Annotated in this window: 68 protein-coding genes, 1 tRNA gene, 2 riboswitches and 1 other annotated feature (2 of these 72 running past the window's edge); of the genes, 57 read left to right on the top strand and 12 right to left on the bottom strand. The window is 34.5% G+C overall.

Features of this window, described 5'->3' with window-relative positions; all coding sequences use genetic code 11:
- Positions 1–118: the start of a sodium:solute symporter family protein gene (locus ACSVC9_RS10900; protein ID WP_446897517.1), read on the bottom strand. 1,271 nt of this gene lie to the left of the window's left edge; only the first 118 of its 1,389 coding nucleotides appear in the window; its start codon is at positions 116–118; the stop codon falls past the left edge of the window.
- Positions 119–259: 141 nt separating this feature from the next.
- Positions 260–475, bottom strand: a binding site (T-box leader).
- A gap of 262 nt (positions 476–737) precedes the next feature.
- On the opposite strand from ACSVC9_RS10900, the gene ACSVC9_RS10895 reads away from it, so the two are divergent.
- The 3 genes from ACSVC9_RS10895 to ACSVC9_RS10885 all read left to right on the top strand — a co-directional run bounded on the left by ACSVC9_RS10895 (position 738) and on the right by ACSVC9_RS10885 (position 6,705).
- On the top strand, positions 738–3,230 hold the full coding sequence (locus tag ACSVC9_RS10895; RefSeq protein WP_446897516.1) for an MBL fold metallo-hydrolase: 2,493 nt from the start codon (positions 738–740) through the stop codon (positions 3,228–3,230).
- 180 nt (positions 3,231–3,410) lie between these two features.
- The gene (tkt, locus tag ACSVC9_RS10890) at positions 3,411–5,396 is read left to right on the top strand and encodes a transketolase (protein ID WP_446897515.1); all 1,986 of its coding nucleotides are present in this window, start codon (positions 3,411–3,413) and stop codon (positions 5,394–5,396) included.
- Between the two features lie 145 nt (positions 5,397–5,541).
- Positions 5,542–6,705 (top strand): iron-containing alcohol dehydrogenase, encoded by a 1,164-nt coding sequence (locus tag ACSVC9_RS10885; protein WP_446897514.1) that lies wholly within the window; start codon positions 5,542–5,544, stop codon positions 6,703–6,705.
- Positions 6,706–6,962: 257 nt separating this feature from the next.
- Here the strand turns inward: ACSVC9_RS10885 and ACSVC9_RS10880 are convergent, their stop codons facing one another.
- Entirely contained in the window at positions 6,963–8,270 is a 1,308-nt protein-coding gene (locus ACSVC9_RS10880; RefSeq protein WP_446897050.1) for a transposase, read from the bottom strand.
- Between the two features lie 181 nt (positions 8,271–8,451).
- Here ACSVC9_RS10880 and ACSVC9_RS10875 point away from each other — a divergent pair, with 181 nt between their 5' ends.
- The 32 genes from ACSVC9_RS10875 (at position 8,452) to ACSVC9_RS10720 (ending at position 38,431) form a co-directional block, all read left to right on the top strand.
- The gene (locus ACSVC9_RS10875) at positions 8,452–9,402 is read left to right on the top strand and encodes a DUF1861 family protein (RefSeq protein ID WP_446897513.1); all 951 of its coding nucleotides are present in this window, start codon (positions 8,452–8,454) and stop codon (positions 9,400–9,402) included.
- A gap of 13 nt (positions 9,403–9,415) precedes the next feature.
- Positions 9,416–10,492, top strand: coding sequence for a glycoside hydrolase family 130 protein (locus tag ACSVC9_RS10870; protein WP_446897512.1), 1,077 nt, complete (start codon positions 9,416–9,418; stop codon positions 10,490–10,492).
- Positions 10,493–10,585: 93 nt separating this feature from the next.
- A complete protein-coding gene (locus ACSVC9_RS10865) occupies positions 10,586–11,518 on the top strand; it encodes a D-alanine--D-alanine ligase (RefSeq protein WP_446897511.1) in 933 nt (310 codons plus the stop codon).
- A 152-nt stretch (positions 11,519–11,670) separates the two neighbouring features.
- Positions 11,671–11,770, top strand: a riboswitch (SAM riboswitch).
- 73 nt (positions 11,771–11,843) lie between these two features.
- Positions 11,844–12,680: a MetQ/NlpA family ABC transporter substrate-binding protein gene (locus tag ACSVC9_RS10860; RefSeq protein WP_446897510.1), complete on the top strand. Its 837-nt coding sequence runs from the start codon at positions 11,844–11,846 to the stop codon at positions 12,678–12,680.
- 116 nt (positions 12,681–12,796) lie between these two features.
- A complete protein-coding gene (gene pdxR, locus ACSVC9_RS10855; RefSeq protein ID WP_446897509.1) occupies positions 12,797–14,242 on the top strand; it encodes a MocR-like pyridoxine biosynthesis transcription factor PdxR in 1,446 nt (481 codons plus the stop codon).
- 11 nt (positions 14,243–14,253) lie between these two features.
- Positions 14,254–14,808 carry an NUDIX domain-containing protein gene (locus tag ACSVC9_RS10850; protein WP_446897508.1) on the top strand — a complete coding sequence of 185 codons (555 nt, stop codon included), beginning with the start codon at positions 14,254–14,256 and terminating at the stop codon, positions 14,806–14,808.
- Between the two features lie 136 nt (positions 14,809–14,944).
- Positions 14,945–15,745 (top strand): energy-coupling factor transporter transmembrane component T family protein, encoded by an 801-nt coding sequence (locus tag ACSVC9_RS10845; protein ID WP_446897507.1) that lies wholly within the window; start codon positions 14,945–14,947, stop codon positions 15,743–15,745.
- A 13-nt stretch (positions 15,746–15,758) separates the two neighbouring features.
- Entirely contained in the window at positions 15,759–16,484 is a 726-nt protein-coding gene (locus tag ACSVC9_RS10840) for an energy-coupling factor ABC transporter ATP-binding protein (protein ID WP_446897506.1), read from the top strand.
- A gap of 56 nt (positions 16,485–16,540) precedes the next feature.
- A riboswitch (cobalamin riboswitch) is annotated at positions 16,541–16,718 on the top strand.
- A 116-nt stretch (positions 16,719–16,834) separates the two neighbouring features.
- The gene (locus ACSVC9_RS10835; protein ID WP_446897505.1) at positions 16,835–18,280 is read left to right on the top strand and encodes a cobyric acid synthase; all 1,446 of its coding nucleotides are present in this window, start codon (positions 16,835–16,837) and stop codon (positions 18,278–18,280) included.
- Between the two features lie 18 nt (positions 18,281–18,298).
- Positions 18,299–19,279, top strand: a complete 981-nt coding sequence (gene cbiB / locus ACSVC9_RS10830) for an adenosylcobinamide-phosphate synthase CbiB (protein ID WP_446897504.1) — start codon at positions 18,299–18,301, stop codon at positions 19,277–19,279.
- Positions 19,280–19,284: 5 nt separating this feature from the next.
- On the top strand, positions 19,285–20,385 hold the full coding sequence (locus ACSVC9_RS10825; protein WP_446899844.1) for a pyridoxal phosphate-dependent aminotransferase: 1,101 nt from the start codon (positions 19,285–19,287) through the stop codon (positions 20,383–20,385).
- A gap of 19 nt (positions 20,386–20,404) precedes the next feature.
- Positions 20,405–21,013 carry an NAD(P)-dependent oxidoreductase gene (locus tag ACSVC9_RS10820; RefSeq protein WP_446897503.1) on the top strand — a complete coding sequence of 203 codons (609 nt, stop codon included), beginning with the start codon at positions 20,405–20,407 and terminating at the stop codon, positions 21,011–21,013.
- Between the two features lie 15 nt (positions 21,014–21,028).
- Entirely contained in the window at positions 21,029–21,901 is an 873-nt protein-coding gene (gene hemC, locus ACSVC9_RS10815) for a hydroxymethylbilane synthase (RefSeq protein ID WP_446897502.1), read from the top strand.
- A 5-nt stretch (positions 21,902–21,906) separates the two neighbouring features.
- Positions 21,907–23,379 (top strand): uroporphyrinogen-III C-methyltransferase, encoded by a 1,473-nt coding sequence (gene cobA / locus ACSVC9_RS10810; RefSeq protein WP_446897501.1) that lies wholly within the window; start codon positions 21,907–21,909, stop codon positions 23,377–23,379.
- Between the two features lies 1 nt (position 23,380).
- Positions 23,381–24,352 (top strand): porphobilinogen synthase, encoded by a 972-nt coding sequence (hemB, locus tag ACSVC9_RS10805; protein ID WP_291717741.1) that lies wholly within the window; start codon positions 23,381–23,383, stop codon positions 24,350–24,352.
- A 10-nt stretch (positions 24,353–24,362) separates the two neighbouring features.
- Positions 24,363–25,703 carry a cobyrinate a,c-diamide synthase gene (locus tag ACSVC9_RS10800; RefSeq protein ID WP_446897500.1) on the top strand — a complete coding sequence of 447 codons (1,341 nt, stop codon included), beginning with the start codon at positions 24,363–24,365 and terminating at the stop codon, positions 25,701–25,703.
- A 1-nt stretch (position 25,704) separates the two neighbouring features.
- On the top strand, positions 25,705–26,796 hold the full coding sequence (cobT, locus tag ACSVC9_RS10795; RefSeq protein ID WP_446897499.1) for a nicotinate-nucleotide--dimethylbenzimidazole phosphoribosyltransferase: 1,092 nt from the start codon (positions 25,705–25,707) through the stop codon (positions 26,794–26,796).
- Complete coding sequence (locus tag ACSVC9_RS10790) at positions 26,793–27,419, top strand: precorrin-8X methylmutase (protein WP_291717748.1); 627 nt, start codon at positions 26,793–26,795, stop codon at positions 27,417–27,419. The genes cobT and ACSVC9_RS10790 overlap by 4 nt, the downstream gene beginning before the upstream one ends.
- Before the next feature lie 9 nt (positions 27,420–27,428).
- The gene (cbiD, locus tag ACSVC9_RS10785; protein WP_446897498.1) at positions 27,429–28,532 is read left to right on the top strand and encodes a cobalt-precorrin-5B (C(1))-methyltransferase CbiD; all 1,104 of its coding nucleotides are present in this window, start codon (positions 27,429–27,431) and stop codon (positions 28,530–28,532) included.
- Positions 28,529–29,167: a precorrin-6y C5,15-methyltransferase (decarboxylating) subunit CbiE gene (cbiE, locus tag ACSVC9_RS10780; protein WP_291717752.1), complete on the top strand. Its 639-nt coding sequence runs from the start codon at positions 28,529–28,531 to the stop codon at positions 29,165–29,167. Before cbiD ends, cbiE begins: the two co-directional genes overlap by 4 nt.
- Entirely contained in the window at positions 29,158–29,730 is a 573-nt protein-coding gene (gene cbiT / locus ACSVC9_RS10775; RefSeq protein ID WP_446897497.1) for a precorrin-6Y C5,15-methyltransferase (decarboxylating) subunit CbiT, read from the top strand. Before cbiE ends, cbiT begins: the two co-directional genes overlap by 10 nt.
- 6 nt (positions 29,731–29,736) lie before the next feature.
- A complete protein-coding gene (locus ACSVC9_RS10770; protein WP_446897496.1) occupies positions 29,737–30,423 on the top strand; it encodes a cobalt-factor II C(20)-methyltransferase in 687 nt (228 codons plus the stop codon).
- 24 nt (positions 30,424–30,447) lie between these two features.
- On the top strand, positions 30,448–31,224 hold the full coding sequence (gene cobM, locus ACSVC9_RS10765) for a precorrin-4 C(11)-methyltransferase (protein WP_446897495.1): 777 nt from the start codon (positions 30,448–30,450) through the stop codon (positions 31,222–31,224).
- Positions 31,205–32,197 carry a cobalt-precorrin 5A hydrolase gene (gene cbiG, locus ACSVC9_RS10760; protein WP_446899843.1) on the top strand — a complete coding sequence of 331 codons (993 nt, stop codon included), beginning with the start codon at positions 31,205–31,207 and terminating at the stop codon, positions 32,195–32,197. Before cobM ends, cbiG begins: the two co-directional genes overlap by 20 nt.
- Before the next feature lie 2 nt (positions 32,198–32,199).
- On the top strand, positions 32,200–32,937 hold the full coding sequence (gene cobJ / locus ACSVC9_RS10755) for a precorrin-3B C(17)-methyltransferase (RefSeq protein ID WP_446897494.1): 738 nt from the start codon (positions 32,200–32,202) through the stop codon (positions 32,935–32,937).
- Positions 32,930–33,808 (top strand): sirohydrochlorin cobaltochelatase, encoded by an 879-nt coding sequence (locus tag ACSVC9_RS10750; RefSeq protein WP_446897493.1) that lies wholly within the window; start codon positions 32,930–32,932, stop codon positions 33,806–33,808. The genes cobJ and ACSVC9_RS10750 overlap by 8 nt, the downstream gene beginning before the upstream one ends.
- Positions 33,805–34,581 (top strand): cobalt-precorrin-6A reductase, encoded by a 777-nt coding sequence (locus ACSVC9_RS10745; RefSeq protein WP_446897492.1) that lies wholly within the window; start codon positions 33,805–33,807, stop codon positions 34,579–34,581. The genes ACSVC9_RS10750 and ACSVC9_RS10745 overlap by 4 nt, the downstream gene beginning before the upstream one ends.
- 4 nt (positions 34,582–34,585) lie before the next feature.
- Positions 34,586–35,455 (top strand): GHMP family kinase ATP-binding protein, encoded by an 870-nt coding sequence (locus ACSVC9_RS10740; protein WP_446897491.1) that lies wholly within the window; start codon positions 34,586–34,588, stop codon positions 35,453–35,455.
- Positions 35,452–35,967, top strand: coding sequence for a cob(I)yrinic acid a,c-diamide adenosyltransferase (locus ACSVC9_RS10735; protein WP_446897490.1), 516 nt, complete (start codon positions 35,452–35,454; stop codon positions 35,965–35,967). The genes ACSVC9_RS10740 and ACSVC9_RS10735 overlap by 4 nt, the downstream gene beginning before the upstream one ends.
- Positions 35,968–36,390: 423 nt before the next feature.
- Complete coding sequence (locus ACSVC9_RS10730; RefSeq protein WP_446897489.1) at positions 36,391–37,242, top strand: YitT family protein; 852 nt, start codon at positions 36,391–36,393, stop codon at positions 37,240–37,242.
- A gap of 241 nt (positions 37,243–37,483) precedes the next feature.
- Positions 37,484–38,110 carry a DUF3793 family protein gene (locus ACSVC9_RS10725; RefSeq protein ID WP_446897488.1) on the top strand — a complete coding sequence of 209 codons (627 nt, stop codon included), beginning with the start codon at positions 37,484–37,486 and terminating at the stop codon, positions 38,108–38,110.
- Between the two features lie 33 nt (positions 38,111–38,143).
- Positions 38,144–38,431, top strand: coding sequence for a DUF2325 domain-containing protein (locus ACSVC9_RS10720; protein ID WP_446897487.1), 288 nt, complete (start codon positions 38,144–38,146; stop codon positions 38,429–38,431).
- A 21-nt stretch (positions 38,432–38,452) separates the two neighbouring features.
- Here ACSVC9_RS10720 and ACSVC9_RS10715 read toward each other — a convergent pair whose 3' ends face one another.
- Positions 38,453–39,250: a metal ABC transporter permease gene (locus tag ACSVC9_RS10715; RefSeq protein WP_446897486.1), complete on the bottom strand. Its 798-nt coding sequence runs from the start codon at positions 39,248–39,250 to the stop codon at positions 38,453–38,455.
- Entirely contained in the window at positions 39,243–39,905 is a 663-nt protein-coding gene (locus ACSVC9_RS10710; RefSeq protein ID WP_446897485.1) for a metal ABC transporter ATP-binding protein, read from the bottom strand. Before ACSVC9_RS10710 ends, ACSVC9_RS10715 begins: the two co-directional genes overlap by 8 nt.
- Positions 39,906–40,056: 151 nt before the next feature.
- On the opposite strand from ACSVC9_RS10710, the gene ACSVC9_RS10705 reads away from it, so the two are divergent.
- Positions 40,057–40,131, top strand: a tRNA-Glu gene (locus ACSVC9_RS10705).
- A gap of 86 nt (positions 40,132–40,217) precedes the next feature.
- Here ACSVC9_RS10705 and ACSVC9_RS10700 read toward each other — a convergent pair.
- The 6 genes from ACSVC9_RS10700 to ACSVC9_RS10675 all read right to left on the bottom strand — a co-directional run bounded on the left by ACSVC9_RS10700 (position 40,218) and on the right by ACSVC9_RS10675 (position 44,784).
- Positions 40,218–41,399, bottom strand: a complete 1,182-nt coding sequence (locus ACSVC9_RS10700; RefSeq protein WP_446897484.1) for a tyrosine-type recombinase/integrase — start codon at positions 41,397–41,399, stop codon at positions 40,218–40,220.
- 79 nt (positions 41,400–41,478) lie between these two features.
- Positions 41,479–41,877, bottom strand: coding sequence for a hypothetical protein (locus ACSVC9_RS10695; RefSeq protein WP_446897483.1), 399 nt, complete (start codon positions 41,875–41,877; stop codon positions 41,479–41,481).
- A gap of 63 nt (positions 41,878–41,940) precedes the next feature.
- Entirely contained in the window at positions 41,941–43,578 is a 1,638-nt protein-coding gene (locus ACSVC9_RS10690) for a DUF4041 domain-containing protein (RefSeq protein WP_446897482.1), read from the bottom strand.
- Positions 43,579–43,629: 51 nt separating this feature from the next.
- Entirely contained in the window at positions 43,630–43,905 is a 276-nt protein-coding gene (locus ACSVC9_RS10685; protein WP_446897481.1) for a hypothetical protein, read from the bottom strand.
- A gap of 10 nt (positions 43,906–43,915) precedes the next feature.
- Positions 43,916–44,350, bottom strand: a complete 435-nt coding sequence (locus ACSVC9_RS10680) for an ImmA/IrrE family metallo-endopeptidase (RefSeq protein WP_446897480.1) — start codon at positions 44,348–44,350, stop codon at positions 43,916–43,918.
- Between the two features lie 8 nt (positions 44,351–44,358).
- Complete coding sequence (locus ACSVC9_RS10675; RefSeq protein ID WP_446897479.1) at positions 44,359–44,784, bottom strand: helix-turn-helix domain-containing protein; 426 nt, start codon at positions 44,782–44,784, stop codon at positions 44,359–44,361.
- Positions 44,785–44,952: 168 nt separating this feature from the next.
- Between ACSVC9_RS10675 and ACSVC9_RS10670 the strand changes: the two genes are divergently transcribed.
- On the top strand, positions 44,953–45,204 hold the full coding sequence (locus tag ACSVC9_RS10670; RefSeq protein ID WP_446897478.1) for a helix-turn-helix transcriptional regulator: 252 nt from the start codon (positions 44,953–44,955) through the stop codon (positions 45,202–45,204).
- A gap of 37 nt (positions 45,205–45,241) precedes the next feature.
- Positions 45,242–45,442, top strand: coding sequence for a hypothetical protein (locus ACSVC9_RS10665; RefSeq protein ID WP_446897477.1), 201 nt, complete (start codon positions 45,242–45,244; stop codon positions 45,440–45,442).
- Here ACSVC9_RS10665 and ACSVC9_RS10660 read toward each other — a convergent pair.
- A complete protein-coding gene (locus ACSVC9_RS10660) occupies positions 45,423–45,632 on the bottom strand; it encodes a hypothetical protein (protein ID WP_446897476.1) in 210 nt (69 codons plus the stop codon). The two genes, ACSVC9_RS10665 and ACSVC9_RS10660, sit on opposite strands and share 20 nt — an antisense overlap.
- 5 nt (positions 45,633–45,637) lie before the next feature.
- Positions 45,638–45,952 (bottom strand): helix-turn-helix domain-containing protein, encoded by a 315-nt coding sequence (locus tag ACSVC9_RS10655; RefSeq protein ID WP_446897475.1) that lies wholly within the window; start codon positions 45,950–45,952, stop codon positions 45,638–45,640.
- Between the two features lie 165 nt (positions 45,953–46,117).
- Here ACSVC9_RS10655 and ACSVC9_RS10650 point away from each other — a divergent pair, with 165 nt between their 5' ends.
- The 19 genes from ACSVC9_RS10650 to ACSVC9_RS10560 form a co-directional block, all read left to right on the top strand.
- Positions 46,118–46,336 (top strand): helix-turn-helix transcriptional regulator, encoded by a 219-nt coding sequence (locus ACSVC9_RS10650; protein WP_446897474.1) that lies wholly within the window; start codon positions 46,118–46,120, stop codon positions 46,334–46,336.
- A gap of 41 nt (positions 46,337–46,377) precedes the next feature.
- Positions 46,378–46,824 (top strand): helix-turn-helix domain-containing protein, encoded by a 447-nt coding sequence (locus ACSVC9_RS10645; protein WP_446897473.1) that lies wholly within the window; start codon positions 46,378–46,380, stop codon positions 46,822–46,824.
- 16 nt (positions 46,825–46,840) lie between these two features.
- On the top strand, positions 46,841–47,125 hold the full coding sequence (locus ACSVC9_RS10640; protein ID WP_446897472.1) for an excisionase: 285 nt from the start codon (positions 46,841–46,843) through the stop codon (positions 47,123–47,125).
- Between the two features lie 7 nt (positions 47,126–47,132).
- Positions 47,133–47,885, top strand: a complete 753-nt coding sequence (locus ACSVC9_RS10635; protein ID WP_446897471.1) for a phage antirepressor KilAC domain-containing protein — start codon at positions 47,133–47,135, stop codon at positions 47,883–47,885.
- A complete protein-coding gene (locus tag ACSVC9_RS10630; RefSeq protein ID WP_446897470.1) occupies positions 47,886–48,053 on the top strand; it encodes a hypothetical protein in 168 nt (55 codons plus the stop codon). It abuts the gene before it with no gap.
- A complete protein-coding gene (locus ACSVC9_RS10625) occupies positions 48,046–48,447 on the top strand; it encodes a hypothetical protein (RefSeq protein WP_446897469.1) in 402 nt (133 codons plus the stop codon). The genes ACSVC9_RS10630 and ACSVC9_RS10625 overlap by 8 nt, the downstream gene beginning before the upstream one ends.
- The gene (locus ACSVC9_RS10620) at positions 48,448–48,657 is read left to right on the top strand and encodes a hypothetical protein (protein WP_446897468.1); all 210 of its coding nucleotides are present in this window, start codon (positions 48,448–48,450) and stop codon (positions 48,655–48,657) included.
- A gap of 10 nt (positions 48,658–48,667) precedes the next feature.
- The gene (locus tag ACSVC9_RS10615) at positions 48,668–48,937 is read left to right on the top strand and encodes a hypothetical protein (protein ID WP_446897467.1); all 270 of its coding nucleotides are present in this window, start codon (positions 48,668–48,670) and stop codon (positions 48,935–48,937) included.
- Positions 48,934–49,275, top strand: a complete 342-nt coding sequence (locus tag ACSVC9_RS10610) for a hypothetical protein (RefSeq protein ID WP_446897466.1) — start codon at positions 48,934–48,936, stop codon at positions 49,273–49,275. The genes ACSVC9_RS10615 and ACSVC9_RS10610 overlap by 4 nt, the downstream gene beginning before the upstream one ends.
- 96 nt (positions 49,276–49,371) lie before the next feature.
- Complete coding sequence (locus tag ACSVC9_RS10605; protein ID WP_446897465.1) at positions 49,372–51,363, top strand: DUF2813 domain-containing protein; 1,992 nt, start codon at positions 49,372–49,374, stop codon at positions 51,361–51,363.
- A 19-nt stretch (positions 51,364–51,382) separates the two neighbouring features.
- Positions 51,383–52,321: a recombinase RecT gene (locus ACSVC9_RS10600; protein ID WP_446897464.1), complete on the top strand. Its 939-nt coding sequence runs from the start codon at positions 51,383–51,385 to the stop codon at positions 52,319–52,321.
- Positions 52,321–53,049 (top strand): MBL fold metallo-hydrolase, encoded by a 729-nt coding sequence (locus ACSVC9_RS10595; protein WP_446897463.1) that lies wholly within the window; start codon positions 52,321–52,323, stop codon positions 53,047–53,049. Before ACSVC9_RS10600 ends, ACSVC9_RS10595 begins: the two co-directional genes overlap by 1 nt.
- A gap of 32 nt (positions 53,050–53,081) precedes the next feature.
- Positions 53,082–53,915 carry a DUF4373 domain-containing protein gene (locus ACSVC9_RS10590; RefSeq protein WP_446897462.1) on the top strand — a complete coding sequence of 278 codons (834 nt, stop codon included), beginning with the start codon at positions 53,082–53,084 and terminating at the stop codon, positions 53,913–53,915.
- A 4-nt stretch (positions 53,916–53,919) separates the two neighbouring features.
- Entirely contained in the window at positions 53,920–54,651 is a 732-nt protein-coding gene (locus ACSVC9_RS10585; RefSeq protein ID WP_446897461.1) for an ATP-binding protein, read from the top strand.
- Between the two features lie 13 nt (positions 54,652–54,664).
- The gene (locus ACSVC9_RS10580; RefSeq protein ID WP_446897460.1) at positions 54,665–54,907 is read left to right on the top strand and encodes an AbrB/MazE/SpoVT family DNA-binding domain-containing protein; all 243 of its coding nucleotides are present in this window, start codon (positions 54,665–54,667) and stop codon (positions 54,905–54,907) included.
- Between the two features lie 11 nt (positions 54,908–54,918).
- Positions 54,919–55,215 carry a hypothetical protein gene (locus ACSVC9_RS10575; protein ID WP_446897459.1) on the top strand — a complete coding sequence of 99 codons (297 nt, stop codon included), beginning with the start codon at positions 54,919–54,921 and terminating at the stop codon, positions 55,213–55,215.
- Positions 55,212–55,652 carry a RusA family crossover junction endodeoxyribonuclease gene (locus tag ACSVC9_RS10570; protein WP_446897458.1) on the top strand — a complete coding sequence of 147 codons (441 nt, stop codon included), beginning with the start codon at positions 55,212–55,214 and terminating at the stop codon, positions 55,650–55,652. Before ACSVC9_RS10575 ends, ACSVC9_RS10570 begins: the two co-directional genes overlap by 4 nt.
- Entirely contained in the window at positions 55,637–56,047 is a 411-nt protein-coding gene (locus ACSVC9_RS10565; RefSeq protein ID WP_446897457.1) for a replication terminator protein, read from the top strand. The genes ACSVC9_RS10570 and ACSVC9_RS10565 overlap by 16 nt, the downstream gene beginning before the upstream one ends.
- A gap of 30 nt (positions 56,048–56,077) precedes the next feature.
- A protein-coding gene (locus ACSVC9_RS10560; RefSeq protein WP_446897456.1) for a hypothetical protein crosses the window boundary here: on the top strand, positions 56,078–56,636 show its 5' portion. 161 nt of this gene lie beyond the right edge of the window; the window shows 559 of its 720 coding nt (coding positions 1–559); its start codon is at positions 56,078–56,080; the stop codon falls past the right edge of the window.

Raw genomic sequence — 56,636 nt, 5'->3', positions numbered from 1 at the left:
GCTGACGTCCAGCTAGAGTATAACTTTCTCCTCCTTTTGCAGCTCTTTTCCTGGCAAAAAAGCTTATAACGAAAAGCATAAATATGTAGATAATAATTATTATTAAAGATATATTCATTTTATAATTTCCTCCTATCTGGTTTCTATTATTTAAAATAGTGTAAAAGAGCAAAAAAAAACGTCCCTGGCCAAGGGACGAAATAGTCGTGGTACCACCCTATTTTGAACAATAAAAATTAAAATAAAAAAAGTACCAGATTTAAGGGACGAAATAATCGTGGTACCACCCTATTTTAAAAACAAATATTATTGTTCTTCTCTTACTATTAACGGAAGCTAACCGGCGCAGCCTACATATTACATAACTCAGCCTGCAGTTCAGGAATGTATTTCATAAAGCATGCCAAACAATTCGCACCAACCACTGTTTCTCTTCCTAGCATCCTTAATTACTTCTTTCCATCTTGACATTTAATTTATGTAACGACTATTATAATTTAAAATATTTATAAAATCAAAGTATGATATATAAATTTAGAGATGATTAAGTGATTATTTCTTAGAATATGTAGCTATTGCTCTTAATTACTATTTATATTGATTTTTACAAAAAATATTAAAATAATACTATTATTATACATTTGAAATTGCTATTTTTCATTTTATAATTCTTACTACATATATGTTATAATATTTCAATAAACGAAATCTATTTTAACAGATGGCGGGTGATATAAGTGGAGATTTCATTCTTAGGAGGAGCTCATGAAGTCGGAGGGAGCTGCATATTATTGAATATTTGTAATAAAAATATACTTCTTGACTGTGGAATAAGACAGAGTTCTTCCAAGGATCCAATTCCAGATTTTAAGATTATTCAGGAAAATGGCGGAATAGATGCAATAGTAATAAGCCATGCACATATGGATCATATAGGATGCCTTCCAATAATAAGCAAGGAATATCCTATGGCTAGAATATATACTAATGTAATGACAAAGTATCTTATGAAGGTCCTGCTGTATGATAGCCTGAAAATAATGAATAATAGGGAAATAGAAATTCCACTCTATGCAGAGAAGGATGTAAAATCCATGCTAAGCAGAGTGTTTCCGGTAAATTATATGGTGGAATTTTCTATATTTCAGGACATGAAACTGTGTTTTTATGCAGCTGGGCATATAGCAGGGGCTTCGTGTATATATATAAAATCGCCTGAAGGAACGGTATTCTATTCTGGAGATTTCTCTATATTCTCACAGAGAACCGTAGATGGGCTAAAATTGCCGAAACTTAGACCTGATGTAGGAATTTTTGAAACTACATATGGAGACAGACTTCATTCAAACAGGGAAGTAGAAGAAGAAAGACTCATAAAGGTAGTAAATGAGTGTGCCTTAAATGGTGGTAAAATGTTAATTCCGGCTTTTGCACTTGGAAGAGCACAGGAGATAATACTCATGATAAAAAGAGCCATAAATAATGGCAAAATCAAAGGTATAAAGGTATATGTGGATGGAATGATAAGAGATATAAACAAAATTTACAAATTAGGCCCTCTTTATCTCAAGAATTCTTTGGGAAAAAAGATACTCAGAGGAATGGAACCTTTTTATGATGACAATATAATTCCGGTTAAAAATAAAGAGAACAGGGAAAAAATAGTAGAAGATGGAGAGAGCTGTATTATAATTTCAAGTTCTGGAATGCTCACGGGAGGATTTAGCCAGTATTATGCGGAAAAATTGGCTCCTGTTGAAAGTTCATATATAATTATAACTGGCTACCAGGATGAGGAGTCTCCTGGAAGAAAGCTTTTAAATCTTTTAGAAAAAAAGGATAGAAAATTAGAATTGAATGGGAAGTTAATACCTGTAAGATGTAGGGTGGAGAAAGTTGGACTTTCGGCCCATAGTGATAAAGGAGAAATAAAATCTTTAATAAAAATACTTTCACCTAGGAATATATTTATGGTTCATGGAGATGGTAAGATAATTGAAAATTTTTCAAAAGAAATTTCCTGTGAAATCAGATCCAGGGTATATTCTCCAAAGTGTGGTGAAAATTATTGTGTAAATATAAATAATCCTAGAAAACAGATTAGCAGACAAATAAAAAGAATTATGAAAGAAGATATTCCATTAAATAAAATAGATATGAAAAAACTCTGGAAATTTGTGCTGGATAATTATGGGCAAAAGTTTTTTACTGTAGAAGAACTTGCGTTTATTTGGACAGGTTGTAGGAATTTGAATGGTAATTTAGAAGCTATATCAAATTTTCAGCAAAATTTAATAAGTTCCATTTACTTTGAAAATGATATGAGAAGATTATTCATGTTTAGACCTAAACTAGATTATGAAGTAGCTGAACTATTGAAACCAAGAGAATTGAAGCCAAATGAATTAAACGATTTGGTAAATGAATATTTTGGAGATTTTAAATTTAAAAAGGCCAGTTTTATCTATGGACAAAAGAATATTATTTTGAATTTTGATTTTCCATCAATAGTAAAAAGACAAATATATGATGTAATGGATAAATTTAAAAAAGATACTGAATGGAATGTTGAAATTTCGAATTCCGTAAATATAAATGAGGCCTCCAGTATTATAAATAAAATATTGTATGGAGCTGATATAAAAAAAATCTCTTATAAGCTTGATGAAAATAAAGTTGAGGTTAATTTAAATTCAAATTTTTATGTTGACAAAAATATTTTGGAAAAGTTTACTAAATGTACAGGACTTAAACTTATATTCAAATTGCCAGTTAAGGTCATGGACAAAGAGGTAACTTTAGAAAATAATAAAAGTGGTACTGCTATGGAGCAAAACAAGGCATTAAATTTAATTGACAGTGTATTTAAGGATAAAGAATTTAAACCATATAGGAAAAGTATAAAGTCTAATAAAGGTGAAAAATATATAGAGCTTGGTTTTATAACACCTATGATAGGCAAGAAATATGAAAATGATATAACTGAATTGGGAAATATAACTGGATGGAGCATGAAAATATCAAGTAGTGTGAACCAGAACCAGATAATAAATGGAATAAAACTACTCTGTAGTATTCAAAATGTAAGACTGAAAAAGAATCCATCCTTTAACATAGTTGATTTAACGGTGACTTTAAAATTAAAAAACTCGGAACCTGAAGAAAAAGTTCAATTGATAAAAGAGAAGATTGAACATGATACAGGATGCACAGTAATATTTAGCTTATAATTATTTCAAAATTTTTACGGATTAAATCTAATTACATTATACTATAGGCGCAAATAAGTTGAATATAAACAAAAACTTTTGTACAATATAATAGTCATATAAAAAGAGATTTGCATTCACATTTTTAGATGTTGTTAAAATATAAATTTAGCTTTCAATAAGGCGAGGAGTGAAATGTATATGAAAAACGTAGAGGATTTGATAGTAAATAATATAAGAATACTTTCAGCAGAAATGGTACAAAAAGCAAATTCAGGTCATCCAGGACTTCCAATGGGTGCAGCTCCTGAAGCATATGCAATTTGGGGTAGAAATATGAAACATAATCCTAAGGATCCAAATTGGATAGGCAGGGATAGATTTGTTCTTTCGGCAGGTCATGCTTCAGCAATGCTATATTCTTTACTGCATCTGTTCAACTATGGCTTGACAACAGATGATTTAAAAGGTTTCCGCCAGTGGAACAGCAAGACTCCTGGACATCCAGAATATGGCCATACAATAGGTGTTGAAACTACTACAGGACCGCTTGGGCAGGGAGTTGGAAATGCAGTTGGAATGGCTATGGCAGAGCAATTTATGTCTGCCAAGTTTAACAGACCTGGATTTGATATAATAGATAATTATACATTTGTGTTGACAGGTGATGGATGTCTCATGGAAGGTGTTGCATTAGAGGCAATATCTCTTGCAGGAAATCTGGGGCTTGGGAAGCTGATACTTATATATGATTGTAACAACATAACTATAGAAGGGAGTACGGATCTTGCAGTTTCGGAAGATGTAGCAAAAAAGTTTGAGGCATGTGGGTGGCAGGCATTAAAGGTTGAAGAGGGAAACAGTGTAGATAAAATAGATTCAGCTATAAAAGAAGCCAAAGCTGAGGAAAGTAAGCCAAGTGTAATAATAGTAAAAACTCAGATAGGATATGGTTGTCCGGAAAAACAAGGTAAGTCTTCAGCTCATGGTGAACCTTTAGGAGAGGAAAATTTGAAAGCTGCAAAAAAATTTTTGGGATGGAATTATGATAAGGAGTTTTATGTTCCTAATGAAGTGAGAAACTTTTTAGATGAAAAGATAGAAAAAATGAATGCTGAAGAAGGGAAGTGGAAAGAGCTAAGGGCTGAATACGATAAAAAGTACCCTGAATTGTCAGAAGAATTAAATATATGGTTAAGTGGGAAAATAGCAGCTAATTTGGATACAGAAAAAGATTTGTGGGAATTTGACAAACCTATGGCAACTAGGGCCTCTTCTGGAAAGTTATTGAACAAACTTGACAAAATAATTCCAAATCTCATAGGAGGGTCAGCTGATTTAGCACCATCCAATAAAACAAATATGGATGGACAAGGAGATTTTTCTATAAATAACAGATCAGGAAGAAATCTTCATTTTGGAATAAGAGAGCATGCTATGGCGGCTATAGCAAATGGAATAACCTTGTATGGGGGACTAAAAGTATTTATAGCAACTTTCTTTGTGTTTACAGATTATATGAAAGGTGCCATGAGATTATCTGCTCTTATGAAATTGCCCGTAACTTATGTCCTTACACATGATAGTATTGGAGTAGGTGAAGATGGCCCAACTCATGAACCAATTGAGCAGTTGGCTGCGGTAAGAAGTATACCTAATATGACGGTTTTTAGGCCTGCGGATTCAAGGGAGACAGCGGCAGCCTGGGATTATGCTCTTACAAAGGCTGATGGACCTACATGTTTAGTCCTTACAAGGCAAAGTTTACCCCTATACGAGGAGACAGGCATTGATGCCTTAAGGGGAGGGTACATATTAAAGAATTCTAAAAAATCTGTGCCTGATATAATACTTATGGCTACAGGGTCTGAAGTAGAACTTGTATACAAGGCATCAGATGAACTTTCTAAAAAAGGGATAGATGTAAGGGTGGTAAGCATGCCTTCCTTTGAAGTGTTTGATAAGCAAAGTGATTCTTATAAAGAAAGCATTCTTCCAAAAAATGTGAGAAAGAGATTGGCTGTAGAAGCAGCATCTTCCTTTGGATGGCATAAATATGTTGGATTAGATGGAGATATTGTATCAATAGATCATTTTGGAGCCTCTGCACCAGCCAATATATTATTTAAAGAATTTGGATTTACAGTAGAAAATGTAGTTGATAGGGCATTAAAAATTTTAAAATAGGCTTTGATATTCAGATAAATAGCCATAAGTATGGTTTTGCTTATGGTTATTTATGTTATATAATATTAAGTAAGGCAAAATAATAAAATGTAGATTACAGAGAATTTTCTGTACAATTGTCTTCATAAAAAGGAGATGTTTAAATTTGATTAATTTCCATTACTCAATTCCTACTGAAATTTTTTTTGGAAAAGGACAGATAAGTGTTTTGGGAAAAAACATAAAGAGATATGGTTCTAAAGTTCTTTTGGTATATGGCGGAGGAAGTATTAAGAAAAATGGAATATATGATACTGCCATTAAAATTTTAAAAGAAAACAAAATAAAGTTCTGGGAGCTATCTGGAGTTGATCCGAATCCAAGAATATCAAGTGTAAGACAGGGAGTACAAATATGCAGGGAAAACAGAATAGATTTTATACTGGCAATTGGTGGAGGAAGTGTAATTGATTGCTCCAAGGTAATATCAGCAGGGTTTTACTATGGAGGAGATCCCTGGGATATAGTTACTGATCCATCTAAAATAAAAAAAGCTTTACCTATTGGAAGTATATTGACTTTAGCTGCTACGGGTTCTGAAATGGATATATTTGCAGTAATTACAAATGAAGATACGAAAGAAAAACTAGGCACTCGAAGTCAATATATAGCACCGAAATTTTCTATATTAGATCCAACCTATACATTTACTGTACCAGAAAAACAAACTGCAGCAGGAACTGCGGATATAATTAGCCATATACTTGAAATATATTTCAATAATACAGAAGGTGCATATGTTCAGGATAAAATGGCTGAAGGTCTTTTAAGCACTTGTATAAAATACGGACCAATAGCGCTTGAACAGCCTGATAACTATGAAGCAAGAGCAAATTTAATGTGGACTTCAAGTCTTGCTATAAATGGACTCCTAACTTATGGAAAAGTCAAAGGATGGAGTGTACATCCAATGGAGCATGAGCTGAGTGCATTTTATGATATTACACATGGAGTAGGATTGGCTATATTGACACCTTATTGGATGGAATATGTTCTGGATGAAAATACTGTGGATAGTTTTGTGGAATATGGTGTTAATGTATGGAATGTAGAAAAGAGTGAGGATAAATTTTCTATAGCTAGTAAAGCAATAGAAAAGACGAGAGAGTTCTTTAATCTTTTGGGACTTCCGTCTAGGCTGAGTGATTTAAACATAGGAGAGGAAAATTTTGAAAGAATGGCCCAAGGAGCTACTAGAGCAGGAAAGGTCGGCGAATTCAAACCTCTTTCCAAAGATGATGTTATAAATATATATAAGGCAGCACTGTAAAATATATTTCCCCTACTTTTTTAATAAGTAGGGGTTTATTATTATGTAATTATACTTATAATAATTATTGAGAATATATAAATTAATAGACATGAACATAACTAAAAAATTAAATACAAGAAAAAGGAAATATTATTGATTGAAGAATAAAAATTACAGCTTTTTATGAAAAATATACTTTACAATTAATTACAATATAAAAATTGGCAGAGTATCCCTAGGGTAAAAGTTGATGCTAAAAAATAATAGGTTTTAAATTAAGCTATTCTTTTTAATCCCGATAGGGATCTGGTTTTATCAGAGTTACCAGATTTTATAGCTGCTATCGCAGTTGTCAGAAGGCATATATGTCCTACAGTATTTAAGTTTGATACAGAATTTATATTTCTGACATAAGCTCTTTCGTTATTAAGCTTTTTCCATCTGGAATTATATCTTTCAGATTCTGTCCTCAGGCTGTAGATGGTTTTAAAAAATTTAGACTCATGATTAATTGAAGCCCTGTAGTCAGTACCTTTGCTGATATAACGGATACATCCTCTGTTTTTCCTGCCATTGAAATATTTTTCATGTTTGCAGGGACACAGTGAATCATCTTTAGATTTTTTAAATGGGCAGCAAAATTTTTGCTTGATGTATGAATCAAAATACTGTCGTCCATCTTTATGCATGGCTAGACCGCCTTGACAAATAATGTTGCCAGTGGAAGTTAATTTAGGATTTTTTTTCCCTCTTTTGTTAATGGCAATAAAGGCAAGACCTTTCAAGTTGTTTTTTATAAAATTATGATTTAACTTTGAATCATAGCCTTTATCTGCGACAACATAACTTCCATTAAGTGAAAACCAGCTATTTGTACCTGAAAGAAATTTAGTCAAGGTAGAAATTTCATTGATATCAGCAGTACTTGTATATTCATCTATAGGGAGTCCGGATATTGCATCACAGATAACGTGGTTTTTATAACCCCAGTAAAATTCATATTTCTTACTTGATTTATTGGAGTTATCATTGATTTTAACGTTCATGGAATTATTTGCAGTATGTACTCCAAGTTTACAATCTTTATCAGACTTTGGATTATTCTTCTTTGAAAATTTGTTTGATGCGAAGCATTTAGGGTTATTAAGTTTAGTGTTTGCTTTAACTGGAGTTGTATCAACAGATATAAAGTTGTTGTCTATAAAGCCAAGTTTCTTGAGAGTATTTACCTGATGTTTCATAATTTCTTTCAAACAAGAGTTTTCGATATTCTTTATGAACCTTTGAAAGGTCCTGTATGAAGGAAGTGGTTTAAGAATGTCAAAGCCACAAAGTTGTGCAATGATTAAATTATTTTCTAAAAAATCTTTAAGATCAGTAATTTGAGCAAACTTCTCACATTTCATGACTATAAAAGCTCTGAAAAGAGCGTGTCTTGAGAAACCGACAGGTCCGTATTTGGAAGGAACCCTATCGGGTAATGAAGATAAATTAATATTTTCAAAAATATCTGTGTAGAAGTTTATTGTGTTTTGTGAAGTGAAAAGCTCAATTATATTAAAGATTTCTTGACGTTGGTACATAGAGATTTCCTCCTTTTAGTGTTTTTATTATGTGATATTTTAAAAATTCGACAAAAGTTGAGGAAATCCTATGATATAAATTTTAGTGATAGAAAAAAATAGCCCTTATCGGGCTAGAGAAATGAGTGCCTTAGAGTTATGCTCAAGGCTATAAATTAATTTTAGAAAGGTGTAAATTCAAATGATAATTACTTGTGACAATTTATTGAAAAAATATAGAGATAAAAAAACAGAGAAAGTTGCGAAAAGGGTGAAATTTATAGGTATATTTAACAAAGATATTTATAATATAACTGCACCATTTATAAATAGAGGAAGAGTTGTTATAGCAGGAAGGGTCGAATCTAAAATGGGCAATGATTCAATGGTTTCATTTTTTGAAAAATATCAGGATGCATGGTGTCATATAATAGAGTCACCTGTTATGAATCTTGAGGATCCATTTTTTACTAAAATAGGAGATGACATGATAGTGGGAGGAGTTGAAGTGTTCAAGGATATAAATAATCCTTATAATTTAATATGGAGAACTATAATATATAAGGGAAAGGATATTTTTCATTTAAAACTTTTCTTTGTAGGTCCAGATGGAATGAAAGATCTCCGTATAACTGAACTTAAAGATGGAAGTATAGGTGTTTTGACACGCCCACAGGGGGCCAGAGGAGGAAAAGGGAAAATAGGATTTATAAAAATAAAGAGATTGAATGATTTAAGTATAGGCGTTATTGAAGATGCACCTATTTTGAATGACTTTTTTAGTGATGAGGAATGGGGTGGAATAAACAGTATTTATCCAATTGATGAAAATAATATAGGATTACTTGGTCATATAGCAAAAATTGATGAAACCGGAATGAAACACTATTATTCTATGACATTTGTCCTTGATATCAATTCCATGACATATAAGGATGTCTGTATAATTGCAGAAAGGAAAGACTTCCTGCCTGGACCTAGTAAAGACAAAATGTTATATGATGTAGTATTTGGTGGGGGACTTATTTTCCATGGCAAAAAGGCGGTACTGTATGCTGGAATAAGTGACATTGAAGCCCAGACAATTGAAATAGATAATCCATTTTATAAATATATGGATAAAGATCAAAATGGAGCTTTGGAAATTTTTTGATATAGGGGGAGAAATGAATATAAAGAGATATAAATTTAATCCTATTATAAAAGCTGAAGACGTTAAACCTTCGTGTGAGAATCTTAAGGTTATAGGAGCATTTAATCCTGGAGCCACTGTATATGGAGATCAAGTAGTACTAGCATTTAGAACTGCTGAGGTGACTGAAAATGTCAATGATAATTTTTTGAAAATACCAGTTGTAGATTCAGAGGGTGGATTTTTGACAACTGTGACTATAAATAAGAGAAATAAAAATTACGATTTTAGTGATTCACGTGTAATAAAAAATGTAAAAGAACCATACGATTTTGAGTACCTTACTTCTATTTCTCACATAAGGCTTGCAAGGAGCAGGGATGGTATAAATTTCGATGTAGATGACAGACCATTTATTTTCCCGGGAAACAAGTATGAAAGTTTTGGAATAGAAGATCCTCGGATAACCAAGATAGATGGCAGATATTATATTACCTATAGTGCAGTTTCCAAATATGGAATAGTAGTGAGCTTGATTGTTACAGAAGATTTCAAAAATTATAGAAAGTTGGGTAATATATTTAATACTGAGAACAAAGATGTGGTAATCTTTCCAGAAAAAATAGGAGGAAAATACTTTGCACTGAATAGACCGGTATCCAGAAGTACTGGAAAACCTATGATCTGGATATCTGAATCCGACAATCTGATAAATTGGGGAAACCACAAGCTATTGGCATGCACAAGGGAGAATTGCTGGGATTCTAAAAAAATAGGTGCAGGTGCACCACCTATAAGAACAGATGTTGGATGGCTAGAATTATATCATGGAGTAGACGAAAATGAGTGCTATTCCATGGGAGCACTTCTGCTGGATATAAATGATCCTTCAAAGGTTATTGGGCGCAGTAAGGAAGCAATTTTATATCCCTATGAGCATTATGAAACAGAAGGATTTTTTTCAAATGTTGTTTTCCCTTGTGGAGCTGTGAAAATAAAAAGTAAGTTATATATATATTATGGGATAGCAGACAGCTCCATCGGGTTAGCCATTGCAGACATGAATGATATTTTGAGCTCTATGGAAAATCAGGGAACCACAACAGGTTGAAAATGTTTATTGGGTGGCTCTTTTTTTATATTGGATGATGTGTAAAATAGAAGATGAAGGGTATTACAAACAGTATTTAGCGGAGGAATTGATATGAAAATAGGAGTTATTATGGGGGGAATATCCTCAGAAAGAGAAGTATCACTAGATTCTGGGAAAGAAATAATGAGTTGCTTTGATAGAAATAAGTATACAGTAGTTCCAATTGTTATAGATAATAAGCGAGATATAATAGATAAAACAGGAAGTATGGATTTTGCCTTTATAGCACTTCATGGAAAATTTGGAGAAGATGGGACTGTCCAATCTGTGCTGGAAACTTTAGATATACCTTATTCTGGCTGTGGGCCACTTACAAGTTCCATATGTATGGATAAGGACATGACAAAAAAGGTATTGAAGAGTGCTGGAATCAAAACTGCAAGATGGATTTGTGTCAAATCAACAGATGAAATAGATTATGACTATCTGGGTGAAATGGGTTATCCGCTGGTTGTAAAACCAAATTCAGGAGGATCAAGTGTAGCGACGAATATAGTTAAAAGGAAAGAAGATATAGAGTACTCGGTAAATTTGGCATTAAAGTATGATGAGGAAGTTATGATTGAGGAATATATAAAAGGTGATGAGATCACCTGCTGTATTTTAAACGGAAAGACATTGCCACTAATTCAAATAAAGCCGAAAACAGAGTTTTTTGATTATGAGGCAAAATATACTGAAGGTGCTTCAGATGAAATAATTGTCCAGCTTGAAGAGAAACTTCAAAGTAAAATTGAAGAAATATCTCTTAGATGTTGGGATGTGTTGAAGTGTAGAGTATATGTGAGAGTTGATTTTATGATAAAGGACAATATACCTTATGTACTTGAACTCAATACACTCTCGGGAATGACAAAGAATAGTCTATTTCCAAAGAGTGCAAAAGCAGTAGGTATGTCTTACAGCCAACTTCTGGATAATATAGTTGAGTATTCTATGAAAGAAAACTGTAAAGTCGCTTCTAAGAAAATTTATGCATCATGAAAATATTAAATAGATAAATAGAAGCCTGCATAAATAATGTATTAATATTTATACAGGCTATTCTTTATTTAAGTTCTAAATTGTCGAGAACTGCATTGACAGATAAAATACATGATGATATAATCAATTACGTGAAAAAGTAAATCAAAATAAACTTATCAAGAGAGGCGGAGGGATTGGCCCTATGAAGTCCGGCAACCAGTATTATATACATTGGTGCTAACTCCTACAGCGAAAGCTGAAAGATGAGAAAATCATTAAGGTTTCAAACCCGGGATTTTTCTCGGGTTTTTATTTTGATTAAATTAATTGAGGGGGAACTTGTATGAAAAACATCAAAAAGATACTGGTAATTATATTTTCTTCTGTATTCGTTTTAGCAGCATTATCAGGATGCGGAAGTAACAACGGAGGAAATACTGGAAGTAGTGATACATCAAAAAGTGAAAAAAAGGATATAACAATAGGGGCTACGCCTAAACCCCATGAAGAGATACTTGAAAAGGTAAAACCTATACTTCAAAAAGAAGGATATGAACTTAAAATAAAAGAATTTACAGATTATGTAACACCAAATAAGGCACTTGCGTCTGGTGAGTTAGATGCAAATTTTTTTCAACATATACCATATCTGGAAGACTATAATAAGAAAAATGGTACGGATTTAGTTTCTGTGGCAAAAGTTCATCTTGAACCAATGGGAGTGTATTCAAATAAGGTTAAAAATTTAAAAGATCTCAAAGATGGTGCTGAGATTGCAATACCAAATGATGCCACAAATGGTTCCAGAGCTCTTAAACTGTTAGCACGTGAAGGGCTTGTAAAGGTTAAAGATGGAGAGCTTATTTCTAAGTTGGATATAACTGAAAACAAGAAGAACCTTAAGATTCAGGAGTTAGATGCTCCACAACTTCCTAGGGTATTGGGTGATGTAGATGCAGCAGTTATAAATACAAATTATGCATTAGAGGCAAAATTAAATCCAACTAAAGATGCACTTGCTATAGAATCAAAAGAGTCACCTTATGCAAATATAATTGCAGTTAAGAAAGAAGACAAAGACAAACCTTATGTGAAGGCTCTTGTGAAAGCGGTAAATTCGCCTGAAATCAAGAAATTCATAGAGGATAATTACAAGGGAAGTATAATCCCTGCATTTTAACACTAAATTTTGAGTATTTTATAAATAAAGATGATGTATTGTAAAAAATTACAGTATATCATCTTTATTTATGTATTGATTTATGTAAAAATATATAGAGAGGTGAATTTATAATTATGTTTTTTGATATAAAAATTGATGATAAAAGTCCTGTTTATATACAGATAAAAAATTATATAAAAAATATGATACTTAGAGGAATGATGACTTCAGGTGAAAAACTTCCATCCACCAGGGAAATGTCTTCAAGATTGAAGGTAAGCAGGAATACAGTTATTTGTGCTTATGATTTTCTAAAAGATGAAGGCCTTGTACATATGAAGAAAGGAAAGGGAGCTTTTGTATCTGATGTAAAAGTAGATTTTCAGGAAAAGTGGAATATAGACTGGAATAAGCGCATAAATAGTTATGCAAGGGAATCAGAAAAATTGGATATAATCAAAAGCGAAATAAAGTGGGAGAAAGGAATGATATCATTTAAAAGTATAGCTCCTGATGACAGGTTATTTGATGTTGAGAATTTTAAAAAATCATTTTTGAATTGTGTATCGCGAGAAGGCGGGAAAATATTGAATTATGGATATGCACAGGGATATAAGCCACTTATTGAATATCTTGTCAAATATATGGCAGACAAGGGTATAGATGTTTCCGGGAAAGATATACTTGTAACTAATGGATTTACAGAAGGATTTAATATTATACTGTCATGCCTTGTAAATAAAGGAGATAATATATTATGTGAAAATCCGACTCACAATACGGCTATAAAGATTATGAAACTGCATAGATTAAATATAACAGGAATTAAGATGAATGAAGATGGGATAGACCTTAATGCTTTAAGAGAAAATCTAAAAAAACGCAAATTTAGTTTGGCATATTTTATACCGTCCTATCACAACCCAATGGGGGTTGTAATGTCTCCTGAAAAAAGAACAAAATTGTATAATACTCTTAAAGAGTATGATGTTCCTATAATTGAGGATGGTTTCAATGAAGAACTGAGATATCTAAGTGATCATGTATCACCAATTGCTGCACTTAGCGGTGGTGGTAATAGTGTGATTTATGTAGGCAGCTTTTCAAAGATACTCTTCCCGGGTCTGAGAATAGGGTGGATACTTGCAGATAAAGAACTTATAGGATATCTTGAAAGTGCAAAGAGAGGCAGGAACATACACACCTCTTTTCTGGATCAGGCTGTATTCTATGATTATCTTAAAGAAGGAAATTTTGAAAAGTACATTAAAAAGGCAAGGAAATTTTATAGGAACAAATATGAGTTGGCAGTTGGATTTGCTAAAAAATATATTCCTTATGATAAAATATATGGAGAGGGAGGTCTGCATGTTTTTGTGGAAATTGAGAATATAGATTCAAGAAAACTTCTTGAAAGATGCTGCAGAAGGCAGGTAATATTTACTCCCGGAGATTTATTTTATGTAGATGATGGAGGCAAAAATACATTTAGACTTGGATTTTCGAGGACAAGCGACGGAGATATAGAAAAAGGATTTAGAATAATAGGAGAAGAAGTCAAAAAAATGAAATCTGTTTAGGAGGAATATTTATGAGAAAATTAACGAAAAAAGTACTATATAAGGGAAAGTGGATATCATTAAATGAAATAACTTATATAGGAAAACAGAATGAAAAATTGAAATGGGAAAGCATAGAGAGAACTAATTTTGTAAATACTGTAGTAATGGTAGCCAGACTGATTCCCTCCAATAGATATGTACTTATAAAGCAATACAGGCCGGTAGTTGATAATTATATAATTGGATTTCCGGCAGGACTTATGGAAAATGATGATATAGAAAAAAATGCACTTAGAGAATTGAAAGAGGAAACGGGATATATAGGAAGAGTTAAATCTATAAGTCCTCTCCTGTATTCCAATGCCGCACTTCTTTCAGATACAATAAGACTGGTGAATGTGGATATAGATGAGAAATTGCCTGAAAATATAAATCCCAGGCAGGAACTGGAGGAAGCTGAAGATATAGAAGTAATACTGGTTGAAAAGGATAGAATGAAGGATTTTGTCATAGAACAGCAAAAAAAAGGACTGGGAATTGGATTGGGATGCTGGTATGTATTCTGTGGGCTGCAAAACAATTAAACAGGTGGATAATAGGATGATAAAAAGTTTAATTATAATGTGCAGTATAATAAGTGCTTGTGGTATTATAGTGGTAATAATTGTATTTATTGCACTGTTTTCCGACAAAAAATAAATAATAAAGTTTGAATTGAAGGTGTTTAATTTGAAAGATTGGCTTCTTAAAAAAGACGACTATGTGCCTGAAAATGATTCAGATAGATTTATAGATAAGAGTATATTTTCTATTTTGAAGGTACTTTCTCTTATAAAAAGAAGAGATAAGTTAAAAAACGGAATCATATATAAAATAAATCCAGTGGTGAAGCTTGTATTTATGTTCTTAAATATAATATTTTTGTCGGTTTCTAGAAATCCCGTATATGTTGCGGCAGTAGATATATATTTTCTATTGATGCTGAGTTTTCTAGATGCGGAAGAAATAAAAAATATTTTACTCTTGAGTTTTATAATACCAATATTTACTTTTATAATGCTCATACCATCTATATTGATGAAAAATGTTCTTAATAGCATTATGCTCATATTCAAAATATTCGGTACGATAATGATTGTAAATATTTTTTCCTGTACTACCAAATGGAGCCATGTGACAAGGTCATTAAAAATATTTTTTATACCAGACATATTTATACTCGTGTTTGATATAACTTTGAAGTATATCTACATACTAGGACAATTTGCATTGGACATGTTTTATTCTCTAAAGCTTAAATCCATAGGAAAGAATAACAGCAAACATTCATCGATTACTAAAATAATGGGAGGATTGTTTTTAAAGTCCAATGAGATGGGAAATGAAATGTATTCTGCTATGGAGTGTAGAGGGTTTACGGGAGAATACAGCTATTTTTCAAAATTCAGGTTTACTTTTTCAGATCTGATTTATTGTGCTGCGAGTATATTAATTATATTATTGTATTTTTATATGAGATAAAGGAGCAAATTATATGATAGAGATTGAGAATGTATATTTTAAATACAAGGATGAGGAAGTAATCAAAGATATAAACATAAATATCGAAAATGGTGAGTCTGTTGCTCTTATAGGTGCAAATGGAAGTGGAAAATCCACATTTTTAAAACTGCTGAATGGTATAATATTCCCGGATAGTGGAAATTACTATTTTGATAAGGTTAACATATGTAAAAAACAGATGGAAAATGGCAAGTACTCTAGGCTATTTCACAAAAAAATTGGATTCGTGTTTCAAAATTCCGATACCCAGCTCTTCTGTCCTACGGTCTATGAAGAAATTGCCTTTGGACCAAGACAGATGTGTATGAGTGAAATAGAAGTTAAAGATAGGGTAGAAGATTGTCTTGATCTGATGAATATAGGCAATCTTAAACATAGGCAACCTTATAATTTAAGTGGTGGAGAAAAAAAGAGAGTTGCGATAGCTTCTGTTCTTGCACTTAATCCTGACGTATTAACATTGGATGAACCTATGAATGGAATAGATCCAAAGGGAAAGAGATTTCTGAAGGGGCTTTTTATAGAATTGAATCGTGCAGGAAAGACTATAATCTGTTCTACCCATGATTTTGAATACATAGATGGAATTTTCAGGAGAGCTATTGTGTTTTCCGAAGAGCACAGGGTAATAAGGGATGATACATATAAAAATGTGATAAATGACGACAAGTTTTTGATGGACAATAATATAAAGTGAAAATTTTGAACCTGTTGACATGATACATATGTTGTAATATACTCGTCTTATAAAAAAGAATATGAATGATTTCAGGTGCCTTGTTCAAGGTGAAAAGGGAATGCGGTTGGATTCCGCAGCAGCCCCCGCTACTGTAATTGATGACAAGTCCTTATTATGCCACTTTTAATTGAGGAAGGCTGAGGATGTGTATGATTCATAAGTCAGGAGACCTGCCTGATATTTATTTCAAGCAAACTTTCGGAGGGAGAGTTCTTTATAATATTGTGCGGATATATCTCATCTTTATAATAGGAGCAGAAACTGATTTTAAAGTTTGCTGTTCTTATTTTGTTTTTAGGAGGATTGTTATGGCCAAGATCATGATTCAGGGAACGGGATCATCGGTAGGAAAGAGTATAATTGTTACGGCTCTCTGCAGAATATTCAAGCAGGACGGCTTTAGTGTATGCCCGTTCAAATCGCAGAATATGTCACTGAATTCCTATATAACTCTTGACGGGAGGGAAATGGGAAGGGCACAGGTACTGCAGGCCTATGCATGTGGACTGGAACCGGAAGCGTATATGAATCCCATACTTTTGAAGCCCACTTCAGACAAAAAGAGCCAGATAGTTGTGAATGGGGAGGTATACTGCAACGCAACAGCGGTAGAGTATCAGGATATGAAATTAAATTTCAGGGATATGCTTGAATCTCAATTTTCAGATATTGAGAAGAAGTTTGACATAATTGTCATGGAAGGAGCGGGAAGTCCTGCAGAGATAAATCTGAGAGACCGGGATATTGTGAATATGGGAATGGCTGAAATCGCAGATGCACCTGTAATTCTCACAGGTGATATAGACAGGGGTGGAGTATTTGCATCCCTTGCAGGTACCATGCTGCTTTTAAAAGAAAATGAAAGGCCTAGAGTAAAGGCTACTGTAATAAACAAGTTCAGGGGAGATGTAGATATACTAAAACCAGGAATTGACATGCTTCAGGATATAATAAAAATACCATGTGTGGGAGTAGTTCCATACTTCAATTTGAATCTGGAGGATGAGGACAGTGCCATTTCCTTCAATAAATATAATACAGCTGCAATAGATATAGCAGTTGTGAAACTTCCTCATATATCCAATTTTACTGATATGGATGCCTTCAAGAATGAAGATGACATATCTGTAAGATTTATTTCATCACCAGGTGAATTCGGAAATCCGGATATACTTATTGTGCCGGGAAGTAAAAATACAATAGACGATTTGATAAAATTGAGAGAATCAGGTCTTGAGCATTCCATAAAGGATTACAGCAAAGGAGGAATTGTAATTGGAATCTGCGGAGGATATCAGATGCTGGGAAATTCGGTAAAAGACCCATATGGTGTTGAAAGCAGTGCAGGAGCAACAAGAGGGATGGAGCTCCTGGATATAGATACCATACTTGAGGGAAAAAAGGTTACCACCAGGGTTAATGCCAGAAGAGGAGATATTCATGTATATGGATATGAAATACACATGGGAGTCTGCAAATATGGAGACAATACAAGACCTCTGTTCAGGATGGAAAATAAAAATGACGGAGCTGTAAGTTCAACAGGAAACATAATGGGTACATATATTCATGGAGTATTTGATTCAGCAGATTTCAGACAGTACATACTGAATAGGATACGGGAAAAGAAAGGGATCTCTCCAAAAAAATCATTGGATTACAGAGATTACAGAAACAGCCAGCTTGACAGACTTGCGGACATAGTCAGAAAAAACATGAATATAAAAGCCGTATATGATATTATGGGAATTTGACAGTTGGAGGAGTATTTTATGGAGTTGTCTTTGATACAGTTCAATTTTATAGATGTTGTTATTGCTGTAATCCTGGATTGGATAATAGGTGATCCACTGTGGTTTCCCCATCCTGTAGTATTTATGGGAAAGCTCATAGGCTTTCTTGAGAACAGGGCAAGAGCAAAGTGCATTACAAACAGAGGTATGAAATATTTTGGCGGGTTTATAGTGCTTGTTCTCGTATCCTCAAGTTTTCTCTTACCTTTTGTAATTCTCTTTATTTTTAGGAACAATGTTATTCTCTTCAATCTCATAAATATACTTTTTCTGTGTACCTGCCTTTCTGCAAGATGTCTTGATAAAGAGGCAAGCAAGGTGTATACTTCCCTTAAATATTCAGGTATAGAAGATGCGCGAAAAAAATTGTCCGGCATAGTCGGAAGGGATACAAAAAATCTGGATGAAGGACAGATAACAAGGGCGGCTGTTGAAACCGTAGCTGAAAATACATCGGATGGAGTAGTTGCACCGCTTTTTTACGGCATTATTTTTGCTTCGCCACTTTCTATGGCGTATAAAGCTGTGAATACAATGGATTCCATGCTGGGCTATATGAATGAAAATTACAGGTATATAGGATTTTTCCCTGCAAAGGTGGATGACTTTTTTAATTTGATACCTGCAAGACTTACAGGCTTTTTAATGTGCATCATGTCCCCGCTTGTTGGAGGGAACCTTTTGGATACCTTTAAAATAATGCTGCGCGACAGGAAAAACCACAAAAGCCCGAATTGTGCATATCCTGAAGCTGCAGCTGCCGGAGCCATGGAAATACAGCTGGGAGGCACAAATATATATTTTGGAGAAGTATTTTACAAGCCACATATTGGAGACAGGAAGAGGGAGCTCAATGCCGATCACATAAAGGGTGTCATAAAGCTCATGTATTTTTCTGAAATGGGTGCTGTCCTGACTGCTGCTGCAATCTATACAATTTTGATGGGATGTGTTGGGTAATGGATTTGGAACATGGTGGGGATATATACACGGAGGGGATTTTCAAAGGAAGGAAATTACTTGATTTCAGCTCCAATATAAATCCTTTGGGTGTACCTGCGAGCTTCAAAGAAAATATAGAGGAAGCTGTGAAACTTGCAGATGTATATCCAGATATAAAGTATAGAAAATTGAAGGAAAATATAAAAGATTATCTTGAAAGCTATGATTCCTGTTTCAGCAAGTGCGGGTATGGAACTGTCGGGGAAAATTTACGGGACAGAATAAGTATAGTTCCTGGAAACGGGGCTTCGGAAATACTGGATCTTGCCCTTGGTCATTTTAAAAGTGTTTGTATAGTAGTACCTTCTTTTATAGAATACGAAAAGAGTGCATTGAAATGGAATTGTAATATAGTTTATTCAAGACTGAAGCCGGATATGAATTTTGACTATGAGGACATTAAAAAGAAGATTAGAAATGTTGATTCTCTCATAATAGGAAATCCAAACAATCCTAATGGGCAGATCATAGACAAGAAAAAATTTTACAGTATAGTGGAGTATTGTGAAAAAAATGGAAAGACTATAATTATAGATGAAGCTTTTATTGAGTTTACAGGTGATTCACGGTACAGCTTTTTAAATGAAACTGGAAAATACAGATGTATTCTCATAGTCAGGGCGCTTACAAAGTTTTTTGCACTTCCTGGCGTAAGGTTTGGTTACGGTATTTCCTCGGACAGCAATTTGGTGCTTGATATTGAAAAAGGCCAGAATCCATGGAATATAAACTGTTTTGCGGAAATTGCAGCAAAGTATGTACTTAGAGACAGTGAGTATATTGGCAGATCACTTGAATGGATAGCTTCGGAAAGAAAATTCATGAAGGAGAATCTTGAGAGGGCAGGTATAATTGAAAAAGTATATGATACATTTTCAAATTTTGTACTGTGCAGATTATCCAGTGGTGTAAATTCAGCTTGTGTATATGAGATGTGTCTAAAAGAAGGTGCTGTCATAAGGAAATGCGAAAATTACAGGGGACTGGGTGAAAACTACATAAGACTTGCCATAAAAGACAGGCATAAAAATGAAAAGATGCTTCACATAATAGAGAATTTATAAATGAGGGAGTGCAGTTGAGTTGATTGAAAAACAGTTCGTTACGCTTCTGTCCGAAAAAATTAATGTGCTTATAGTAGGTGGAGGAAGGGCTGCAGCTATAAAGCTGAAAACTTTTATACGAGGAAAATGCAATGTTATGGTTGTAGCACCGGCTTTTTCAGATTATTTCAAGAAGTTCGGCAGCAGTTTGAAACTGAATATAATATGTGGAGAATATGATAAGAAATATATATACGATAGACATATTGTAGTAATTGCTACAGATGATTCTAAATTGAATTCAGCTATAAGACGGGATTGTGAAGATTTATTCAAATTGTATATAGATGTCTCAGATCCGCCTATGGGGAATTGCATTATGCCCTGCCAGAGAAATACTAAAAATATACACTTTGGAGTAAATACTGAGGGTATATCCCCTCTCACATCTGTTTTTATAGCTGATATCATGAAAAAGAATATTTCCAGGTATGATGATTTTGTAGATTTTGCATCAGGTGTTAGAAACAGCCTTCCCGGTGGTGTTGAGAGAAGGAAGATAATGAGCTTCATATGCTCGGAGGATTTCTATTTTTTCTATAGAAAGAACAAAGCACGCATTATAATAGACATGTTTTACAAAAATTAATGGAGTGATGATATTTTGAAATACAGGATTGCAACTAGAAAAAGCAGGCTTGCACAGATTCAGGCGGATATAGTAATAAGGCTTCTCATGGAAAAATGCGGTGTCTTGGGCAGGAAAGTTCTCATGGAAACTACAGGTGACAGGAGACTTGACATTGCATTGGATAAGATAGGTGGGAAGGGTCTTTTTATAAAGGAGATAGAGAGGGCACTTCTTGAAGGAAGGTCAGATGCTGCAGTTCACAGCATGAAGGATGTGCCCTTTGACATACCATGCAAGTTTGAAATGGCGGCAGTTTGCGAAAGGGAAGATGTAAGGGATGTTTTTGTGTCAAATTCAGGAGTCCATTTTGAAGATTTAAGACCGGGTTCCAAAATTGGTACCAGCAGCAGGAGAAGGTCGGAACAGATTAAAAAGATTAGAGGGGATTTATGTATAGTCCCAATAAGAGGAAATGTGCAGACGAGAATAAAAAAGATGAAGGAAGAAAATCTTCAGGGTATAATTCTTGCATCTGCTGGAGTTAAAAGGCTTGGACTTGAGGATATTATAACGGATTATTTTAGTGTAGAGGATATTGTTCCAGCCATAGGCCAGGGTGCACTGGGAGTTGAGATAAAAAGAGAATACAGTGATGCGGATGTCTTCAGAAAAATAGATGACAGGGAAACAAGAATATGTGTTGAAGCGGAGAGAAGCTTTATGAGAACTCTGAATGGAGACTGTCACTCTGCCATAGGAGCTTATGCAAGAATTGAAGGCAAATGCATGGACATCATAGGAATGTATGAGATTGAGAATAGAGTTTTAAAGAGTCATATAAGCGGCAGCAAATCAGATTATATGGAACTTGGAAGGAAACTTGCATTGAATATGCTGGGGGAGTGAGAAAAGTGAAAAAAGGCAAGGTGTATATAATAGGGGCAGGTCCAGGAGACGAGGAGCTTCTGACTTTGAAAGCAGTAAAAAAGTTGAAGGAGTGCAATCTGGTCATGTATGACAGGCTTGCAGGAGCAGGTGTATTGAACTATTTAAATGAAGACTGCCGGATATACTACTGTGGAAAAGAACCAGGCTGTCATTACAGGAAACAGGAAGAAATAAATGAAATGCTTTTAAAGTTTGCAGAGGAAGGATATATAGTTGGACGAATCAAAGGCGGTGATCCCTACATATTTGGAAGAGGAGGTGAAGAAGTACTGGCTCTTTCCAGAAAAAAAATTGATTTTGAAGTCATACCGGGGATAACTTCTTTTATATCCGTATTGAATTATGCAGGCATACCTGTCACACATAGAAATGTGGCACAGAGTTTTCATGTCTTTACCGGGAAGGCCGCTGAGAATCTTCATATAGACTGGAGGGCTGCAGCGGCTGTGGGAGGCACACTTGTATTTATGATGGCATTTTCCAGTCTCGGCGAAATAGCAAATAGATTGATTGAAAATGGGATGAACGAAGATACTTCCTGTGCAGTTGTAATGGAAGGCACTACAGCCAGGCAGAGAAAGGTAATTTCCAATCTAAAAGAAGTATATCATGATGCCGTGGAGGGGGGACTTCACTCACCCTGCATTTTTGTAGTTGGAGAAGTGGTGAAATTCAGCAGTACATTCAGCTGGTACGAGGAAAAACCGCTTTTCGGCAGAAATATATGTATTACAAGATCAAAATCGCAGTCCGGGGAAATGAAAGGCAAACTCATGGATCTTGGCGCACAGGTTACCGAGATACATTCCATTAGAATAAAATCCACAAATGACAACATGGTTGAATATATAGACAGACTACCTCTCTATGATTATATAGTATTTACAAGTGTAAATGGAGTAAACAGTTTTTTTGAACTGCTTTTGAGAAAAAATTATGATGTAAGGAATATAAAAGCTGTATTTGCCGCCATCGGGCCTGCTACGGAAAGAGAAATAAGAAGAAGGGGAATCATACCTGAAATAGTTGCTGAAAAATTTGTAGCAGAGAGCTTATATGACAAATTAAAAAATTTTATAAGTCCGGGAAATAGAATCTTTCTGCCACGTTCCAAAAATTCAAGACCATATTTATCACAGGTGCTCAAAAAATATGGATGCGCTGTGGATGAATGTTCTGTTTATGAAACGATCTGTGGAGATCTCCATGATCCTCACTGTTTTGATGATGTGGATACGGTTGTATTTACAAGCCCCACTACCGTAAGAAATATGATGGAGCTTGTAGGTATTGAAGCCATAAGGGAAAAGTATATTATAGCCATAGGCCCCATAACGGGAAAGGAACTTAAGAAAAACAATCTAAAATATACGATGTCAGAGACCTACACTGAAGATGGAATTATAAAAAAGCTGAGAGAAAAGAGGAGAATGTGAAATGTTTAGAAGACATAGAAGGCTGAGAAAAAATGCTGTTATAAGAGATATGGTAAGGGAAACAGTACTTGATAAAAATGACTTCATATACCCCATATTTGTTGTTGAAGGTGAAAATGTAAAGAAGGAGATACCGTCACTTTACAACAACTATCACTATTCCATAGACAGACTGGATGAGATAGTATCTGATATGCATAGTGCAGGGGTGAAAAGTGTAATACTCTTTGGAATTCCGGACCACAAGGATGAAGTAGGCTCTTCAGCCTATGATAAGGATGGAATAATACAGAGGGCAATAAGAAAATTGAGGGAGCTGGATTCCGAACTCTTCATAATCACGGATGTATGCATGTGCGAATATACGGATCATGGTCACTGCGGAATAGTACACAATCACGAGGTAGATAATGATGAAACAATAAAGTATATAGCGAAGACAGCTCTTTCCCATGCAGAAGCAGGAGCTGACATGGTAGCTCCTTCAGATATGATGGACGGCAGGGTACAGGAGATAAGAAAGGCTCTGGATGAAAATGGATATAAGGATGTATCAATAATGGCCTACAGTGCAAAATACTGTTCTGCCTTCTATGGGCCGTTCAGAGATGCGGCAGATTCCGCCCCTAAGTTCGGAAACAGGAGAGGATATCAGATGGATCCCGGTAACATAAGGGAAGCCATGCTTGAGATAGAGGACGATATAAAGGAGGGAGCGGATATAATAATGGTAAAACCTGCACTCCCGTATCTCGACGTTATAAGATGGGCCAGGGACAGGTTTGATGTTCCCGTTGCAGCCTATAATGTAAGTGGAGAATTTGCAATGGTAAAAGCTGCTGCAAAGGAAGGGCTGATAGATGAAAAGGCAGTGGCAAAGGAAATGCTTACCTCCATAAAGAGGTCAGGTGCCAAAATGATAATTACCTATTATGCACTGGATATATGCAGATGGCTTGAAGAGGACAGATAGAGGGTACACTATGAAAAGTATAATAATATCTTCAGACAGCAGCGGCAGCGGCAAGACTACGGTGACTCTTGGACTCATGGGCGCTCTTGTAAAATCGGGATTTAAGATCCAGGGGTACAAGGTGGGACCTGATTATATAGATACTGCTTTTCACGAGAAGGTTACAGGAAGTGAATCCAGAAATCTGGATATCTTTCTTATGGGGGAAGACGGAGTAAGGGCTTCCTATATGAGGGGAAAAGGTGATCTTGGAATAGTGGAGGGGGCTATGGGAATATATGATGGAAAGGGAATTGATACTGCGTATTCAACTTATCATGTTTCCAGGGTACTCAACCTTCCAATTATACTTGTCATGAGCCCAAAGGGGGCAAGTACCACGATCTGTGCACAGATAAATGGGATTGCAGAATTTGGCCCTGCCAGTATAGCCGGTGTTATATTCAACAGTATAACGGAAAGCTATTATAGACTTCTTAAAGCAGCAGTGGAAAAAAACTGCGGACTTCAGGTATTTGGATATATACCCAAGGATGACAGGATATCCCTTGAAAGCAGACATCTCGGACTGGTTCAGAGTATAGAAATTGACAATCTTGATAGAAAACTTGATATACTGAGCGAACTTGTACTTAAAAATGTTGATATAGAAAAGCTTCTGAGATGCTTCAAGGAAGTAAATTATAAGAATGATGGCTTTCATCTGAGTTCTCTTGGATTAAAGATTGCAGTGGCATATGACAGGGCTTTTCAATTTTATTACAAGGAAAATCTTGAACTTCTTGAAGAGGCGGGTAGTATTCTGCTTTTCAGTCCAATAAAGGACAAAAAATTGCCGGATGACATTGATTTCCTATACATAGGTGGGGGTTATCCGGAAGTATTTGCAGCTGAACTGTCCCAGAATAAAAGTATGCTGCTGGACATAAGGGAAAAGCTTGATTCAGGACTCAGGTGCAATGCAGAATGCGGAGGACTCATGTACCTTATGGATGTATTGCAGGGAATAGATGGAGGAGAAATATTTGACACCGTTGGTTTTTTCCACGGAAAAGCTTTTATGACGCACAGACTTCAGAATTTTGGATATGCAACTATAGAAGTAGCTGAGGACAATTCAATATTAAAAAGAGGAATGAAAATGAACTGTCATGAATTCCATAGATCCCGCATTGAATCACAGGAGGATAAAATATACGAGGTTACAAAGCAGAGGTATGATGGAAGTATCAAGCGGTGGAAATGTGGATATGTAAAAAAGAACGTACTGGCTTCCTATGCACATATTCATTTTTTTACAAATATGAAGTTCATAACAAGCTTGCTGAATATCAAACACATGGAGGTATAATATGAAATTATTGAAGAATACTTTAAGCAGTATAAATGGAAGAGATGAGAAAGCAGTAAAAAGTGCATGGAAAAGAATCGACAATCTCACAAAACCAATAGGCAGTCTTGGAGAACTTGAAGAGATAAGTGCAAAAATAGCAGGTATCAGAGGAAATTTTCCGGACAAAATAAGGAAAAAAAATATAGTTATAATGTGTTCCGACAATGGGGTGTGGGAGGAAGGCATAGGCAGCTGTAATCAGGATCTTACGGTAAGCGTGACCAATAATTTTACAAGGGGCATTACAGGTGTATGTATACTTTCTGATTTTTACGGTTCAGACAGGACTGTAGTGGATATAGGCATAAAGGCTGATATAGACAATCCGCAGGTTATAAACAGGAAGATAAATTACGGGACAAGAAATATGGCAAAAGAAGCTGCCATGACAAGGGAAGAAGCAGTAAGAGGCATAGAGGTGGGAATTGAAATGGTAGACCAACTGGCAGAAAAAGGGTATGACCTTTTGGGAACCGGGGAAATGGGTGTATGCAATACCGCCACAAGTTCTGCAGTACTCAGTGTCATTTCAGGTATTTCTCCGAATATTGTAGTAGGCAGGGGATCTGGAATAACGGATGAGCAGCTTTCCCGTAAACTGGAGGCGGTAAAAAGGGCCATAGATATAAATAAACCTGACCCTGATGATGTAATAGATGTACTCTCAAAGGTTGGTGGATTTGATATATGCGGACTATGCGGATGCTTTCTCGGAGCGGCAAAAAACAGGATACCCATAGTAATTGACGGACTTATATCTTCGGTTGCTGCACTGTGTGCTGCAAGATTGAAAAGCTGTGCCAGGGACTTCATGTTTCCATCACATCTTTCCGCAGAACCTGGAGCAGGCTATGTCATGAAGGAACTGGGACTTACACCCATACTGAATTTGAATATGAGGCTTGGAGAAGGGTCAGGATGTCCTCTTGCCTTCAGTATAATAGAGGCTTCAATTTATGCCATGAACAATATGGTGGACTTTGAAGACTCGAGAATAGATAGAGGACAGCTTGTAGATATAAGGGAGAAGAAGGGCGGCTGCAATTTATGAAGGATTATGTAAAAGTGCCTATGGATATTGAGAAGAAAAGCTTTGAGATAATAGGAAGAGAAATGGGATCACACAGCTTCTCGGAAAATGAACTCTCCATAGTAAAGAGAGTTATACATACCACTGCAGATTTTAAATACAAGGATATACTTTATATAAGACATAATGCCATAGATAAGGCCCTGGATCTTTTGAGTTCGGGTACCATGATCTATACGGATACCAACATGGCACTGGCGGGAATAAACAAGAATGCACTTGAAAAATTGAACTGCAGTGCTGAATGTTTTGTGGGTAGAGCTGATGTGGCATCAGCTGCGAAAGAAAAGGGGATAACCCGATCCATGGCAGCAGTTGAAATGGCGGCACGTCAGGGAGTGGAGTTCTTTGTATTTGGAAATGCACCTACTGCACTTTTTACTTTGAAGGAACTCACCATGAAAAATATAGCCCATCCCAAATTCATAGTAGGTGTTCCTGTAGGTTTTGTAGGTGCAGAGGATGCAAAACGCGAGATAGAGGAGCTGGATATCCCCATGATAACCGTAAGGGGGAGAAAGGGAGGAAGCAATGTGGCGGCAGCTATAGTCAATGCTCTTATGTATATTATAACACGCCGGTGAGGTGAGCGTATGTTTGATATGTATGTGGACTGTGATGGAAAAAAGTTGAGATGCGGATATACTACAGGCTCCTGTGCGGCAGCAGCGGCAAAAGCTGCTGTAAGCATGCTTTATTTCAATCACTGTTCGGATGAAACAAGAATTGATACTCCAAAGGGAATAGAGCTTCTGATACCTGTGTGCAAGGTAAACAAGAGGGAAAATTATGTTGAATGCTGTGTTATAAAAGATGCAGGTGATGATCCCGATATAACCGACGGCATTGAAATATGGGCACGGGCAGTCAGGTTAAAGAAAGGATATAAGCTGAAAGGCGGAATTGGAGTTGGAGTTGTTCAGGGAGAGGGATTATATGTGAAGGTGGGCGAGCCCGCCATAAATCCTGTTCCGAGAAAAATGATCGAGAAGGAAGTAAAGGAAATACTGCCGGAAAATTCAGGAGTTGAAATAACTGTATTTGTTCCAGAGGGAGAGAAAATAGCCGGAAGCACCTTCAATCCCAGATTGAATATAATAGGGGGGATATCAATACTTGGAACAACTGGAATAGTCACGCCCATGTCTGAGGAGGCACTTGTAGAGTCCATAGAAATTGATATAAACCAGAAGGTTGCAAATGGATACAGGGATGTAATACTGCTTTTTGGAGATATGGGCAGGGATATGGCACATGCACTGAAGCTGGATGAAAATAGGATGGTTATAATGTCGAACTATGTTGGAAAGGCACTTACAATATGCATGAACAAAGGAGTAAAGCACGTTGTGATTGTGGGACATATAGGCAAAATGTGCAAAATAGCGTCGGGGTGTTTCAATACCCACAGCAGGGTATGTGATGCGAGACTTGAGACCATGGCACTGGAGCTTGCACTTATGGGGAGAAGTGCTGAACTTGTCAGGAAAGTATACGACCAGAAGACTACTGAAGGTGCAGTCAACCTCCTGGGAGACGGATATGGGGAACTGTATTCGAGGATAGGTGAAAAAATATCTCAAAAAATATATGAATACACCCATAATGTGGTTGGTGCGGACATCATAATGTATTCCATGAAAGGGGGGATACTGTATGATTCTATGAATAAACATGGAAGGAATGTTGTGAAATGAGCAGGGTTTTTATAGTGGGAATTGGTCCCGGAAGCAGGGATTATATAATCCACGAGGCAGTTGATACCATGAGAAGATCAGATGTGATTCTGGGCTTTGAAAGGGCCATAGACAGTTTGAAGTTCATTGATACACCTAAAGTAAAGGTTGGAAAACTCAATGATATAATTGACATTATAAATTCAAAGAAGTATGGAACTGTTTCAGTTGCAGCATCGGGAGATCCGCTATTTTATGGAATAACCGGATATATCGAGAAAAATTACAGTGGAGATATAGAGGTTGTACCTGGTATAAGTTCCTTCCAGTACATGATGTCAAAATTGAAAAAGAACTGGCAGGGTGCCTATCTTGGAAGTGTACACGGCAAAGATGATGACATTTTGAAAGCTGCCGCTTCAACTGGAATTTCAATATGGCTTACAGATAAAAATAATTCTCCGGACAGGATATGCAGTGTTCTAGCTGAAAATAATATGAGATGTATGGTATATGTAGGGGAAAATCTTTCATATGGTGACGAAAGCATAATATATGGTACACCGGACAAGTTAAAAAACATGAAATTCGGTGTATTGTCAGTTGTAGTAATAGAAAATCTGGATATCAGGGAGGGTTTTCAACCATGTATATAAAGGATGAAGATTTTATAAGAGGAAATTGTCCTATGACAAAGGAAGAAATCAGGACGATAAGTATTTCCAAACTGGATATAAAGCCTGAATCCAGAATGCTTGACATAGGTGCAGGTACAGGATCTGTAAGTATTCAGATGGCTAAATTGTGCTTTAATGGTGAAGTCATTGCAGTAGAAAAAGATCAGGAAGCACTGGAATTGATAGATAAAAATATGGAGAAATTTCACATATACAATCTTAATATTTTACATGGAGAAGCATTGGAGGCTGAAAAACATGTTGAACCTTATTTTGACGGCATATTTGTAGGGGGAAGCGGTGGAAATATAAAAGAGATAATAAAATGTTATGGAAACAAATTAAAGTACAATGGAAAGATGGTGCTTAATTTTGTAACCCTTAAAAATCTCAACAGTGCTGTTGAAATGCTTGAATCCATGGATTACGATCTGGAATGTATACAGATTTCTGTAAACCGAATACATGGTAAAAGTCTTATGATATCCTCAAACAACAGTATATTTATCGTGACTGCATCAAAAATCAACAGGAAGGGGTGATTACACTTGAATGAAAATATTTTAAAAACTGGTGTGCTTTATGGAGTAGGTGTGGGACCCGGGGATGAAGAATTGATGACTTTGAAGGCAATAAAAACTATTCAAAAATGTCAAGTTATAGTTGCACCCTGTGCAAAAATAGAAGGGAAAAGTACGGCACTGTCCATAGCTAAAAATTTTATAGGAGAGGACAAAAAAGTTATTATAAAGCATTTTCCAATGGGGGGAAGTAATCAGGAAGATAAGATCCATAGTGCTTTTCTTGAGATCGAAAAATATCTCAAGATAGGAGAGGATGTAGCATTTTTGACTATAGGAGATCCTTTTATCTACAGTACATATATATATCTTTTAAATTATGTAAAAGAGAAACGTTATGAAGCCAAGACGGTTCCAGGAATAACATCTTTTTGTGCTGCGGCCAGTATAGCAGGAGAAACTATAGTTATTGGTGATGAGAGGGTTGTTGTTACACCTGCATCTCAGATAAACAGGATAAAAGATGAAAAATTTGCAGTTATAATGAAAATAAGCCACAGAGAGAAAGAAGTACTTGACTTTCTTGATAAAAATGATTTCAGGTATGTGTATGTAAAAAGAGCTTATAGAGATGGACAGAAAATAATGAGGTCAAGAGAGGAAATACTTCAGAACAGTGACTATATGTCACTTATAATAGCACATAAGAAGTAAATGATGAAAAGTTGGGAGGGCAATATGGAAAACACAGTATATTTTGTAGGGGCAGGTCCAGGAGATCCGGATTTAATAACAGTTAAAGGAAGAAAAGTAATTGAAAGTGCGGATGTAGTAATATATGCCGGTTCACTTGTATCAAAAGAGCACATTAAGTACTGCAAAAAGAATGCAGACATATATGACTCCTCATCGATGACTCTTGAGGAAGTACTTGAGGTGATACACAAATATTATGTGAAAAGGAAAAAGGTAGTACGTCTCCATACGGGAGATCCTTCAATATATGGCGCCATAAAGGAGCAGATGGATGGAATGTCCAGATTGAATATACCTTATGAAATAATACCAGGTGTCAGTTCATTTACGTCAGCGGCGGCTTCCATAAAAAAGGAGTTTACCCTTCCCGGAGTCAGCCAGACTGTAATACTCACGAGAATGGGAGGAAGAACTCCCGTACCTGATAGAGAGGATCTTGAGAAGCTGGCTTCCATAGGTTCGTCCATGGCAATATTTCTGTCTGCAGGCATGATAGATAGAGTCGTTGGAAAGCTTAGAAAGGGATACGGAAGAAATGTACCGGTGGCAGTTGTCCAGAGGGCAAGTTGGGAAGATGAAAAATTTGTTTTGGGGACTCTGGATGACATTTCTGAAAAAGTAAAAAATGAAAATATAACCAGAACAGCCCAGATACTTGTGGGAGATTTTATTGATTGTAAATACATGAAAAGCCGCCTTTATGACGGTAGCTTCAGTCATGGATACAGAAAGGGAAAAAATGAAAATTGCGGTAATTAGTGTTACAGAATCAGGGAATGACATATCTGAAAGAATTAAGGATAATTTTGATATTGATTTCTACTCGAAAAACAGTACGCTTGATTTCAATCTCGTAAGTGTCTCCAAAATGGCCATGAAAAATTATAGGGCTGTGGTATTTATAAGTTCAACTGGAATTGCAGTAAGAGCCATATGTGAACATGTAAAGTCAAAGACAATAGATCCGGCTGTCATTGTAATAGATAGCTGTGGAAAATTTGTAATAAGTCTTTTATCCGGACATCTTGGAGGGGCAAACAGACTTGCTGAAGGTATAGCCGGAATACTTGGAGCTATACCGGTAATAACTACTGCCACGGATAATATGGGATTGACTGCACCGGATATTGTTGCAATGGATAATGATCTTGTCATAGATGATTTAAAGACGGCAAAAGATATATCGGCACTTCTGGTGAATGGAAAGAAGGTTGCATTTATCGATCAGGAAGATGTTATAAGGTGTCCCAGAGGATATGTGAACAATATAGAGGATTCCCGTGGGGCTGTGGTTGTAACTGATAATTCCAAGTTGAATATTAGTGTGGAGAAAAATTTTAAAATTCTTAAGCTTATAAGAAAGGATATAATTGTAGGTATAGGATGTAGAAGAAATTTCTCGACTGAAATTATGAAAAATACAGTTCTAAAAATGCTTGAAAATATAAATATAGACATAAGATCGGTGGCTGTGGTGACTACAGTGGATATAAAATCGAAAGAGAAGGCGATACTGAATTTGAAGGATTTTTTTGGGTGCAGATTTGAAATATTTTCACGAAAGGAAATAAAAAAAATTCAACACAAATTTCAAGGAAGTGATTTTGTGGAAAAGGCCATAGGGATAAGAGCCGTGTGTGAGCCTTGTGTTTATCTTTCGGGGGGCATAAATTTTCTAACAGAGAAAATAAAATTCAGTGGTATGACTTTGTGTATAGGAAGGAGTATATAAATTTGGGAAAACTGTATATAATAGGTATTGGACCGGGAAGCATTGAAAATATGACCTTGAGAGCTGTAAAGGCCATAGAAGAAAGTGATGTTATAATTGGATATACAAGATATCTGAATATGATTTCTAGCCTGATTCAGGGAAAAGAGGTATTTTCTACTGGAATGAAGGGTGAAATAGAAAGGTGCAGGAAGGCAATTGAATTTTCACGCGATAAAATTGTGTCAATAGTAAGTACCGGCGATCCTGGTGTATATGGCATGGCAGGACTTGTCCTTGAACTTGGCAAATGTGACAATATTGAGATAATACCTGGGGTTACAGCATCTCTTGCTGCTGCGTCTCTTGTTGGTGCACCTCTTATGCATGACAGCTGCAGTATAAGCCTTAGTGATCTTATGACACCTTATGATGTTATAAAAAGAAGGGTTGAGTTTGCTGCAAAAGGAGATTTTGTAATATCGCTTTATAATCCTAAAAGTAAGGGCAGACCATTTTATCTTTCCGAATGTCTGGATATTATAAAAGAATACAGAAGTTCGGATGTACCTGTTGCCATTGTAAAAAATGCACTCAGAGAGGGGCAGAAGATAAGAATTACTGAACTCGGAAAATTTTCAGATGAAGCCGTTGACATGATGAGTGTAGTTATAATTGGAAACAGCAGGAGTTATATGAAAAGAGGTAGATTTATAACCCCACGTGGATATAATATACCCGATAACAATGTTGTTGAATAGAAAAGGAGAAATTATGGTGGAAAACAAAAAGGGAATACTTGTAGTGAGCTTTGGAACGAGTATTCTGAAAATATTGAAATCATGCATAGAGAGTACTGAAAATTCTATAATAAATGCATTCAAATGTTATGAGATAAGAAGAGCTTTTACTTCGCATATGATAATTGCAAAGCTTAAAAGTGATTATAAATTAAGTATAGATACAGTGGAAGAAGCACTGGAAAAGATGAAACTGGATGGCTTTAGAGAGGTTTATATTCAACCACTGCATATAATTCCGGGGGATGAATATGATAAGCTGGTTACAAGTTCGTATAAATACAGGGAAAAATTTGAAAATCTTGTAGTAGGGAGGCCTGTATTATATAGGCAGAATGACTACAGAATAGCTGTAAAGGCATTAAAGGCCCAGATTCAGGAATACTGCAGCTGTAAAAGTGCAATAATTTTGATGGGACATGGCTCAAGTCATCCAATAAATGCAAGTTATTCCATGCTTCAGTATATGCTGAGAGATGAAGGTATAAATAATGCATATATAGCCACTGTAGAAGGATATCCTGCTCTGAGAAATGTAATTCCACAGCTTAAAATCAAGAATGTAAGAAAAGTAATACTAATGCCTTTTATGCTTGTAGCTGGGAATCATGCAGTTGAGGACATGGCAGGAGATGCGCCTGATTCATGGAAAAACATACTTGAAAATAAAGGCTTTGATGTAGAATGCTATCTGCATGGTCTTGGAGAAAATCCTTCTTTTCATAATATATATATACAACATTTGAAGGATTCTATAAATGGTAATCCTCTTATGAAGAAAGAGAACTATCCTGAAGCTGCAATAGAGAGTATTAGAGGGAGTGTAAAATGATAGGCTTAATTCTTGGAACATCTGAAGGAAGAGATATACTTTCTTCACTCAATAAAGTTACTGACGATATATTTGTGTCTACTGCAACTGAATATGGAGGCAGTATATTAAAGGAATACAAGTATACGTATTTAAATACCACGCCTCTTGACTGTGATGGATTTATTAAAGCTATCAGAAAAAATGATATAGCTTTGCTTGTTGATGCATCACATCCATACGCCGTAAATGTTACTGAAAATTCGATGGAGGCCTGCAGAAAACTTGGTATAGAATACATTAGATATGAGAGACCTTCATGTATGGAGAGATTTAAAAACAACAATATGGTGGTAGTTGTAGACAATTACAATGAGCTATATGGAAAAATCAAATCTTTCAAGGGAACAATACTAAATACCACTGGAAGCAGGAACCTTGAGACAATTATGTCCATGAACCTGAAAAACAGGATAGTTCACAGAGTGCTTCCACAGCCTAGAATATTGTCTAAGTGTCAAAAGTTCGGTGTAAAAATTGAAGACATAATTGCTATTAAAGGACCAGTTGGTCGGGAGCTGAATTGTGCTTTTATAAAGAATTACAATGCAAAAGCTATGATACTGAAAGATAGTGGAACAAGGGGTGGAACCTATGACAAAATAACAGCATGCATTGACTGTGGAATATATGCTTTTGTATTGAAGAGAAAAAAGATTGAGTATGATATTGTTTTTTATGATATAGTAAAGTTAGTGGATTATATAGAAAAAAAATATATTTTCAGGAGATAACACTATGGAAATTACGGCTTTTTATCCTGGAAGTTTTGGTGAGATAATTCAGGGGATTGCGGAAGATACAGATATACTGGTATCCTTGCCTATAAATGTATATAGTAAGGTGAAACTATTTGAATCTAATAAAAATACTAAGACTAACATTTCAGGTTGGGCTCAAAAATCCTACATATTTATGCAAAATTTATTGAAGGCATGGAATTGTGAAAAATATTACTCGAATCTAGCGTTGAATATTAATTCCAGTATACCTAAGGGAAAAGGTATGGCAAGCAGTACGGCAGATTTATGTGCAGTTTATAGGTGCATGATAAGAATGTTTCACAAGGAATACAATGAGGATGAACTTGTAGAGCAATGTATAAATGTGGAGCCTACTGACAGTATAATATTTGGGAGAATGACGCTTTTTGACTATAAAACAGGATTATACAGGGAAACTCTTGGAGATTATTTTAAATTTAACATACTGGTATTTCAAGGTGAAGGTATAGTTGACACTGTTGAATTCAATCATGATGATTCAAAGCAGCCAATTATAGTTGATGATTTGATAGAGCCGCTGAGGAGGGCTGTATACGATAGAAATCTGGAGCAGCTTCTGAAGGTTTCCACGGAAAGTATATTGAGAAATCAAAGTAGGTTGTATTATGATTTTCTTGAACCAGTTCTAAAAATATGTAGGCAAGCAGGTGGACTTGGGATAATAGGTGCTCATAGTGGAAATATACTCGGTATTGTTTTTAGCGATGTGGAAAAGTTGAAATTTGTAGAGAAAAATATATGCATCAATAAATTAAAAATATATGATATATGTACAATTGATAAAATTGAAAATTGTATTATAGAAAGGTGGGAAAGTTTTTGAGTAGAGGATATATTCAAGTTTATACTGGAAATGGCAAAGGAAAGACTACGGCGGCTCTTGGATTGTGTTTGAGAGCAATTTGTGCAGGAAAAAATGTGTATTTTGGACAGTTTGTAAAAGGGATGGATTACAGTGAGTTGAAAGTGCCTTATTTGATACCTGATTTTACTATAGAGCAATTTGGAAGAGATGCTTTTATAGATGGAGATCCAACTGATGAAGATATAAAAATGGCCAGACAGGGATTAAAAAAAATCAGGGAAGTACTGTGTTCCGGTGAGTATGATATAGTTGTTTTGGACGAGATAAATATAGCATTATACTATAAGTTAATTAGTGTAGATGAATTGTTGCATGTTCTGGATATAAGAAATCCTGACGTGGAAGTGATTATTACTGGAAGGTATGCGGATGCTAGAATAATAGAGAAAGCAGACCTTGTAACTGAAATGAAAGAAGTAAAACATTATTACAATGAAGGAGTAAAAGCAAGAACCGGTATTGAAAATTAACACAAAAAATTAAAAAAATTATTGCAAAGTTTTTTATTTAAGTATTCTAAATTATGACTTGGCGAAATTATATATGTCATAATTTAGAATGGGTGGCTATTTTATATGGACTTCTATCGGCATTAAATCAGTAGTTTTAGGTTTTTTATTTCAAATTTTAATAATGAATATTGAATATATATATATTCAATATTAGTATGACTGAATACATATAATTATCTGAATATTTGATTATATGATAAAAGAGAATTCATTAGCTAATACAAGATATAGGGAAAAATGACAAAGTTAATTCATAATTAGGTTAAAAGCAGGGAACATAATGAGTTAATCAGCAATTATTTAAATTGACCTTATTATATATATATAATAGAATTTATTTGCAATAAAAAATATAAATAGTTTTTTGGAGGTAATGTCAATATGAAAAATATAAATGAGAAGTTATTTAGAATATTGATAGTTACGGCAGGAAGCATACTTTATTCCATTGGAGTAAATATGTTTATTATACCACATAAATTTTTAAGTGGAGGAGTTTCGGGGGCTGCAATTATAGCCGAATATTTGACAGGTATACCTACAGGATATTTTGTAATAGCTGTAAATATACCTATATTTATAATAGGATTTAAACTTATAGATACAGAGTTTGGTATATTTAGCTTTATAGGAATGATGTCAATGTCCTTGGGACTTATATTTACAAAAGGAGTATCTGGACTATATTATTTACAAGATCCATTCTTGTCTGCACTTTGTAGTGGTATTCTTACAGGAGTAGGGTCAGGAATGATATTCAAATGCAGGGCATCCCAGGGGGGAACAGATATAATAGCAGTAGTAATTAAGAAAAAATATGGAATTTCAGTGGGTAGAATTACATTTATAATAAATACTATAATAGTTTTAATAGGGATATTTATAGGAAGTCTTGAAATAGCACTGTATACTTTGATATCAATGTATATGTACTCTGTAGTGGTTGACAAGGCAATACAGGGGCTTGACAGAGAGAAGGTACTATTTGTAATAACACGGGATAGCGAAAAAGTAGAAAAAGCCATATTGCAGAAGCTTGGCAGGGGAGTTACCTATCTTTATGGAGAAGGAGCTTATACCGGAAACCAGAAAAAGATAATATATTCAATAATGAACTCAAGGCAAGTGGAAGAGGCTAAAGGTTTTATATCAAATATAGATTCTCATGCGGTTATGTCTATTATGGACACAAGTGAAGTTCGAGGAAAAGGTTTTAAACCTGCAGTGTTTTAGATATAGATGTATTGGATAAAATAAGCCAGAGAGGCTTATTTTTTTCTTTGTAAATTCTGCAAATATTGTATAGAATTATTTAAAAGCTGCATCTTGGTATTTACAGTAATAAAAAAATGGGGTATAATTGAGAATGAAAATCAATATTAATCATTTTAAATTTTGGTATAAAGTATCCTTTACATGTAAAAAATAATATACTAAATACAAATTTAAATATTTCGAAGGAGTTTTGCCGTTTATGGAAAATATGATTATAGAAGAATATATGACTAAAATAAAGAGCCTGGAAGAAAAAGAATATCTTTTTGGAGTAATATCATATGGCATTGCTCCGACGCTTTTCAAAGATAAGCCATCTTCAATAATTACATTGAGAAGAGACAATGGAAGATTGAATGTGCTTTGGGAAAGATACAAATATATTTTTTTAGAGAAGTATAAAATTGATTTTTTTGAATTAAAGAAAAATGAATATTCAGCCGTTATATTGTTCTATTATCCAGATGAAATTAAATCTATCATATACAATGAAAGAAATATGAATTTTTTAAGTAAGTTTGGATATAGTAAAAATTTAAATTTAATACAAAACCTGTTTGTTTTGAAGAAAAGGTTCCAAAATATATGTCCTCATGAAATTGGGGTATTTTTAGGATATCCTTTAGATGATGTAATATGTTTTATAGAACAGTCTGAAAGGCAGTGTCTCATGTGCGGATACTGGAAGGTATACAATGATGTGGATACAGCTAAGGAAATATTTGTAAATTATGATGAAGCGCGATATAATATAGCTAAAAGTGTAATACAGGGAGTTGTTCCATCGATGATTATGAATATTTTTGAAACCATTTCATGTCGTTAGTTTCATAGATAACTATATAAAAGGAGGAGTTTTATGAGTATTTTAGTTGTAGGAGGAGATCGGTTAGGAAATATAAAAGATAAATTGAACAAGAAAGGATTTAATGAAATAGGCCATGTTACAGGAAGAAAGAAGGGAGATAGAAAAATAAAAATTCCACAGAATACAGATCTTGTATTGGTACTTACAGATTTTATAGGACATAATATGGCTGAAATTATAAAAGAAGAATCAAGAAAAAATAATGTTTCAGTTATTTTTTCAAGGCGGTCGTGGTCATGTATGCACAAGAACATAGAAGAATATATGAATCAACGTTAATTAATTTTTTATTTCTGATTTTTATTTATTCAGAAATATTTTTTTTGAAATGATAACTAATAGAAGTAAAGCTACAGACATTAAAGCAATTGTTCCTCCAGGAGCACTGTTTATATAATAGGATAGAAGTAACCCGCCAATAATGTCTATGAATCCAAATAGTATGGAAAAAATTAAAGTTGATTTGAATCCCCTGTGTAATTGAAGTGCAGCTGCAGCAGGCATTGCTATCATAGAAGAAATAACAAGTATTCCCAGTATGTGAATTGATACAGATACAGTGGCACTTACAAGTAGTGAAAAAAGATAGTTTATTGACTTTACATTAATACCAGCTATTTTGGCACCTACTTCATCAAAGGTTATGTATAATAATTTGTTGTAAAATAGTGATAAAATTATTACTGAAATTATACTTAAAATGAACACAGTATAAAGCTCAGCCTTTGAAACAGTGAGTATACTTCCAAAGAGATAAGAATTTACATTTGCATTTGCTTTTCCAGTGCTTATGAGCACAATTGCAATTCCAACAGAAAATGTTAAAACTATTACCAATATAAGTTCAGCATATTTTTCATAGTAACTTCTTAAGAATTCTATTGCAAGTCCAGCTATAGAAGTAAATATGAAAGCTGTCATTATAGGATTCCAACCAAATACAAGTCCTAAAGCTACTCCTGCAAAAGAAGAATGAGATAGTGAATCACCCATCATAGAATATCTTTTTAAAACAAGAAATACGCCGACTGCCGGGCATAATATAGAAATGAGTATACCTGCAATTATAGCATTTTGCATAAATTCGTATTCAAGCATTTGTACCCTCCAATGTTAATTTTCTGTATTCAGAAATAGTATACATGTTACAGTTTCCATTTTTCATAATGCATATATTGGTTGAATTGTCTACAGCTGCCTTCAGGTTGTGTTCTACTGAAAGTACAGTTATATGATGTTTTTTGTTTAAATGTTTTATTAGGGAGTATATTTCAACTTGACTTTGAATATCTATTCCAGTAGAAGGTTCGTCAAATATCAATAGTCCAGGCGATCCCATAAGGGCCCGTGCTATGAATATTTTCTGCATCTGTCCTCCAGATAGATCACCTATTAGATTTTTTTTATATGAATGCATACCAACTGAATCAAGAGATTCATCTATACAAGTGGAGTCTTTTATTTTTAAAGATTTCATGTGGCTTTTTAATATCTCAAAGACAGTAATTGGAAATTGAGAGTTAAAACTCTCAAGTCTTTGGGGAACATAACCTATTTTATTTGTATCCAACTTTATTTCTCCGCTTATTGGTGTGAGAAGCCCAAGTATAAGCTTTATTAAAGTTGTTTTAGCACTTCCATTTTCACCTAATATGGAGGTGTAACTTCCTTGCCTTATAGTTAAATCTAAATTTTTTATCAGGTATGGAGGTGAACCACTGTAAGAAAAAGTTAAATTTTGTATTGTAATCATAGAATTTCCTCCAAAACATATGAATTAAAAATATATTAATATTATATATCTATATGCAATTCATTTGCAATAACAAATAATAAAATTTGAAATTTGCTATTGACGTCGGAATGTAATCAATATATAATATTAAATGTTGGTTTTGTTATGAGGTCCCTTGGTCAAGTGGTTAAGACGTCACCCTCTCACGGTGAAATCAGGAGTTCGATTCTCCTAGGGACTACCAAAGTTTAAAGAATGGCTTAACTTAAATAGTTAAGGCGTTTTTTCTTTTTTGTTTAAGTGTTTATTTTTTAATATTTTACACCATTTTTACACCATAGTTTTTATATTGCTTAATAAATCTACTGATTTTCCTTTTTCTTTCTTTACAACATGAGTGTAAATATTCGCAGTTATTTCAATACTGCTGTGACCTAATAGCATTGATACAGTTTTTAAAGGTATATTATTTTCAAATTGTTTGGTGGCGTACGTATGCCTTAGTGCATGAAATTTTTTATGAGGAATGCTCAGAGATTTTAAAAACTTTGACCAAGTTTTGTCTAGATTGCCAGCGTTGATTAAATTACCCTGTTGACTTAAAAATATATAATCTAAATAATCTTTTGTATAGCTATCTCCAGCTTTTAATTTTTCGATTTTTTTAATATTGACAGCATCTTTAATTATCGTTATTAATGATACTGGAAGTGGGATTGTCCTTTTTGAATTTTTGCTTTTAGGCTCTTGAATTATAGTTTTTTTAGTTTTCCTATTTTCGTCATCAAATATGATTGTGGTTGCTATGGATCTTTTTATATGAATTTCTTTTGAGTCATAGTCAATATCACTTTCCTTTAGTCCTATGATTTCTCCACGTCTCATTCCTGTTGCCAGAGAAAATAATGCAATACATTTAATTTTAGAATTATCAGCGTTTACAATTTTGTTTAACTCTGCATCTGTAAATACAGGAATATCTTTTTCAATAATTTTATTTGACTCTCTTTTAGGTATAACGACTTTTTTGCCGGTGCAGGGATTTCTAAGTATATATCCACAGTCAACTGCGTAATTTAAGAATTGCTTTAAAAATTTATTTATGTAATTTATTTGACTGCTGCTTTTACCCTGTTTGAATAATTTGTTATAGTATCTTTGTATCTGGATTGGTTCTAGCTTATCCAAACTTATAGGCCCTATAGGTGAGTTTTCTATATAATTTCTATATAAGCCTTCATATCTTGCAAATGTAGTTGGTTTTATGTTTCCAGACATTTTTACAACCTCAAATAACCAATTTTTTAATGTTTGAGCTAACCACATATTTTTTGTATCCTTTAAACCCATATTGTTTTTATTAATATAATTAAGTTTCTTCTTTTCTGCTTCCTTTCTACTTTTTCCAATAAATTGTTTCCTAATTCTTTTTCCATTAGCATCCATGCCAATATCATAATTTATTCTGTAGTATTTTTTCCCATTGGAAATAAAGTTAGTTTTTGTTGCCATTTCTGAATCCTCCTTATTGCAAACTCATGTTCTTTAAAAATTAAAAATATATAGGAGATTAACTCCTATTAGTTATATTTTAAACTGGTTTACGTCTTAAGGTTCTTATTTCAACTTCATGGGCACCGTACATCTCAAGGAGGGATTTATTTGTTTCGTTCAAGTCAGAGAAATTTTTATCCATTTTATCAGATAGATTTTTAACTGTACCTTGAACCTCTGCGACTTGGTGTGTTAAATTGTCAATGTCAGCTTTATGAAATTCAGAAGCAGATTTAAGTGAGGATAATATTTCACCATGCTCTTTCTGCTGGGTTTTGATTAAACTTATATCTTCTTGCATTCTACTCATATTATCCTGCATCTTATCTTGAGATTTTTGAAATTGTTCTTGAGTTTTTAAAATTTTCTCCTGTGATTTTTGAAATTGTTCCTGGCCTTTCAAAAGTTGTTTTAATATTTTATCCGTATCAGACATTATATTCATTCCTTTCTATATTTTAGTATAATCTGGATCTGGTGGATTTATACTGATTAATTTTTAAGAAGCTACTGATCCTTGATTATTATCACGTTCTATTCTTAAACTTTGCCTATATTCAGCTGCTTCAGCAATTTTAGTAAATTCAACAACTTCATTGAAGTTTTTCTTTACTTCATCTTCGATTTCTTTTAAAGAAACTTTAAAAAATTCCTTTCTAGTATTTATTTTATTGACACGTCTATCATCAAATTTTTTATGTAATGCATTTTCTAGTGCAGGTGCATCTTCACTGAAAATCATGGCATGTATATCAAATTTAAATGGTACTGAAGCATCACCTAATTCTCTAACTCTTTCATTTGGTTCCAGTCTTCTAGTCATTCCAATTTTATATACATTTTCACCAAAAGAACCAATATTAGAAATTATGTACACATAGCCAGCACGGGTATTTTTCTCTCTATTAGCTATATCTTCTTTATCTTTTTCTAATTGATTTAATGACACCGTAAATGTGTTTAATTTATCTAGTAATTTAGATTTTTCATCTTGGTTGGCTGTAGATAATTGCTCGTTGATATCTTTAATAGCATTTTGAAAATGATGCTCTTCTTTTTCAATTTTCTTTTTAGTGTTTTCTATTTCCTTAAGTGCTTTAGCCTCTTCACGCATTCGTTCACGTATTTCTAATTGTTCCTCTTTTTCTTCCTGTTTTTTAACTTCATATTCATAAGCAAGTTCTAACTCTTCAATTTTTAGATTTAAATATTCAGGTTCTATTGATACTTTCATTCTTTCCCCTAATTTGTTCAAGGTTTCAAATGATTTATTAATTCTTTTTTTCATGCTTTCAACATTGCTAAATTTTACTTTTGATATAGCGGCTTCACATTCATTATTAAAAGAACGTAATATAAGTTTTATATTGTCGTTGGTCATTGCTCTGCCTTTTGAAACGCTATCTTCTACTACCCATCCATCATAAAAGGATATTGCTGTTTTATTCTTTATCATTTGTTTTTGTGAAGCTCTTATTTCATTAAGTTTAGCTTTATAGGCTGTAGAACTGGTTAAATTATATTGAGGAGTATATAGCCCAACTGATTGAAATAAAAGTTCATCATCTAATACAATTAATTCTTTTTGTTTTTCTTCTAATTCATGTGAAATTTCTTCTTTCTTAACAGATAATTCTTCTTGCTTTTCTTGAAGTTCATGCTCGACTTTTTCTTTTTTAGAAGCTAACTCTTTAGCTAGTTCAATAGATTCTTTGTTTTTATTAATCAAAGTATGTTGTTCAGCTAATTCTGAATTTAATTCATGCACATTTAGCAATAATTCTTCATTTTGTTTTAATAATAATTCATTATCAGAAGAAAGTTTACTATTCTCACTTTTACTTTTATTAAATTGTTCTGTGATAGTATTTAATTCTTCATTTATGTTTTTTAGTTTTTCTTTTGAGTTGTTAATTTCAACATTAATTTTTTCCAGTTTTTCTTTTTTACCAGTTAATGATTCACTCTTCAATTTTTCAATTTGTGAAAGTAAGGATTCTTGATCTTCCTTAATTAATTTATCCTGTTTTATGCTTAAAATTAACAGAATAATTCCTATAATTCCTGGTATTATAAAGAACCAGAAAGCAAACATTATTGCAATAAACCAAGTTTGTAAATACCACTTCTTTTTCATAAATGACTGCCTCCATTATAATGAGCTTTATTTGGGAATATGATAATAATATTATCTAAATTTCTTTTTCATTTTTAGTTCTTTTTTGTCTAATTTCCCTTTAAGTTCATGGCTTCTTTTAGTTTTTAATTCAATTGCATAATCCAGTGATTTTATATATTCTTTTTTAGTTTTAATTTCATTGTCTAATTTTGACATTTTAGCTTTTAGGCCAAAATATTTAATTTCCTCTTTATGATATTCTAGTTTTATCTTTTCAAACTCGGATTTCAAATTGATTATTTCTTGTTCTAGAGCTAAAGCTTCTTTATTTTTGAATAAACCCATATGAACCACCTTATTTCTTGAATTTATATTTAACCAGCTGTTTAGGAACTCCATAATAACAAGCTAACTGGTCTAGTGACATATTCTCTAAGTAACATTTATCAATATCTTTTTCATTAATTAAAAGTTCAGCCGCGAACTTATTGGCTTGTATTTCAACCTTGCCCCTAGGGAAGAGAGTATATTCGTGTATAAATACAGTTTGATTGCTGCAATGTAACAAAGCATGTCCCAATTCGTGAGCTATAACAAGTCTTTGTACAAATTCTTGTAAATTTGAATTTACTACAATAAATTTTTTCCCAAATTCTTTTTTAAAAAAGCCCATAGTTTTTTTGTAAGGCCTTTTTATAATCGTAATTCCCAATTCTTTAGCCAGTTTTTCAGGATTTCTCGTACCGTACTTTTGGATTAAATGTTTAACTCTTGCATGAATATTTATCACTAGATCACCTACTTATCCTCTTTAGGTTTTCTTTTATTCATTGCCTTAGCCTTCCAGAATATTTCACTCATGGTATCTAAAATTTCTTTTTTATCCTCCTCGTCAAATTCATCATTCATAAAGAAAGCTTCATTAGCCTTTTTCATATGCTCTAAATATTGTTTTTTATCACGAGAAGTTACTTTATATTTATCTGTGTATTCTTTTGGAATATTTATTTCTATTTCAGGTTCCCTTGTATCTGCATTACCCAAAAGATAATCTGCAGAGACATTAAAAAAATTAGCTAATTGATTTAATGTATCAATATCCGGTTTTCTCTCGTTTAACTCATATTTTGAGATGGCAGTATTTTGCATATTAAGTTTTTCAGCTAATTCTTTTTGGGTTAGCCCCTTTTTTAGTCTAAGTTCTTTTAATCTTACGGAAAACATATTTAATGCTCCTTTCTTTAATTATATTATATATGCCCAATACGGGAAATCAATAATTAAATATAAAATTCCCCTAAATGGATAATTTTATGTTGACATTCCCATTACGGGGATATATAATATATTTAACAAGTAGACAAAATGGGGAATAAGGAGGTGCAAAAAATTATGTATGATAATTTAAAAAAGCTTAGAACTAATAAAAAGATTACATTATTACAGATGTCTAAGCTGTTAGGGTATAATTCCCCAAATGCATACTCAAGGAAAGAAAAAGGTGAAAGAAAATTCACACTAGATGAAGCTAAAAAAATATCAAAATTTTTTAATTTGTCTATAGAAGAAATTTTTTTTAATCTCGAAATCCCCAATAAGGGGAATATAAACAGAACTTATTTTAATCAAAAGCAAGTAGTTTAATCCCCTAATCTAATCTACCAGTAAAGGAGGTCGTGTGATGGATGCAGAGCAACGAATTAAACAACTGGAACAACGAGTAGCTGCACTTGAAAGGCAAGTTCAAGCACAGCCTGTAACAATTGATTTAAGCGTGAATCTTCAAGATAGCTGTTTTGTAGATTATTTAATTCAATGTATTGTTCAATATCAAAAAATGTATGAACGAATTACTAAAAAGACTAAGCATTCTGATTTTTAAGTAACTTGTCCAACTGGTTGCTGATTTTATTAAGTAGTAACATTTGATTTTTCTCAGCTGGTGAACATCTTTTAACTGCCGTAAGTGCTCCTTTTTGGCAAAGTTTATATGCACCACTTAAAGAGTCACAAATATTAATACATTCGCAATCAGCGTCATAACATCCAAAGTTGCTGTCTATGTTATTCATTAAAATCACCTCCCTTCTTTGAGGCTATCTATGAATGTTTTAAGAGCTTCAAGTTGTGAAGGTGTTAAATCCTTGGCAGTATCAACCAGAGATCTAATTTCAGGAGAAGCTGATGGAAGATTAAAAAACTCCCCAATGCTTATTCCAAAGTAGTTGCATATTTTAAATAAATTATCTAAAGATGGAAGCTTATTTCCGTTTTCAATTTGAGTTATGTATGAATTTGACAATCCTAAGTCAAGACTCAGTTTTCTGCTAGAAATACTTTTACTTAATCTTAATTCGGTTATTCTTTTAGCAATAAACTCAATATCATTCATAATATACCTGCTTTCTATTAGTTAGCACCCTTAAGATTATTTTATTAATTTTTCTGTATGTAAACAATGCAATTAATATAAATACTAACTAAAAGTAAATATTTATATTGACATGCTAACTTGAAGTAAGTATAATGTAATTAAAGTTAGGAGGTGCACTTAAAGATGAACCTAAAAAATAACATTAAAAAATATAGAGCTCAAAAAAACTTGTCACAACGAGAACTAGCAGAAAGAGCAAAAGTAACACCTGCTTATATAGCATTATTAGAAACCGGAGATAGAGAGAATCCATCTACAAATATATTAATAAAAATATCTCAGGCCCTAGAAGTCCCAATAAACAAGTTAATCGAGCCAGAAGAAACGAAAAATGTTGTTTGACTTTAATAATTTAATTCTACTAGCAAAAGGAAGTGATTTGAATGGACAAAGAGTGCAGGAATATCTACCAAATAGCACGTGAAAGTGCAGGTTTTACCCAAGAAAAAGCATCAGAGTTAATGGATATATGTGTTGAAAGCCTAAGAGCTTATGAAGGCAGCAGGAGAATACCGCCAGACCATATAGTTATCAAGATGATAGAAATTTACAACACACAGTATCTTGCATATCAACATCTAAAGACAAGTGCTGAAGTTGGTCAGAAATATCTACCCAATATAGAAATTAAGGATTTACCAGCATCAATATTAAGGCTACACACAGAAATCAAGGATTATATCGATCGTGAAGATCTACTTATGGAAATTGGTTCTGATGGAAAAGTGTCAGAAGGAGAAGCATGCGACTTCAAAAGAATTTGTAAAGAAGTTGACGATATACTTGAAGCAATTTATACTTTTAAATTTTCAAAACAAAAATCTGAGTAAAAAGGAGGAACTATTTATGGAAATGTCGACTGAAAATGAAAACTTCAAGGCCATTATCAAAGATGCTATTAAGGAAGCCTTAAGTGAAGTCATGAACGAAAAAGGAAATGAAGAAAAAGCCACTCTTACCATAGATAGCTGTGTTAAGTACAGTGGAATTGGGCGTGACAAAATTATGGAATTGGCCCACAATCTTAATTCAGATTTTCCAAGATTTAAAGTTGGCACTAAGTGCCTTATAAATAAAAAGTTGCTGGATGAATGGCTGGATAAAATTTCAAAAGAAAAGAGAGTTTTATAAAGGAGGGATGAAGTTGAGTAACTTGATAAAAGTAAATTTTGAGAGACAAACAACAAGCGCAAGGCAATTATGGGAGTTTTTAGACAGGCCGTATAACCATTTCACAGATTGGTTTAATCAATATAAAGGATATGGATTTACTGAAAGTGTTGATTTCAGGAGTTTATCGGATAATTCCGAAAAACCCAAAGGTGGCAGACCGACACAGGATTATGAAATAACAATTGATATGGCAAAAGAATTATGTATGCTGCAGAAAACCGAAAAGGGGAAAATAGCAAGGAAATATTTCCTCGACCTTGAGAAGAAATGGAACAGTCCAGAGGCGGTTATGGCCAGAGCTTTAAAGATGGCCGATATGAAAATACTTGAATATAAGAATACAGTTTTAGACCTTAACAATAAGCTGGAGCAGCAGGAACCAAAGGTTCTATTTGCAGACAGTGTCCAGGCATCCACTACAACAATTCTGGTTGGGCAACTTGCCAAAATACTCAAGCAGAATGGAATAGATATAGGGCAGAATAGGCTGTTTGAATGGCTTAGGGAAAACGGGTACTTAATCAATAGGAAAGGCACTGATTACAATATGCCAACACAAAAATCCATGGATTTGGGACTTTTTAAGGTAAAGGAAACTTCAATAGGACATAGTGATGGCCATGTAACAATATCTTCTACACCAAAGGTAACAGGCAAAGGGCAACTTTATTTTGTAAATAAGTTCAAGAAATTATTTAACAAGGAGGCGGCAATATAAATGCTAAAAGTAATTCCGCCAGAGGACAGCACCAAACTGGATGAACAAATCAAGGCCTTAGAGTGGCAAATACAGCATGACACCAATGAGAAGGACAGACATATACACATGGAGGCAGTTTACAAATTACTTAGAGAAAAATCAAAGAGGAGGAAAAAGCATGAATGAGTACACATTGGATCAGATGATTGAGAAATTTAGAAGGAATCCAAGCTTGAAATTTAAGTACGTTGGAGAAAACTACAAGACAGATAAGGGATTTGTTGTTGCTTTAGACGAATACGGCTGTCTCGTAGATGAAGCAGGAGAACTTATATTATCGAATTTTTCAATTGGCAGCAAGTTCAGACTGGTGAATGAGCCAGCAAGTGTGAAAGAAGCTCTTAAGGCATCTGAAGATGGAAAAACAATTATATGCGAACTAGGAGACTTCAAAACTGAATACCATATAGTCAATGACGGATCGGGATTTTCAAAAATATGTGATACCCGCAAGAGCGCAGACCCCGTTTCACTTCAAGAACTTCTATACGGCAAATGGTTTATAAAGGGAGATGATTAAATGTTTGATGCTGTTAAAGTGAAAGGCTACAGCAAGCTGGCTGCTGCAGAGAAACAAGTCTTTTGTAATTTTTGCAGAAACTTCTACAGCATGTGGGAAGAACCAGAAAAGCACGCACCCATAAAAGTTCAGAGAGTAAAAATGTATCTGAAGGTAACTTTGAATGATGGCGATTGGTTGCATCTTTTAGGAAATGGGAATTGGTATTAGGAGGGAGAAGATGGTATTTGAAAATCTAGTGGCACTTTGGATTGCGGTGGAGAAGCAGTGCCCTCCAGAAACTGCATTTAAATGGCTGGATAATTACTTGGAGAATGGTGATGGGTTTAAAAAGAAACCAAAGTTTAGCTGGACTAGAGAAGATGTTCAGGACGTAATTAGGCTTAGAGAGGGAGGTGTAGCTTGGAAAGAAATTGCTGATTGTTATGGTTTAAAGATGAATCCTATGCAGTCAACTATCTGCAGGAAGAGAAAGGAGATGGGAATATGATTAGACAGATGTTTAGGAATGCTGGTATCAAGGTGTCAGATCAAGAATTCAAAGAAATATTACAGATTACCACAGATGATATAAGGGAGAACAGAGTTAAATTCAACAAAAGGACCAGCCTGCAGCAGATGTTAGCTATTGCTAAAAGGAGTTTGAAAGTGTTAAGACAATGTGATGAAGCATTAAGACTTTATTTTGATGGGTATACGGCTCACGAAGCTGTAAGAAAAGCTAAATATGATTTGGATGATGATGAGATATATGATATGAAAACTGGACAGACCATATGTACTATTGATGTTGCTACAGATAAACAAATCAAAAATTTACTTAGATAAAAAAAGATCCCTTTTTAAAAGGGACAAATTAAATAAAAATTCGTTAGTTCCATTTTACATTGGAACGGGAGAAAAATCAAATATGGGAGGTTGAATATGAGTAAGTCAATATTTTTAGAGAAGCTGATACTCAAGAACTTTAAGGGTATCAAGGATCTTGCAATAGATTTTGGAAAGGAAACTAATGTCTACGGAGACAACGCCACAGGAAAGACAAGTATATTTGATGCGTTCACATGGCTGCTGTTTGACAAGGACAGCCAGGACAAAAGCAAGTTTGATGTACAACCGTTGGATAAAAATAATAATGTAATTCACATGCTTGAGACAGAGGTTGAGGCAGTACTTGAAATAGATGGAGTAAAAACAGTATTGAAGAAGGTTTTAAAGGAGAAATGGGTTAAGTCAAAAGGTCAGCCTGAATCAGAGCTTAAAGGTGTAACCACAAATTATTACATTGATGATGTTCCTAAAAAACAGGGAGAGTACAAGAAAAAGATCAATGAGATTATCCAGGAGGACATTTTCAAGCTTGTAACCAATCCATTATATTTCTCCATGAATATGAAATGGCAGGATAGAAAAAAGGTACTTATGGACATGATAGGTGAGATAACGGATGAAAATGTCATTGATTCCAAGGAAAGTTTAAAGCCCCTGAAAGAGCTGCTTGTAAATAAAAGTATAGAGGATCTGAAAAAAAGCATAAATGCTTCAAGGAAGAAATTAATCAAGGACAAGGAGTCGATCCCTGCAAGAGTTGATGAGCTTAATATGACCATAAAGGATGATATTGATTTTGATGCCCTGGATTTTAGAAAACGTGGAATAGTTGCAGGAATAAAGAGTTTGGAAGAGCAGCTCATGGATAAAACCAAAATAGATGATGAACTGTTCATGAAAAATGATAAATTATATGGACTTAAATCAAAACTCAAGGACATTGAACGTGAAGAAATTCAAAAAGCTGAAAGTGGAAAAGATGAAATAGCACAGGAGATAACCAGTTTAAATGGACAGATTGCAGAACTCAAATTTGATATAAGGTCCCTTGAAGCTGAGAAAAACAATAATCTTAAAATGATTAAGACTCTGGAAAGCAGCACTAAAGATTTAAGAGACAAGTGGTATGAGGAAAATGAAAAAGTATTTGAGCTTCCGGAGAATGCAAAAGTTTGTCCCCTATGCAAAAGGCCTTTTGATGAAGAAGATATCGAAGGCCACAGGCAGGAGCTTGAAGGAAATTTTAGGCAGAATAAAGCTGAAATACTCAAAAGTATAAAGAGTGAAGGCAAAAGAAAATCCGCGGAGCTTAAAAAATTCCAGAAGAGGGCAGCTGGAAATGAATCGGCCATCAAAAATGCAAATGATAAACTTGAAGCTCTCAATACCGAAAAAGCTGAACTTCAAAGCAAATTTGATAATTTCAAAATAGATATAAACCTCGACAGCAATGCAGGGTATCAGGAAGTGCTGAAACAAGTGGAGCAGCTTGAAAAAGAATTGTCAAAGCCGATAGATATAAATTCTCAGATAACAGATCTTAAGGAAAGAAAAAATAAGGTTCAAGAGGAACTTGAAGAGGTCAACAGGGATCTATCCTATAGGGAAATTAATAATAAGACCAATATCAGGATTCAAGAACTTCAGGATAAAGAAAAGCAACTGGCACAGCAGATTAATGACCTGGACAAACAGGATTTCATGTGCGACGAATTTATAAAAACCAAGGTTAAATTGGTGGAATCAAGCATCAATTCAAAGTTCAAATATGTAAAGTTCAGGTTCTTTAAAGCACAAGTCAATGGCGGCATAGAAGAGGACTGTGAACCTCTGGTTGATGGGGTACCGTTTAGTACAAACTTGAACTCAGGTGCCAGGATTAATGCCGGTATAGATATCATAAACACACTTTCCAAGCACTATGGAATTACAGCACCAATATTTATAGACAACAGGGAAAGTACCACAAAACTTATAGATACAGGAAGCCAGATAGTAAATCTTGTAGTAAGCAGCAAGGATAAAAATTTAAGAATAGAAAATGATGCAGATACATCAGCAGAACAGGCAGAAATGGCAAGCTAATTTAAGGAGGATGATATAAATGTCAAGTGAAAATACGGCTTTAACCTTGGCTAAAGAGGAAGCTTTAAATCAGGTAACAGAGAAAATAAATGAGCTGAGGAAGAACAATGATATAGCTTTCCCAAAGAACTATTCTGTGGCAAATGCACTTAACAGTGCATGGCTGCAGCTTCAGGAAATCAAAGATAAAAGTGGAAAATTAGCGTTAGATGTGTGTACTAAGAATTCAATAATAGGTTCATTGTATGATATGTGTCTGCAAGGACTTACTCCAGCTAAAAAGCAGTGCTATTTTGTAGCTTACGGGAATCAGCTTCAACTTATGAGAAGTTACATGGGAACTGTGGCAGTAACTAAAAGATTGAAAGGTATTAAGGATGTGAAAGCTTACTGCATATATGAAGGCGATGAATTTGAGCAGACATATGATATTGATACGGCAACACTCAAAATCAGCAAATTCAATCCAAAGTTTGAGAATATAGATATCACGAAAATCAAAGGTGCTTTTGCAGTAGTGATTGGAGAGAATGGCCCTATTCATACCGAGGTAATGAACATAAATCAGATTAAAAAAGCATGGGGACAGGGTATTGCCTATAAAAGTGGGAAATCCACTGCTCACAATAATTTTACTGACGAGATGGCCAAGAAAACGGTGATAAACAGAGCTTGCAAAATGTATGCAAATACCTCTGATGACAGTGATATTCTGATTGAAGCTTTTAACAATACGGATAAGACCTATGATGAAAAAGATATGGTCGGCAATGTTGAATATGAGATTAAAGAAGAAATAAAAGATAAGGCAAATAAAAAGCCTCTGGATATAAATGTTCCTGAGGAAAAACATGAAAATCCAAAGGTAATTGATGTAGAGCCTACAGATGAACTTGGAGCTAAAAATACAGAGAAAATACAGGAACATCAAACTGAAATGGAAGGACCAGGATTCTAATGAAGCTTAAAGTATTGGGGAGTGGCAGCAGTGGGAACTGCTACTTTCTCCAGAATGAAAAAGAAATACTCGTACTTGAATGCGGACTGCCATATAAAACAATCCAGAAGGGCCTGAATTTTAATTTAAGTAATATTGTCGGGTGTTTGGTCAGCCACGAGCATAAAGATCATAGTAAGGCCATAATTGACCTGTTGAACAATGCAGTAGATGTTTATTCAAGTGAAGGAACGTATGAAAAATTACTGGTTTTTCATAATTACCATACAAAGGTGATTAAATCCGAGCATCAATTTAAAATAGGAGATTTTACTATATTGCCCTTTGAAATTGAACATGATGCTACAGAGCCTTTAGGATTCTTAATACAGCATAAAGATATGGGAAAACTTTTGTTTATAACAGACAGCTATTACTGCCAATATAAGTTTACTGGACTGAACCACATTATGATTGAATGCAACTACAGTATGGATATTCTCCAGGATAATATTGATAAAAACTTAGTGCATCCAGTTCTTGCAGGAAGACTCCTGAAGTCACACTTTAACCTTGAAAATGTGGAGAAGTTCATGGAAGAAACAGACTTAAAAAGTGTCAGAGATATTACATTACTGCACTTGAGTGCGGGTAACAGTGATGAAAAAAGGTTTAAAGAAGAGATTGAGAGGCTAACAGGAGTACCTACTCATGTAGCCGATAGAGATCTGGAAATAGAATTATTTTAAGGAGTATTGAGCTATGGGAGAAGGTGATTACATTGGCTAGACCTCAAAAAGAAGGATTGGAATATTTCCCTTTAGATGTAGATATGGATCAAGATGATAAAGTTGCACTTATAGAAGCACAACATGGTTTAGTTGGTTTCGGTGTGGTAATCAAATTATTAATGAAGATTTATAAGCACGGTTACTTCTATGAGTGGACTGAAAAACAGCAATTACTCTTTTCAAAGAGGGTTAATGTCGACATTAACTCAATTAATGTAATCATTAATGATTGTGTTAAGTGGGAATTATTCGATAAAAATGCCTTTGAAACCTATAAAGTACTTACCTCCAAGGGTATTCAAAAGCGCTATATGGAGGCAGTGGGTAGGAGACAAAAGGTAAAAATATACAAAGAATACCTGCTTTTGGATGATGAAACCATTAATGTATACAAAAACTTAGTTATTGTTAACATTAACTCTGATAATGAGGTAGTTAATGCAGACATTAATCCCCAAAGTAAAGTAAAGGAAAGTAAAGTAAAGAAGAGTAAAAGAGAGAGTAGAGAAAAAGAAGTTTCCGACAACGGAAACTCTCTCTCGGGAAAAGCAACAGAACTTTGCAAGTATTATGAAACTCTGAAACCAGGTGAAAGTATAACTGCACATCTGGCATCTTTAAGGGTTTTCATAGGTACCTATGGATATGCACGTGCAAGGGAAGCACTGAAGGTTACAGTATGCAATAAAAACAGATTTATCAAGGGATATATGGAGAAAATATTAAAAAATTGGGTAACCGAGAAAAAGGGAGTTGAGGATGATGGAAGCACTGAACAGGATATTGGGCCAAGTCCATACGATTTCTCAAAGTTCGGAGGATAGCCATATGTATAAATGCCCTATATGCCAGGACACTGGGTGGATGCAAACAGATGTAGGATACAAAAGGTGCAGCTGTTATGAAAAAGAGCATGTGATAAGGCTATGGAAAAACTTCGGGGTAAATCCTGCTACGGTAAAGACCTTGGATGATTACAGGCCTTATGACAATATGACAAGAGAAGCTAAGAAAAAAGCCATAGCTTATATACAGGACTTTGAAAACATCAAGAGTACCGAAAAGAATAGTTTCGGGCTTTTCGGACAGCCTGGAGCAGGAAAAAGCCATATAGTTATTGCTATAGGTGCAGCACTCTTGAATAAAAAGAATCCTGTCCAGGTGGTTTATATGCCTTATCTTGAAGCCATGCGTCAGCTAAAAGCAAACGTGAATGATGATGAATACTACATGAAGCTTTTAGGCAGGTACCAGAGGGCAAAAGTATTGATTATAGATGATCTTTTCAAGGACAAGGTTACAAATGGACAGCTGATAAAAGACAGATACGGGAATAAAGCAAAGTTAAGCGATACTGACATAAAGCATATAATGCCGATTATAAATTACAGGTATTTCAATAATCTGCCGACAATCATAAGCACCGAATGCACCTTGGGTATACTTACCGAGCTTGGTGATGCGCTTGCAGGAAGAATACTTGAACCATGCGAGGGGAATATAACGGTGTTTAAAGGAGCCAGGTACAATTACAGAATGAGGAAATTTATTAAAATTTGAGGAGGAAAATAAAATGAAGAGTACAGGGATTGTAAGAAAAGTAGACGAGCTGGGAAGGATTGTAATACCAATGGAGCTTAGAAAAACCATGGATATTGAGGAAGGTACACCACTTGAGATACTGGTTGACGGAGACCAGATAATCCTTAAGAAATACAGCCCGGCGTGCGTATTCTGCGGGGAAGCGAAAGACGTTGTGAAGTGGAAGGGAAAGAGCGTATGCAAGAAATGCCTGGATGAACTTAGGAATAGATAAGGGGTACATGCATGAGCCAGATAATACTTCAAATTCCATTGATTAAATATCTAAGGAATATTGCAAGGACATACGGTGGAGCTAAGTACATGTTTGTTACTAAGACTATGGGTGGCCAGGTATATTTAAGTGCTGAAGCTCCTGGAGATATATCTGGAGAAAATGAAGAATATAAAAATGAGATTGGTTTTGAGGGATTTTATATGAGACTATCCAAAGATATATACCAGTATTTTGAGTTAAAATCTCATAGTCATAGGCGATTAGATGAAATACTGAAGGAGATAAAAGAGAAGGAGAAAGCATGAATAATCCAATAGAGTTAATAGTTCCAGGAGAGCCAATGGGAAAACAGAGACCAAAGTTTAACAGATGGACAAAATCAGCACACACGCCGGAGAAGACTTTGAACTATGAGACATATGTAAAAGAGCTTTATGTTACCAACAAGCTTCCAATGCTTGAAGGATATATACGTGTTGATATCACAGCGTTTTATAGAATACCAAAGAGTACAAGTAATAAAAAACGTCAGCAGATGTTAAATAATGAGTTGCTTCCAGATAAAAAACCAGACTTGGACAACGTGGCAAAGATTATATGTGATGCACTCAATTCAATAGCTTATCTGGATGATAAGCAGATTGTAAGTTTAACGGTAAATAAATTCTACAGTGAGCAACCTCAAGTGGTTGTGAAACTGAATCAAATAGATAAGGAGGAATTGTTATGTCGAAGCAAATAAATTTTGAAACACTGGCAGGAGGGGCATTTGCAGAGAGGGCAAGGCAAGCTATAGGAGAAGTAATGGACAACATAGCAGACGAGAATACGAATTGGAAGGATAAGAGAAAAGTTACTTTAGATCTTACATTCAGCACAAAGGAGGACAGAGAAATTATTGAGTGTGATGTACTGGCAAAAGTAAAGCTTGCACCAAAGCTTTCAGTCCATACCAAGTTTTTACTTGACAGAAATTTAGAGGGTGAGGTTATAGCAAGTGAATTTAAGAAGCAGGTATCCGGACAGCAAGCAATGAAAGTAGACCTTGAAACCGGAGAAATAATTGCCAATAAGGAAAATACCAAAGACGAGAAAAAAGCAGACAAGACACAAGATGGGTTGAAGATAGTCAAATAATAAAATAAGAATATATGGAGGAATGTAAAAATGAGTAATTATACAGAAAAAGAAGCATTGGAGTATTTGGTAGGCCTGGGAGAGACTAAGATTTTGGATATTGACGGAAAGAACTTTACTACGAATCAGGTTTACAGAGTACAAGATCCTACACCTGCAGCATTAACAGTTACTACACTTACAGCTTTGGTAGATTATATTAAATCAGGAATAGATAAAAAATACAGTGGACAAAATTTGATACATGTTGTTAGTCCTGAAAGAGTGGAATTTTATTCTGAACTTAGAGATGATATGGACCGAGAAAATTATATATCTGTTAAAGCATTGCTTCCGAATAACATTTATTTTAATGGATTTACAGATCCAGAAGAGTTTAATATCATGCTGCAGAGCAGTTTTATAGATAACAAAGACAGAGCATTGTTATTAAAAGTAGTTGGAAACATAAAAGATTCAGCTGTAAAGCAGGTCGGTGATGATGGAGTAAGCCAGGCAGCAACTATAAAAACCGGGGTAGCAAGTGTGAACAATGTGGTTGTCCCTAATCCGGTAATTCTGGCACCATATAGGACATTTCCTGAAATAG

This window comes from Clostridium sp. LBM24168 (assembly GCF_052953915.1).
This window is presented reverse-complemented; position numbering and strand designations above follow the sequence as displayed.

Excerpts from the sequence above, each read along its gene's own strand:
- tkt (WP_446897515.1), top strand. The coding sequence starts at position 3,411 with ATGAAAAACGTAGAGGATTTGATAGTAAATAATATAAGAATACTTTCA.
- ACSVC9_RS10880 (WP_446897050.1), bottom strand. The coding sequence starts at position 8,270 with ATGTACCAACGTCAAGAAATCTTTAATATAATTGAGCTTTTCACTTCA.
- ACSVC9_RS10875 (WP_446897513.1), top strand. The coding sequence starts at position 8,452 with ATGATAATTACTTGTGACAATTTATTGAAAAAATATAGAGATAAAAAA.
- ACSVC9_RS10870 (WP_446897512.1), top strand. The coding sequence starts at position 9,416 with ATGAATATAAAGAGATATAAATTTAATCCTATTATAAAAGCTGAAGAC.
- ACSVC9_RS10865 (WP_446897511.1), top strand. The coding sequence starts at position 10,586 with ATGAAAATAGGAGTTATTATGGGGGGAATATCCTCAGAAAGAGAAGTA.
- ACSVC9_RS10860 (WP_446897510.1), top strand. The coding sequence starts at position 11,844 with ATGAAAAACATCAAAAAGATACTGGTAATTATATTTTCTTCTGTATTC.
- pdxR (WP_446897509.1), top strand. The coding sequence starts at position 12,797 with ATGTTTTTTGATATAAAAATTGATGATAAAAGTCCTGTTTATATACAG.
- ACSVC9_RS10850 (WP_446897508.1), top strand. The coding sequence starts at position 14,254 with ATGAGAAAATTAACGAAAAAAGTACTATATAAGGGAAAGTGGATATCA.
- ACSVC9_RS10840 (WP_446897506.1), top strand. The coding sequence starts at position 15,759 with ATGATAGAGATTGAGAATGTATATTTTAAATACAAGGATGAGGAAGTA.
- ACSVC9_RS10835 (WP_446897505.1), top strand. The coding sequence starts at position 16,835 with ATGGCCAAGATCATGATTCAGGGAACGGGATCATCGGTAGGAAAGAGT.
- cbiB (WP_446897504.1), top strand. The coding sequence starts at position 18,299 with ATGGAGTTGTCTTTGATACAGTTCAATTTTATAGATGTTGTTATTGCT.
- hemB (WP_291717741.1), top strand. The coding sequence starts at position 23,381 with ATGTTTAGAAGACATAGAAGGCTGAGAAAAAATGCTGTTATAAGAGAT.
- ACSVC9_RS10800 (WP_446897500.1), top strand. The coding sequence starts at position 24,363 with ATGAAAAGTATAATAATATCTTCAGACAGCAGCGGCAGCGGCAAGACT.
- cobT (WP_446897499.1), top strand. The coding sequence starts at position 25,705 with ATGAAATTATTGAAGAATACTTTAAGCAGTATAAATGGAAGAGATGAG.
- ACSVC9_RS10790 (WP_291717748.1), top strand. The coding sequence starts at position 26,793 with ATGAAGGATTATGTAAAAGTGCCTATGGATATTGAGAAGAAAAGCTTT.
- cbiD (WP_446897498.1), top strand. The coding sequence starts at position 27,429 with ATGTTTGATATGTATGTGGACTGTGATGGAAAAAAGTTGAGATGCGGA.
- cbiE (WP_291717752.1), top strand. The coding sequence starts at position 28,529 with ATGAGCAGGGTTTTTATAGTGGGAATTGGTCCCGGAAGCAGGGATTAT.
- cbiT (WP_446897497.1), top strand. The coding sequence starts at position 29,158 with ATGTATATAAAGGATGAAGATTTTATAAGAGGAAATTGTCCTATGACA.
- cobM (WP_446897495.1), top strand. The coding sequence starts at position 30,448 with ATGGAAAACACAGTATATTTTGTAGGGGCAGGTCCAGGAGATCCGGAT.
- cbiG (WP_446899843.1), top strand. The coding sequence starts at position 31,205 with ATGAAAATTGCGGTAATTAGTGTTACAGAATCAGGGAATGACATATCT.
- ACSVC9_RS10745 (WP_446897492.1), top strand. The coding sequence starts at position 33,805 with ATGATAGGCTTAATTCTTGGAACATCTGAAGGAAGAGATATACTTTCT.
- ACSVC9_RS10740 (WP_446897491.1), top strand. The coding sequence starts at position 34,586 with ATGGAAATTACGGCTTTTTATCCTGGAAGTTTTGGTGAGATAATTCAG.
- ACSVC9_RS10730 (WP_446897489.1), top strand. The coding sequence starts at position 36,391 with ATGAAAAATATAAATGAGAAGTTATTTAGAATATTGATAGTTACGGCA.
- ACSVC9_RS10725 (WP_446897488.1), top strand. The coding sequence starts at position 37,484 with ATGGAAAATATGATTATAGAAGAATATATGACTAAAATAAAGAGCCTG.
- ACSVC9_RS10720 (WP_446897487.1), top strand. The coding sequence starts at position 38,144 with ATGAGTATTTTAGTTGTAGGAGGAGATCGGTTAGGAAATATAAAAGAT.
- ACSVC9_RS10715 (WP_446897486.1), bottom strand. The coding sequence starts at position 39,250 with ATGCTTGAATACGAATTTATGCAAAATGCTATAATTGCAGGTATACTC.
- ACSVC9_RS10710 (WP_446897485.1), bottom strand. The coding sequence starts at position 39,905 with ATGATTACAATACAAAATTTAACTTTTTCTTACAGTGGTTCACCTCCA.
- ACSVC9_RS10700 (WP_446897484.1), bottom strand. The coding sequence starts at position 41,399 with ATGGCAACAAAAACTAACTTTATTTCCAATGGGAAAAAATACTACAGA.
- ACSVC9_RS10695 (WP_446897483.1), bottom strand. The coding sequence starts at position 41,877 with ATGTCTGATACGGATAAAATATTAAAACAACTTTTGAAAGGCCAGGAA.
- ACSVC9_RS10690 (WP_446897482.1), bottom strand. The coding sequence starts at position 43,578 with ATGAAAAAGAAGTGGTATTTACAAACTTGGTTTATTGCAATAATGTTT.
- ACSVC9_RS10685 (WP_446897481.1), bottom strand. The coding sequence starts at position 43,905 with ATGGGTTTATTCAAAAATAAAGAAGCTTTAGCTCTAGAACAAGAAATA.
- ACSVC9_RS10675 (WP_446897479.1), bottom strand. The coding sequence starts at position 44,784 with ATGTTTTCCGTAAGATTAAAAGAACTTAGACTAAAAAAGGGGCTAACC.
- ACSVC9_RS10670 (WP_446897478.1), top strand. The coding sequence starts at position 44,953 with ATGTATGATAATTTAAAAAAGCTTAGAACTAATAAAAAGATTACATTA.
- ACSVC9_RS10665 (WP_446897477.1), top strand. The coding sequence starts at position 45,242 with ATGGATGCAGAGCAACGAATTAAACAACTGGAACAACGAGTAGCTGCA.
- ACSVC9_RS10660 (WP_446897476.1), bottom strand. The coding sequence starts at position 45,632 with ATGAATAACATAGACAGCAACTTTGGATGTTATGACGCTGATTGCGAA.
- ACSVC9_RS10655 (WP_446897475.1), bottom strand. The coding sequence starts at position 45,952 with ATGAATGATATTGAGTTTATTGCTAAAAGAATAACCGAATTAAGATTA.
- ACSVC9_RS10650 (WP_446897474.1), top strand. The coding sequence starts at position 46,118 with ATGAACCTAAAAAATAACATTAAAAAATATAGAGCTCAAAAAAACTTG.
- ACSVC9_RS10645 (WP_446897473.1), top strand. The coding sequence starts at position 46,378 with ATGGACAAAGAGTGCAGGAATATCTACCAAATAGCACGTGAAAGTGCA.
- ACSVC9_RS10640 (WP_446897472.1), top strand. The coding sequence starts at position 46,841 with ATGGAAATGTCGACTGAAAATGAAAACTTCAAGGCCATTATCAAAGAT.
- ACSVC9_RS10635 (WP_446897471.1), top strand. The coding sequence starts at position 47,133 with ATGAAGTTGAGTAACTTGATAAAAGTAAATTTTGAGAGACAAACAACA.
- ACSVC9_RS10630 (WP_446897470.1), top strand. The coding sequence starts at position 47,886 with ATGCTAAAAGTAATTCCGCCAGAGGACAGCACCAAACTGGATGAACAA.
- ACSVC9_RS10625 (WP_446897469.1), top strand. The coding sequence starts at position 48,046 with ATGAATGAGTACACATTGGATCAGATGATTGAGAAATTTAGAAGGAAT.
- ACSVC9_RS10620 (WP_446897468.1), top strand. The coding sequence starts at position 48,448 with ATGTTTGATGCTGTTAAAGTGAAAGGCTACAGCAAGCTGGCTGCTGCA.
- ACSVC9_RS10615 (WP_446897467.1), top strand. The coding sequence starts at position 48,668 with ATGGTATTTGAAAATCTAGTGGCACTTTGGATTGCGGTGGAGAAGCAG.
- ACSVC9_RS10610 (WP_446897466.1), top strand. The coding sequence starts at position 48,934 with ATGATTAGACAGATGTTTAGGAATGCTGGTATCAAGGTGTCAGATCAA.
- ACSVC9_RS10605 (WP_446897465.1), top strand. The coding sequence starts at position 49,372 with ATGAGTAAGTCAATATTTTTAGAGAAGCTGATACTCAAGAACTTTAAG.
- ACSVC9_RS10600 (WP_446897464.1), top strand. The coding sequence starts at position 51,383 with ATGTCAAGTGAAAATACGGCTTTAACCTTGGCTAAAGAGGAAGCTTTA.
- ACSVC9_RS10595 (WP_446897463.1), top strand. The coding sequence starts at position 52,321 with ATGAAGCTTAAAGTATTGGGGAGTGGCAGCAGTGGGAACTGCTACTTT.
- ACSVC9_RS10585 (WP_446897461.1), top strand. The coding sequence starts at position 53,920 with ATGTATAAATGCCCTATATGCCAGGACACTGGGTGGATGCAAACAGAT.
- ACSVC9_RS10580 (WP_446897460.1), top strand. The coding sequence starts at position 54,665 with ATGAAGAGTACAGGGATTGTAAGAAAAGTAGACGAGCTGGGAAGGATT.
- ACSVC9_RS10575 (WP_446897459.1), top strand. The coding sequence starts at position 54,919 with ATGAGCCAGATAATACTTCAAATTCCATTGATTAAATATCTAAGGAAT.
- ACSVC9_RS10570 (WP_446897458.1), top strand. The coding sequence starts at position 55,212 with ATGAATAATCCAATAGAGTTAATAGTTCCAGGAGAGCCAATGGGAAAA.
- ACSVC9_RS10565 (WP_446897457.1), top strand. The coding sequence starts at position 55,637 with ATGTCGAAGCAAATAAATTTTGAAACACTGGCAGGAGGGGCATTTGCA.